We start from the raw sequence: 57,671 nt of genomic DNA, 5'->3' as shown, positions 1-57,671 counted from the left end.
TTTCTGGCGGTAATAGCAAGTGGATTGCTGTTTTGCCTCAAAGACCCCTTCTGGGGCATCTCCGCAGTATGTGGGGGATTGGCAGTGGCACTGCCTAATATGTTGTTTATGATATTTGCCTGGCGTCACCAGGCGCATACACCTGCTAAGGGCCGCGTGTCCTGGACTTTCGCCTTCGGTGAAGCCTTCAAGGTGTTAGCGATGCTGGTTTTACTGGTGGTGGCGTTGGCGGTTTTAAAGGCGGTGTTTTTGCCGCTGATCGTTACGTGGGTTTTGGTGCTGGTGGTTCAGATACTGGCGCCGGCTGTAATTAACAACAAAGGGTAAAAGGCATCATGGCTTCAGAAAATATGACGCCGCAGGAATACATAGGACACCATCTGAATAACCTTCAGCTGGACCTGCGTACTTTCTCGCTGGTGGATCCGCAGAACCCCCCAGCCACCTTCTGGACGCTCAATATTGACTCCATGTTCTTCTCGGTGGTGCTGGGTCTGTTGTTTCTGGTGATGTTCCGTAGCGTTGCTAAAAAAGCGACCAGCGGCGTGCCAGGCAAGTTTCAGACCGCGATTGAGCTGATAGTCGGCTTTGTGCATGGCAGCGTCAAAGACATGTACCATGGCAAAAGCAAGCTGATTGCGCCGCTGGCCCTGACGATTTTCGTCTGGGTATTCCTTATGAACCTGATGGACTTACTGCCTATCGACCTGCTGCCGTATATCGCTGAGCATTGGCTGGGTCTGCCGGCAACGCGCGTGGTGCCGTCTGCTGACGTCAACATCACCCTGTCGATGGCGCTGGGCGTATTCATCCTTATTCTGTTCTACAGCATCAAAATGAAAGGCATCGGCGGCTTCGCAAAAGAGTTGACGCTGCAGCCGTTCAATCACTGGGCGTTCATTCCTGTCAACTTAATCCTTGAAGGGGTAAGTCTGCTGTCCAAACCGGTTTCTCTCGGTCTGCGACTGTTCGGCAACATGTATGCCGGTGAGCTGATTTTCATTCTGATTGCTGGTCTGTTGCCGTGGTGGTCACAGTGGATTCTGAATGTGCCGTGGGCCATTTTCCACATCCTGATTATTACGCTGCAAGCCTTCATTTTCATGGTTCTGACGATTGTCTATCTGTCGATGGCGTCCGAAGAGCATTAATTTACCAACACTACTACGTTTTAACTGAAACAAACTGGAGACTGTCATGGAAAACCTGAATATGGATCTGCTGTACATGGCTGCCGCTGTGATGATGGGTCTGGCGGCAATCGGTGCTGCGATCGGTATCGGCATCCTCGGGGGTAAATTCCTGGAAGGCGCGGCGCGTCAACCTGATCTGATTCCTCTGCTGCGTACTCAGTTCTTTATCGTTATGGGTCTGGTGGATGCTATCCCGATGATCGCTGTAGGTCTGGGTCTGTACGTGATGTTCGCTGTCGCGTAGTAAGCGTTGCTTGAATTAAGAGCAATATCAGAAGGTTAACTAGATAGAGGCATTGTGCTGTGAATCTTAACGCAACAATCCTCGGCCAGGCCATCGCGTTTATTCTCTTTGTCTGGTTTTGCATGAAGTACGTATGGCCGCCGTTAATGGCAGCCATCGAGAAACGTCAGAAAGAAATTGCTGACGGTCTCGCTTCTGCTGAACGAGCACATAAGGATCTTGACCTTGCAAAGGCCAGCGCGACCGACCAGCTGAAAAAAGCGAAAGCGGAAGCTCAGGTAATCATCGAGCAGGCAAACAAACGCCGCGCTCAGATCCTGGACGAAGCCAAAACTGAAGCAGAGCAGGAACGTACTAAAATCGTGGCGCAGGCGCAGGCGGAAATTGAAGCCGAGCGTAAACGCGCCCGTGAAGAGCTGCGTAAGCAAGTTGCTATCCTGGCTGTTGCTGGCGCCGAGAAGATCATCGAACGTTCCGTGGATGAAGCTGCTAACAGCGACATCGTGGATAAACTTGTCGCTGAACTGTAAGGAGGGAGGGGCTGATGTCTGAATTTGTTACGGTAGCTCGCCCCTACGCCAAAGCAGCTTTTGACTTTGCCGTTGAACACCAAAGTGTAGAGCGCTGGCAGGATATGCTGGCGTTTGCCGCCGAGGTAACCAAGAACGAACAAATGGCAGAGCTTCTCTCTGGCGCGCTGGCGCCGGAAACGCTCGCTGAGTCGTTTATCGCAGTCTGCGGTGAGCAGTTAGACGAAAACGGTCAGAACCTGATTCGGGTGATGGCTGAAAATAATCGTCTGAACGCGCTCCCGGATGTTCTGGAGCAGTTTATTCATCTGCGTGCCGCCAGTGAAGCTACCTCCGAGGTAGAAGTTACGTCGGCAACCGCATTGAGTGAAGAGCAGCTTTCGAAAATCAGCGCCGCGATGGAAAAACGTCTGTCACGCAAAGTGAAGCTGAATTGCAAAATCGATAAGTCTGTAATGGCAGGCGTTATCATCCGGGCGGGTGATATGGTCATTGATGGCAGCGTACGCGGCCGTCTTGAGCGCCTTGCAGACGTCTTGCAGTCTTAAGGGGACTGGAGCATGCAACTGAATTCCACCGAAATCAGCGAACTGATCAAGCAGCGCATTGCTCAGTTCAATGTGGTGAGCGAAGCTCACAACGAAGGTACTATTGTTTCTGTCAGTGACGGTGTTATCCGCATTCACGGCCTGGCCGATTGTATGCAGGGTGAAATGATCTCCCTGCCGGGTAACCGTTACGCTATCGCACTGAACCTGGAGCGCGACTCCGTGGGTGCGGTAGTCATGGGTCCATACGCTGACCTTGCCGAAGGCATGAAGGTTAAATGTACGGGTCGTATCCTGGAAGTTCCGGTTGGCCGCGGCCTGCTGGGACGTGTGGTAAACACCCTGGGTGCGCCAATTGACGGTAAAGGTCCGGTTGATAATGACGGCTTCTCTGCCGTTGAAGCGATTGCGCCGGGCGTTATCGATCGTCAGTCTGTCGATCAGCCGGTGCAGACCGGCTATAAAGCCGTTGACTCCATGATCCCAATCGGTCGTGGTCAGCGTGAACTGATCATCGGTGACCGTCAGACCGGTAAAACCGCGCTGGCTATCGACGCCATCATCAACCAGCGCGACTCCGGCATCAAATGTATCTATGTCGCTATCGGCCAGAAAGCGTCCACCATCTCTAACGTGGTGCGTAAACTGGAAGAACACGGCGCGCTGGCTAACACCATTGTTGTTGTGGCAACCGCATCTGAATCCGCTGCGCTGCAATATCTGGCGCCGTATGCCGGTTGCGCAATGGGCGAATACTTCCGCGACCGCGGCGAAGATGCGCTGATCATTTACGATGACCTGTCTAAACAGGCTGTTGCTTACCGTCAGATCTCCCTGCTGCTCCGTCGTCCGCCAGGACGTGAAGCATTCCCGGGCGACGTATTCTACCTCCACTCTCGTCTGCTGGAGCGTGCTGCGCGTGTTAACGCCGACTACGTCGAAGCCTTCACCAAAGGTGAAGTGAAAGGGAAAACCGGCTCTCTGACCGCGCTGCCGATTATCGAAACGCAGGCAGGTGACGTTTCCGCGTTCGTTCCGACCAACGTAATTTCCATTACCGATGGTCAGATCTTCCTGGAATCTAACCTGTTTAACGCCGGTATTCGTCCTGCGGTTAACCCGGGTATCTCGGTATCCCGTGTAGGTGGCGCAGCCCAGACCAAGATCATGAAAAAACTGTCCGGTGGTATTCGTACCGCGCTGGCGCAGTATCGTGAACTGGCGGCGTTCTCTCAGTTTGCATCCGACCTTGACGATGCCACCCGTAAACAGCTTGACCACGGTCAGAAAGTGACCGAACTGCTGAAACAGAAACAGTATGCGCCGATGTCCGTCGCGCAGCAGTCTCTGGTTCTGTTCGCAGCAGAACGTGGTTATCTGGCGGATGTCGAACTGGCGAAAATCGGTAGCTTCGAAGCCGCACTGCTGGCTTACGTCGACCGTGATCACGCTCCGCTGATGCAAGAGATCAACCAGTCCGGTGGCTATAACGACGAAATCGAAGGCAAGCTGAAAGGCATCCTCGATTCCTTCAAAGCAACCCAGTCCTGGTAACGTCTGGCGGCTTGCCTTAGGGCAGGCCGTAAGGCATTGAGGAGAAGCTCATGGCCGGCGCAAAAGAGATACGTAGTAAGATCGCAAGCGTCCAGAACACGCAAAAGATCACTAAAGCGATGGAGATGGTCGCCGCTTCCAAAATGCGTAAATCGCAGGATCGCATGGCGGCCAGCCGTCCTTATGCAGAGACCATGCGCAAAGTGATTGGTCACCTTGCGAACGGTAATCTGGAATATAAGCACCCCTACCTGGAAGAGCGCGACGTTAAACGCGTGGGCTACCTGGTAGTGTCGACCGACCGTGGTTTGTGCGGTGGCTTGAACATTAACCTGTTCAAAAAGCTGCTGGCGGATATGAAGGCATGGTCCGATAAAGGCGTTCAGTGCGAACTCGCAATGATCGGCTCTAAGGGCGTGTCATTCTTTAATTCCGTAGGCGGCAACGTTGTCGCTCAGGTGACAGGTATGGGGGATAACCCTTCTCTGTCCGAACTGATCGGTCCGGTTAAAGTGATGTTGCAGGCCTACGACGAAGGCCGTCTGGACAAGCTTTACATTGTCAGCAACAAATTTATTAACACCATGTCTCAGGTGCCGACGATCACTCAACTGCTGCCGCTGCCGGCGTCAGAAGATGATGATCTGAAGCGTAAAGCCTGGGATTACCTGTATGAACCAGACCCGAAAGCGCTGCTGGATACTCTCCTGCGTCGTTATGTGGAGTCTCAGGTTTATCAGGGCGTGGTAGAAAACCTGGCCAGCGAGCAGGCCGCACGAATGGTGGCGATGAAAGCCGCAACCGATAATGGCGGCAGCCTGATTAAAGAGCTGCAGTTGGTATACAACAAAGCTCGTCAGGCCAGCATTACTCAGGAACTCACCGAGATCGTCTCGGGGGCCGCCGCGGTTTAACCAGGTTATTTCGTAGAGGATTTAAGATGGCTACTGGAAAGATTGTCCAGGTAATCGGCGCCGTGGTCGACGTCGAGTTCCCTCAGGATGCCGTACCACGCGTGTACGATGCCCTTGAGGTGCAGAATGGTAATGAGAAGCTGGTGCTGGAAGTTCAGCAGCAGCTTGGCGGCGGTATTGTGCGTACCATCGCGATGGGGTCTTCTGACGGTCTGCGTCGCGGTCTGGATGTAAAAGATCTCGAACACCCGATCGAAGTCCCGGTAGGTAAAGCCACGCTGGGTCGTATCATGAACGTCCTGGGCGAACCGGTCGACATGAAAGGCGAGATCGGCGAAGAAGAGCGTTGGGCGATTCACCGCGCAGCGCCTTCCTACGAAGAGTTGTCAAACTCTCAGGAACTGCTGGAAACCGGTATCAAAGTTATCGACCTGATGTGTCCGTTCGCGAAGGGCGGTAAAGTCGGTCTGTTCGGTGGTGCGGGTGTGGGTAAAACCGTAAACATGATGGAGCTTATCCGTAACATCGCGATCGAGCACTCCGGTTACTCTGTGTTTGCGGGCGTAGGTGAACGTACTCGTGAGGGTAACGACTTCTACCACGAAATGACCGACTCCAACGTTATCGATAAAGTATCCCTGGTGTATGGCCAGATGAACGAGCCGCCGGGAAACCGTCTGCGCGTTGCATTGACCGGTCTGACCATGGCGGAGAAATTCCGTGACGAAGGTCGTGACGTACTGCTGTTCGTCGATAACATCTATCGTTACACCCTGGCCGGTACGGAAGTATCCGCACTGCTGGGCCGTATGCCTTCCGCAGTAGGTTACCAGCCGACTCTGGCGGAAGAGATGGGCGTTCTGCAGGAACGTATCACCTCCACCAAAACCGGTTCTATCACCTCCGTACAGGCGGTATACGTACCGGCGGATGACTTGACTGACCCGTCTCCAGCCACCACCTTTGCGCACTTAGATGCAACCGTGGTACTGAGCCGTCAGATCGCATCCCTGGGTATCTACCCGGCCGTTGACCCGCTGGACTCCACCAGCCGTCAGCTGGATCCGCTGGTTGTTGGTCAGGAACACTACGACACCGCGCGTGGCGTTCAGTCCATCCTGCAGCGTTATCAGGAACTGAAAGACATCATCGCCATCCTCGGTATGGATGAACTGTCTGAAGAAGATAAACTGGTGGTAGCTCGCGCGCGTAAAATTCAGCGCTTCCTGTCCCAGCCGTTCTTCGTGGCGGAAGTATTTACCGGTTCTCCGGGCAAATACGTCTCCCTGAAAGACACCATCCGTGGCTTTAAAGGCATCATGGAAGGCGAATACGATCACCTGCCGGAGCAGGCGTTCTACATGGTCGGTTCCATCGACGAAGCCGTGGAAAAAGCCAAAAAACTTTAACGCCTTAATCGGAGGGTGATATGGCAATGACTTACCACCTGGATGTCGTCAGCGCGGAGCAACAAATGTTCTCCGGTCTGGTCGAGAAAATCCAGGTTACGGGTAGCGAAGGCGAACTGGGGATTTACCCGGGGCACGCGCCGCTACTCACCGCCATTAAGCCTGGTATGATTCGCATCGTTAAGCAGCACGGTCACGAAGAGTTTATCTATCTGTCCGGCGGCATTCTGGAAGTGCAGCCTGGCAGCGTGACCGTTCTGGCGGATACCGCGATTCGCGGTCAGGATCTCGACGAAGCGCGAGCCCTGGAAGCGAAGCGTAAAGCCGAAGAGCACATTAAGAGCTCGCACGGTGACGTGGATTACGCTCAGGCGTCTGCGGAACTGGCCAAAGCGATCGCTAAACTGCGCGTTATCGAGTTGACCAAAAAAGCGATGTAACACCGGCTTGAAAGCATAAAACCAGTCTGATTGCGGACTGGTTTTTTTTTATCCTCTCAATTTTTATTCGATAAACTAGCAACGACAAAAACAAGCGGCTGAAGGCGATGCGTTTTCAGCGACAGCGCTGTTTTCATTAAATCCTTCTTTCTGGCATTGGCATCTGCACATTGTGCGAAGAAGGAAGGAATGGATGCGTTTTTATTGCATAAAATGAGGGATTATTACTATGTCATTTCAGCCATCCTTTGCGGGTCCACAACCCGACTCAAGGATTGATCGTACTACCTTTATTCGTCGCGCTTATCTTCATCTCGCCGTCGCCATCGTCGGTTTTATCGTGTTGAGCGCGGCGTGGAGTTTTATAGGGGTCGGGGAGTATGCGCTTGATGTGCTGCTGGCTGGTGGAAGATATAGCTGGTTGGTTGTTCTCGGCGCTTTTATGCTGGTGGGAATGCTGGCAACCCGTCTGGCGGATAATGCGGGGACTAATCAAACGCAACTTATCGGGCTGGGGATTTATGTGTTGGCAGAATCCCTGATTTTTGCCCCCCTGTTAACGGTGGCGGCGTATATTAACCCGTCGAGTATTGGCGCGGCGGCAATAACGACCCTGTTGCTGGTCGGCGGCCTGACGTTTACCGCTTTTTCCATAAAAAAAGACTTTTCTTTTCTGCGCTCGTTTCTGACTATGGCTGGGTTCATTGCTTTTGGCGCGATTATTGCCAGCGTCATCTGCGGCTTCTCGCTGGGCGTCTGGTTTTCTGCGCTAATGGTACTGCTGTGCGCCGGGTTTATACTTTACGATACTTCTAACATTATTCACCATTACCCTACCGATCGCCCTGCTGGCGCGGCATTACATCTGTTTGCTTCTATCGCGACCATGTTCTGGTATATTTTGCGGATTTTTATGTCGCGTAATTAAGTAAAAAATACGCGCAACGGAAAACCAGCGGCCTCTGTCGCTGGTTTTTGCTTTTCTGACTCCCCTGCGCTTTATTACGTTATCTTCTTTATTTATGGAGTAAAAAAACAGCAAAAACATCGGACTACGTTGCCAATACGCGGGTGTTTTTACTTTTCAGGAGACAAGAGGCGCGGTAATGAACGAAAATGATTCATTAGCAGGCGGGGATTTTATCCCGGTGAGCGTTTTATCCTTCTTCCATTTTACGATGAAAAAAATGTAGTATTTTCAACGTGAAACAGTATAAATTCGTTCTCAAATTACAGTCAGGACGCGTATGTTAAATAGTGCTATGAGCGTAGTGATCCTTGCCGCAGGTAAAGGCACGCGCATGTATTCCGATATTCCTAAAGTGCTGCACACGCTGGCGGGTAAACCCATGGTGCAGCATGTCATTGATGCAGCTACTAAATTAGGGGCCGCACAGGTTCATCTGGTCTATGGCCACGGTGGCGAGTTGTTAAAACAGACCCTGAAAGATGACAAGCTGAACTGGGTGCTTCAGGCGGAACAGTTGGGAACAGGTCACGCAATGCAGCAGGCCGCGCCCTTTTTTAGCGACGATGAAGATATTTTAATGCTTTACGGCGACGTGCCGCTGATTTCGGTTGAAACCTTACAGCGCCTGCGCGATGCCAAACCGCAGGGTGGTATTGGGTTATTAACCGTGAAGCTGGACGATCCGAGCGGCTATGGCCGTATTACGCGTGAAAACGGTAAAGTGACCGGCATCGTTGAACATAAAGACGCCACTGATAAACAGCGTCAGATCCAGGAAATTAACACCGGTATTCTGATCGCCAACGGCGCGGACCTGAAACGCTGGTTGTCTAAGCTGACTAACAATAATGCGCAGGGTGAATATTATATCACTGATATCATTGCGCTGGCTTATCAGGAAGGACGGGAAATCGCCGCGGTGCATCCGGCTCGCATCAGCGAAACGGACGGAGTGAATAACCGTCTACAGCTTTCTCGTCTGGAGCGTATTTACCAGGCCGAACAGGCGGAGAAACTGCTGTTATCCGGCGTTATGTTGCGCGATCCGGCACGTTTTGATCTCCGTGGCACCCTTCATTGTGGAATGGATGTCGAAATTGACGCTAACGTTATCATCGAAGGTTATGTAACGCTCGGTCACCGCGTGAAGATCGGCGCGGGCTGCATTATTAAAAACAGCGTTATTGGCGATGACTGCGAAATTAGCCCATACAGCGTGGTGGAAGATGCGCATCTGGAAGCGGCCTGCACCATCGGTCCGTTTGCTCGCCTGCGTCCCGGCGCGGAGCTGTTAGCGGGCGCTCACGTCGGCAATTTCGTTGAGATGAAAAAAGCGCGTCTGGGTAAAGGTTCTAAAGCCGGCCATCTGACCTACCTGGGCGATGCGGAAATTGGCGACAACGTGAATATCGGCGCGGGGACCATCACCTGTAACTATGATGGCGCGAACAAATTCAAAACGGTTATTGGCGACGATGTGTTTGTCGGCTCCGATACCCAACTGGTGGCGCCGGTTACTGTTGGTAAAGGGGCCACCATCGCCGCAGGGACTACCGTCACCCGTAACGTAGCTGACAATGAACTGGTATTAAGCCGCGTGCCGCAGGTGCATAAGCAAGGCTGGCAGCGTCCGGTGAAGAAAAAGTGATTTTGTAGGCCGGATAAGCGTCAGCGCCATCCGGCAGACCGGAGATGAGAGGATAAAATAATCCTCCGCTCCATGAGCAGTACTTATAAAAATAACCCCACTCTCTACAAGGCTCGGGGCGCCCGCAACGACGGGCATACAGGTCAGCGACAACGCATGGCGTAATGCCATAATCAGGAAATAAAACTATGTGTGGAATTGTTGGCGCTATCGCGCAGCGTGATGTAGCTGAAATCCTTCTCGAAGGTTTACGTCGTCTGGAATACCGCGGATATGACTCTGCCGGTCTGGCCGTGGTTGATGCAGAAGGTCATATGACCCGCCTGCGTCGCCTCGGTAAAGTCCAGATGCTGGCTCAGGCAGCGGAAGAACATCCTCTGCATGGCGGCACCGGTATTGCTCACACTCGTTGGGCGACGCACGGTGAACCTTCAGAAGCTAACGCGCATCCGCATGTTTCTGAACACATTGTGGTGGTGCATAACGGCATCATCGAAAACCATGAACCGCTGCGTGAAGCGTTAAAAGCGCGTGGCTATACCTTCGTTTCTGAAACCGACACCGAAGTGATTGCACACCTGGTAAACTGGGAACTGAAACAGGGCGGTACTCTGCGTGAGGCTGTTCTGCGTGTTATCCCGCAACTGCGTGGTGCGTACGGTACAGTGATCATGGATACCCGTCACCCGGATACCCTACTGGCGGCACGTTCTGGTAGCCCGCTGGTGATTGGCCTGGGTATGGGCGAAAACTTTATCGCTTCTGACCAGCTGGCGCTGTTGCCAGTGACTCGTCGCTTTATCTTCCTTGAAGAGGGCGATATCGCTGAAATCACTCGCCGTTCGGTAAATATCTTCGATAACACCGGCGCGGAAGTAAAACGTCAGGATATCGAATCCAATCTGCAATATGACGCGGGCGATAAAGGTATTTACCGCCACTACATGCAGAAAGAGATCTACGAACAGCCGAACGCGATCAAAAACACCCTTACCGGGCGCATCAGCCACGGTCAGGTGGATTTAAGCGAGCTGGGACCGAACGCCGATGAACTGTTGTCGAAGGTTGAGCATATTCAGATCCTCGCCTGCGGTACGTCTTACAACTCCGGTATGGTTTCCCGTTACTGGTTTGAATCGCTGGCAGGTATTCCGTGCGACGTTGAAATCGCCTCTGAATTCCGCTATCGCAAATCTGCCGTGCGCCGTAACAGCCTGATGATCACGCTCTCCCAGTCTGGCGAAACGGCAGATACCCTGGCTGGCCTGCGTCTGTCGAAAGAGCTGGGATATTTGGGCTCTCTGGCCATTTGTAACGTGCCGGGATCTTCGCTGGTGCGTGAATCCGATCTGGCGCTGATGACCAACGCGGGTACGGAAATTGGCGTAGCATCTACCAAAGCCTTCACCACCCAGTTAACCGTGCTGTTGATGCTGGTGGCGAAACTGGCGCGTCTGAAAGGTCTGGATACGTCCATTGAGCATGATATCGTTCATGGCCTACAGGCGCTGCCGAGCCGTATTGAGCAGATGCTGTCGCAGGACAAACGTATCGAAGCCCTGGCGGAAGATTTCTCTGACAAACACCATGCGCTGTTCCTGGGGCGTGGCGATCAATATCCGATTGCACTCGAAGGCGCGCTGAAGCTGAAAGAGATCTCTTACATTCACGCGGAAGCCTATGCTGCAGGCGAGCTGAAACACGGGCCGTTGGCGCTGATTGACGCCGATATGCCGGTGATTGTGGTGGCGCCGAACAACGAACTGCTGGAAAAACTGAAATCCAACATCGAAGAAGTTCGCGCACGTGGCGGTCAGTTGTACGTCTTCGCCGATCAGGATGCGGGTTTCGTCAGCAACGACAACATGCACATCATCGAGATGCCGCATGTGGAAGAGGTCATTGCGCCTATCTTCTACACCGTTCCGCTGCAACTGCTGGCGTATCACGTGGCGCTGATTAAAGGCACCGACGTTGACCAGCCGCGTAACCTGGCGAAATCGGTGACGGTAGAGTAAGTACAAATGTTGCACCAGGCAGAAGGCCGTCGACAGACGGCCTTTTTTTGTGCGCTGTGACAGGCGCTGTTCTTTCTCTATGGTGGCTGAAGAGCGACTAAGAGGTGCTACGCCTGCCTGCGCTACGGGCACCCGGTCACATTCTCTTCTTTAAGGCCCTGGCTCAATCCAGGTGGATCGGAAATCAAACCACCCCAGGTTATTCAGGTGGATCCCCCTGGCCCGGTCGGGGCTTTTGAGTCGCATCCAGTGGTGAAAAAGCGGCTGTAGCCAGCCTGAACGGGTGGTTTCCCTGACCAGTTGTTCCGCGCTGATGGTTTCGGCATGCCACTGGGTTTCCCATTGGGCCAGCAGCGCATCATCCCCACCACTGATGGCGTGGCGCAGTAAAGGGGAGCCCAGTAGCCATGTACCGACGTTCCACTCTTCGGGAATGGGGAAATTGACCGTCCCCAGCCAGAGATCCACATTGGCTTTGCCATTCGCCCAGTCATCATAATTCAGCTCAACGCCCTCAAGTAAAATGCCCTGCTGGCGCATGATCTCTTGCATGATATCCAGGAGCATTGGAAATTCAGGGTGCTGATCGTGATAGGCCAGACGCAGTTTTGCGTAGGGCGACGACGAGATAAAAGGTGAACAGGCCGGGCCCGCCTCAATAGTATGAAACCAGGAGGACAGCAGGCTGCCGCCCGGTACCCAGAAGGGGCGAATTGCCTCACTCAGATGCTGGAGTAAGGCGTAAGGGCTGAGTGTTTCCCGCAGCCAGCGGCGATGTTCGGCGGTATGCCAGTGCGGAGAGCGACTGTCGCATAATAAAAAATAGCCTCCACGCTCAAGAAACATCTCGCGCAGGTTGTCAGAAGGTTTGCCTGATACCTGGCTAAGCCGTCCGGAAACGTAATCCTCATCGCTCAGGCTGGAACTGAGCCAGGCTGCCGTGTCGTTATCCGACAGCGATTCCGCCAGGTTATCTGTCTCCGTTAAATTCGGCCAGATAAAGACCTCCACTTCATCCAGCAGCCCGCGCAGGCCGAAATAGTGGTCAAAGGCCTTCATTTGCAGATGAAAGCCATTGTTTTCCACCACCTCATAAGGGCCAGTCCCCACAGGATGTGCCGGGAAATCAGCGCGTTGTGTATGGTCAGGCGGTAGGATCATGGCATCAATATGGCTGAGCAGTAGCGGCAGTCGGTTATCCGGGTGCGCCAGCGTAATTTCAAGGCTCAGCGGCCCGGTGGCCTGAATGGTCTGCAAGTGCGAGAACAACGGCAGCTTAGCGCTGCGGGTCAGTGAAGCGATAACCGCGTCGATCGTCAGCTCCTGACCATCATGCCAGAGGACGGCGGGGCGCAGATAAAAACGCCAGCGCAGTGGATCAATCTGCCGCCAGTGGTGGGCAAGATCGGCTTCGACTTCACCTTTTTCCTCATTTATGCGCGTCAGGCCGCTAAAAATCTGCCTGACCAGATGCTGCTCAGAGCGACGCAACGGTATGCCGGGGCACAGCGACGGCATTGTCCGATAATAGGGGATGCACAGCCGCTGATAGTCTGCCCGCACGCTATAGCCCAGCTTTGAACGCAGCAGTTGCGCCACCTGGTGCTTATTTTTACCCAGCAGCTGAATGGCCTGATCAATATGACCAGACTCCAGTAACTGCTCCGCCTTTTCGCTTAACAGCTGTTCTGGTTTATAGCGCAGGTGAAGCCGGGCGCGATGCCCACGTCCGGCCTGTGATTGCCAGATGAGCCACTTTGCCTCCTGCATCTGAAGCAACAGATTACGCATATGCCGTCGGGTGCAGAACAACACATCCGCCAGCTCCTGTAATGTCACGCTAACAGGCTTGTCGCCATAGTGCTGGAGTAGCTTTAAGTATTTTTGTTCAGTGTGCCGGGTTGTCATAAAAGGTGAAATTTCCCGAACGGGAATGAGCAATTTTTAATATCCCCTTTTTAGCCGATGATTTTCTCTATCGCAACTTCTATGAGGATTCATCATGACAAAGCGCATTAATAAAGACACTCAGGTCTGCATGTCCCTGGCGGCACGCCCAAGTAACTTCGGTACACGCTTTCACAACTATCTGTACGAAGCGCTGGATCTCAATTATCTCTACAAAGCTTTCTCGCCGACCGATCTTACGCAGGCCATTAGCGGCGTGCGTGGTCTGGGGATCCGCGGGTGCGCGATCTCTATGCCATTTAAGGAAGCCTGCATTCCGCTGGTGGATGAACTGGATGCTTCTGCTCAGGCCATTCACTCAGTTAATACCATTGTGAATACCAATGGCCATCTGAAGGCGTACAACACTGATTACATTGCAATAGCTCGCTTGCTGGCGAATTACAAGGTCTCTCCCGACCTGGTGTTTGCTTTGCGTGGCAGCGGTGGTATGGCAAAGGCGGTAGCCTGCGCGCTGAAGGATGCAGGGTTTACCCGTGGTTATATTGTTGCGATTGATGAAGCGTCAGGTAAACAACTGGCCGAACTCTATGGCTATGAATGGCGCCCGGATACCGACGGTATTGAAGCCGATTTGTTAATTAACGCCACGCCTATCGGAATGGCTGGCGGTAATGATGCCGACAAACTTTCTTATTCCGAACAGGAAGTGGATAAGGCGAGCGTTATCTTTGATGTGGTGGCGCTACCGCCCGTCACGCCGCTAATCCGCTACGCCCGTGAACGCGGTAAAACCGTGATTACCGGTTCCGAAGTGTTTGCTATTCAGGCCGTGGAGCAATTTGTCCTTTATACCGGGATTCGCCCGGATGACGCGCTGTTCCAGAAAGCCGCGGCCTGGTCACGTCTGTAACATTTTTTCCCGCTTTTTCTTTAAATTAAAAGAACAGGGTACCCTACTATGACTAAAAAAATTGTTGCTGTGACGGCCTGTCCGACGGGCGTCGCCCATACCTTTATGGCGGCAGAAGCGTTGGAAATTGAAGCCCGCAAGCGTGGTGACTGGATCAAGGTTGAAACCCGCGGTTCCGTCGGGGCGAAGAATACGCTGACCGCGGAAGAGATAGCGCAGGCGGATGTGGTGATTATCGCGGCGGATATTGAGCTGGATCTGTCAGGCTTTGTTGGCAAAAGACTCTATCGCACCAGTACCGGCGCGGCGCTAAAAAAGAGTGCGCAGGAAATGGATAATGCTTTCAATAGCGCCGAGGTCTATCAGGGGAGTGCCGGGCGCTCTTCTTCAGCTGGTAAAACAGAGCTACCCGGCGTTTATAAGCATTTAATGACCGGCGTATCCCATATGCTTCCTTTGGTGGTGGCGGGAGGATTGTGTATCGCACTCTCTTTTGTCTTCGGTATCCAGGCCTTCAACGAGCCGGGCACGCTGGCGGCTGCGCTATTTCAAATTGGTGGTAAGGCGGCCTTTGCGCTGATGGTGCCGGTACTGGCTGGGTTTATTGCCTTCTCAATTGCCGATCGTCCGGGTCTGGCCCCGGGGCTTATTGGCGGGATGTTGGCCAGCCTGTGCGGCGCCGGTTTCCTGGGAGGGATTGTGGCCGGTTTTCTGGCCGGTTACAGCGTACGGTTTCTGGCGCAAAATATTAAGCTGCCAGCGTCAATGGAAGCGCTTAAGCCTGTGCTGGTTCTGCCGCTACTGTCTACGCTGGTTACCGGCCTTATCATGATTTACGTGGTGGGTGGCCCCGTTTCTGCGGTGATGGAAGGGCTGACGACGTTCCTGGGGAATATGACCTCTACGAATGCTATCTTGCTGGGAATGTTGCTGGGCGCAATGCAAGGTTTTGACCTTGGTGGGCCGGTGAATAAAGCTGCGTATACCTTCGGCGTCGGTTTACTGGCTTCTCATTCTTATATGCCAATGGCGGCCATTATGGCGGCAGGGATGGTACCGGCATTAGGAATGGGCGTCGCAACCTGGGCGGCCAGAGCGAAATTCAATGCCGCTGAGCATGAAGCGGGTAATGCATCTTTTATCCTGGGGCTGTGCTTTATCTCTGAAGGGGCGATTCCCTTCGCCGCGCGTGACCCGATGCGCGTCATCCCTTCCACGATGGTCGGTGGCGCAATCGCCGGGGGACTATCCATGTATTTCGGTTGTACACTGATGGCGCCACACGGCGGCCTCTTTGTCCTGGCGATCCCGCATGCGGTAGAACATGTGATGCAGTACCTTCTCTCGATTGCCTTGGGCACTATTGCCTGCGGCCTGATGTACGCGCTGTTGAAACCGTCTGCGGTTGCGCAAACAGTCTAATTCATCTCCCCCTGCAGGCTGGTCTGGTGTCTCCCCGGGCCAGCTTTTTTTATTTCCATTGTCATCAAACCGTCATAATCAAGACATATAACTGTCATCAATTTGTCCTATTTTGCTCATCGTAGCAACTCAAACAACGATTTACCGAAACCGTGCAGGAGACATTATGAAAGTTATGCGTACCACTGTCGCAACTGTTGTCGCCGCGACCTTATCGATGAGCGCGTTCTCTGCCTTTGCAGCAGCAAGCCTGACAGGTGCCGGTGCAACGTTTCCTGCGCCGGTGTATGCCAAATGGGCGGATACCTACCAGAAAGAAACCGGTAACAAAGTCAATTACCAGGGGATAGGCTCTTCCGGCGGCGTGAAACAAATCACCGCGAATACCGTTGATTTTGGCGCTTCCGATGCGCCGCTGTCTGACGAAAAACTGAATCAGGAAGGCCTGTTCCAGTTTCCGACGGTGATCGGCGGCGTGGTGCTGGCGGTGAATATTCCAGGCCTCAAATCCGGTGAACTGGTGCTGGATGGTAAAACGCTGGGTGACATCTACCTCGGTAAAATCAAGAAGTGGGATGATGAAGCCATCACCAAACTGAACCCAGGCGTGAAGCTGCCCTCACAGAATATCGCTGTGGTGCGTCGCGCTGACGGTTCCGGTACCTCCTTCGTGTTCACCAGTTACCTGGCGAAAGTCAACGACGAGTGGAAATCGAAAGTGGGCGCGGGTTCTACCGTGAACTGGCCAACCGGTCTGGGCGGTAAAGGTAACGACGGCATCGCGGCATTTGTACAGCGTCTGCCAGGCGCTATCGGCTACGTTGAATACGCTTACGCTAAGCAGAACAACCTGGCCTACACCAAACTGGTTTCTGCCGACGGCAAACCGGTAAGCCCGACGGAAGAGAGCTTCTCTAATGCGGCGAAAGGCGCTGACTGGAGCAAAACCTTCGCGCAGGATCTGACCAACCAGAAAGGTGACGATGTGTGGCCAATCACCTCCACCACCTTTATCCTGGTCCACAAAGCGCAGAAGAAACCTGAGCAGGGTGCTGAAGTGTTGAAGTTCTTCGACTGGGCCTACAAAAATGGCGCTAAGCAGGCGAATGATCTGGACTACGCCAGCCTGCCGGATAACGTTGTTGAGCAGGTTCGTACCGCCTGGAAGACCAGTATAAAAGACAGCAACGGTAAGGCGCTGTATTAATTAACGAATTGGCGGATGGCGCTACGCTTATCCGCCCTACGGTTTCGACCGCAGGCCCACGTTGTAGGCCGGATAAGCGTAGCGCCATCCGGCAGGGGCAACGTCGTAAAACGCGTTTAATGGAAAGAGTAATTTATGGCTGCAACCAAGCCTGCTTTTAACCCGCCGGGTAAAAAAGGCGACATGATTTTCAGCGCGCTGGTAAAACTGGCTGCGCTGATTGTGCTATTGATGTTGGGCGGTATTATCGTCTCATTGATCATCTCCTCCTGGCCAAGTATTCAGAAATTTGGTTTCTCATTTCTTTGGACTAAGGAATGGGACGCGCCAAACGATATCTACGGCGCTCTGGTGCCCATTTATGGCACGCTGGTGACCTCCTTTATCGCACTGCTGATTGCCGTTCCGGTCAGTTTCGGCATTGCCCTGTTTTTAACCGAGCTGGCGCCAGGCTGGCTAAAGCGTCCGCTCGGCATCGCCATTGAACTGCTGGCGGCGATCCCCAGTATCGTGTACGGCATGTGGGGGCTGTTTATCTTCGCGCCGCTGTTTGCGACGTACTTCCAGGAGCCGGTCGGCAATATTCTTTCCAACATTCCGTTTGTCGGCGCGCTGTTCTCCGGCCCGGCGTTTGGTATCGGCATTCTGGCGGCGGGCGTCATCCTCGCCATCATGATCATCCCCTACATTGCGGCGGTTATGCGCGACGTCTTCGAGCAAACGCCGGTAATGATGAAAGAGTCCGCTTACGGTATCGGCTGTACTACCTGGGAAGTTATCTGGCGCATCGTGCTACCGTTCACCAAAAATGGCGTGATCGGCGGCATTATGCTGGGGCTGGGCCGTGCTCTGGGTGAAACGATGGCGGTCACTTTTATCATCGGTAATACCTACCAGCTCGACAGCGCGTCGCTGTATATGCCGGGCAACAGCATCACTTCCGCGCTGGCGAACGAATTCGCTGAGGCGGAATCGGGTCTGCACGTGGCAGCGTTGATGGAACTGGGGCTGATCCTGTTTGTGATCACCTTTATCGTCCTGGCGGCGTCTAAGTTCATGATTATGCGTCTGGCGAAGAACGAGGGAGCACGTTAATGGCTACGCTTGATATGCAGAACACCGCGCAGCTCGCGGAATCCCGTCGCAAGATGCAGGCGCGTCGCCGCATGAAGAACCGTATCGCACTAACGCTCTCAATGGCGACGATGGCATTTGGTCTGTTCTGGCTGATCTGGATTTTGATGTCCACCATCACGCGTGGTATCGACGGGATGTCGCTGGCGCTGTTTACCGAAATGACGCCGCCGCCGAACACGGCGGGCGGCGGGCTGGCGAACGCCCTGGCGGGGAGTGGATTGTTGATTCTCTGGGCTACCGTATTGGGTACGCCGCTGGGGATTATGGCCGGGATCTATCTGGCGGAGTATGGCCGTAAATCCTGGCTGGCGGAAATCATTCGTTTTATTAACGACATTCTGCTTTCCGCGCCGTCAATTGTTGTGGGGCTGTTTGTTTACACCATCGTGGTGGCGCAGATGCAGCACTTCTCCGGCTGGGCAGGGGTGATTGCGCTGGCGCTGTTGCAGGTGCCGATCGTTATCCGTACCACTGAAAACATGCTCAAGCTGGTACCGGATAGCCTGCGTGAAGCCGCTTATGCGCTGGGTACGCCGAAGTGGAAGATGATCTCCGCGATTACGCTGAAAGCCTCTATCTCCGGCATTATGACCGGTATTCTGCTGGCAATTGCCCGTATTGCCGGGGAAACGGCGCCATTGTTGTTTACCGCGCTCTCGAACCAGTTCTGGAGCACCGACATGATGCAGCCGATCGCCAACCTGCCGGTGACCATTTTTAAATTCGCGATGAGTCCGTTTGCCGAATGGCAACAATTAGCCTGGGCGGGCGTGCTGATTATTACCCTGTGCGTACTGCTGCTGAATATTCTGGCGCGTGTTGTTTTCGCGAAGAAAAAACACGGTTAAAGACATTGTAGGCCTGATAAGCGTAGCGCCATCAGGCATTATTTTACGGCGTGGCGGATGCGGCGCTGGATGAGGAAAAGAGTGAAATGAGTATGGTTGAAACTGCCCCGAGTAAGATTCAGGTTCGTGATTTGAACTTCTACTACGGCAAATTCCATGCCCTGAAGAACATTAATCTGGATATCGCGAAGAATCAGGTAACGGCATTTATCGGGCCATCCGGCTGCGGTAAATCAACGCTACTGCGTACCTTCAATAAAATGTATTCGCTTTATCCGGAGCAGCGCGCGGAAGGTGAAATTCTGCTGGATGGCGACAATATTCTCACCAACACCCAGGATATCGCGCTGCTGCGCGCAAAAGTGGGGATGGTATTCCAGAAGCCGACGCCGTTCCCGATGTCCATCTATGACAATATCGCCTTTGGCGTGCGTCTGTTTGAGAAGCTGTCTCGCGCCGATATGGACGAGCGCGTGCAGTGGGCGTTGACCAAAGCCGCATTATGGAACGAAACCAAAGATAAATTGCACCAGAGCGGGTACTCTCTCTCCGGTGGTCAGCAGCAGCGTCTGTGCATTGCGCGCGGTATCGCCATTCGCCCGGAAGTGCTGCTGCTGGATGAGCCATGTTCAGCTCTGGACCCGATCTCTACCGGGCGTATTGAAGAGCTGATCACCGAGCTGAAACAGGATTACACCGTGGTGATCGTGACCCACAACATGCAGCAGGCGGCACGTTGCTCCGATCATACGGCGTTTATGTACCTGGGCGAGTTGATTGAGTTCAGCAACACGGACGATCTGTTCACCAAGCCCGCGAAGAAACAAACAGAAGACTATATCACCGGTCGTTACGGTTAATTCAGGAGTGCGTAATGGACAGTCTGAACCTTAATAAACATATTTCCGGCCAGTTCAACGCCGAACTGGAAAGCATCCGCACTCAGGTAATGACCATGGGCGGCATGGTGGAGCAGCAGCTTTCTGACGCTATCACCGCTATGCACAACCAGGACAGCGAGCTGGCGAAGCGCGTGGTAGAAGGCGACCATCAGGTTAATATGATGGAAGTCGCCATCGATGAGGCCTGCGTGCGTATTATCGCCAAGCGCCAGCCGACGGCGAGCGATCTGCGCCTGGTGATGGCGATTATCAAAACCATCGCCGAACTGGAGCGCATTGGCGACGTGGCGGATAAAATCTGCCGTACCGCGCTGGAGAAATTCTCCCAGCAGCACCAGCCGCTGTTGGTGAGTCTGGAGTCACTGGGCCGCCACACCGTGCAGATGCTGCACGACGTGCTGGATGCGTTCGCGCGCATGGATCTCGATGAAGCGGTGCGTATCTATCGTGAAGATAAGAAAGTTGACCAGGAATATGAAGGCATCGTGCGTCAGCTGATGACCTACATGATGGAAGACTCGCGCACCATTCCCAGCGTGCTGACCGCGTTATTCTGCGCTCGTTCTATCGAGCGTATCGGCGACCGCTGCCAGAATATCTGCGAATACATCTTCTACTTCGTGAAGGGGCAGGATTTCCGTCACGTCGGTGGCGATGAGCTGGATAAACTGTTGGCGGGGAAAGATCCGAAAGAGTAAATCTCATTCTTTTGCCCGGTGGCGCTGCGCTTACCGGGCCTACAGGTACAGATGCTGTAGGCCGGATAAGCGTCAGCGCCATCCGGCATTTCAGTTAACGCGTAATCTCCCACCCGCGCGCTTTCCACAATCCCGGCAACTGCGCCAAATCGGTAAAAGTCGTCACGTTAGGGTGATCGATCGGCTTGTTATGCGGATCGGCGCAGAAATAAAACACTTCCATTCCCGCCGCAATTCCTGACTGCGCGCCTGCGCTGGAATCATCCACCAGAATACACTTCTCAACATTGACCTTCATGGCGTTCGCCGCATGGAGCATCAGCGCCGGATCGGGCTTCCAGCGTTGAATATCGTAACCGCTAAACAGCAAATCGGGAAAATAATGCAACATGCCCAGTTTACCCAGCGAATGCTGCATCTTACTGACCGGCCCGTTGGATACCACGCACATCGGCGTCTTAATGCTCTCCAGCAGGGTATTTGCGCCCGCGATCGCTTCCAGTTCGGTATCGAACAGACGCGCCACTTCCGCGCGGTACACCGGCTCCAGCTCCGCCTTTGCCAGCGCAACGCCATACTCTTTACTGATGGTATCGATAATTTCGTAGAGCTTTACGCCTTTAAAGCGTCTGAATACTTCCGTGAGCTCAAGCGTAATGCCGAACTGCCGGAACATAGTGACATAGGCGCGCGAGCAAATCACTTCACTGTCGACCAGCGTGCCGTCACAGTCAAAAAACACTGCTTCGATTTGGGACATGTCATTTCCATTTTAACAAGTTTAACGTTTACGTAATGCTGAATGAGGGGACGCAATCGTTGCCGTACTAACAAATTGAGTGAAAAAAATTACCACACAACTGCGCCAGGTGTCGCATTTTGGTATAGGATAACGGCGAATTTTCCCTCCTTTCTCCGGAAATTGATAATGAGTCAACAACACACCACCCAGGCTTCTGGTCAGGGTATGCTGGAACGCGTGTTTAAACTGCGCGAACATGGCACGACGGCACGAACCGAAGTGATCGCCGGTTTTACCACTTTCCTGACGATGGTTTATATCGTTTTTGTTAACCCGCAAATTCTGGGCGTAGCTGGCATGGACACCAGCGCCGTCTTTGTGACCACCTGTCTGATTGCGGCCTTTGGCAGTATTCTGATGGGTCTGTTCGCTAACCTGCCGGTGGCGCTGGCGCCCGCGATGGGGCTGAATGCGTTCTTTGCCTTCGTGGTTGTGCAGGCAATGGGACTGCCGTGGCAGGTAGGCATGGGCGCCATTTTCTGGGGCGCTGTTGGTCTTTTATTGCTGACTATCTTCCGCGTGCGTTACTGGATGATCGCCAACATTCCGGTCAGCCTGCGCGTGGGCATCACCAGCGGCATCGGCCTGTTTATCGGCATGATGGGGCTGAAAAACGCCGGCGTGATCGTCGCTAACCCGGAAACGCTGGTCAGCATCGGCAACCTGACCTCGCACAGCGTGCTGCTGGGGGTTCTCGGATTCTTTATTATTGCGATTCTCGCTTCGCGCAACATTCATGCGGCGGTGCTGGTGTCCATCATCGTCACGACGCTGCTTGGCTGGATGATGGGCGATGTACATTACAACGGCATTGTCTCCGCGCCGCCAAGCGTCACCAGCGTGGTAGGGCATGTCGATTTGGCAGGTTCGTTCAATCTTGGCCTGGCGGGGGTTATTTTCTCCTTCATGCTGGTAAACCTGTTTGACTCCTCCGGTACGCTGATTGGCGTGACTGATAAAGCCGGCCTGGCGGATGAGAAAGGCAAATTCCCGCGCATGAAGCAGGCGCTGTTTGTTGATAGTATCTCTTCTGTCACTGGCGCATTTGTCGGAACGTCTTCTGTGACCGCTTATATTGAGTCCTCTTCCGGCGTTTCGGTGGGCGGTCGCACCGGTTTAACGGCGGTGGTGGTCGGTATTTTGTTCCTGCTGGTTATCTTCCTGTCGCCGCTGGCGGGCATGGTGCCGCCTTACGCGGCGGCGGGCGCGTTGATTTACGTCGGCGTGCTGATGACCTCCAGCCTGGCGCGGGTAAACTGGCAGGATTTAACCGAATCGGTCCCGGCGTTTATTACGGCGGTAATGATGCCGTTTAGCTTCTCGATCACCGAAGGTATCGCGCTGGGCTTTATCTCTTACTGCGTGATGAAAATCGGTACCGGTCGCCTGCGCGACCTTAGCCCGTGCGTAGTGATTGTCGCGCTGTTATTCGTGCTGAAGATTGTGTTTATTGACGCACACTGATGAAATGAACCCTCGCCCCATCGGGGTGAGGGTTTTTAACGAACTTACGCTTTAACGCGCTGAATATACTCGCCAAATGCGGTCAACTGACCGGTCAAATGATCTAACGTTCCCTGATCCACCACTTCTCCAGTCTGCGGATCGACTTTATTCTGAATCACGCCGCCCATAAATTCCGGTTTATTCATCACCATCGCATCAAGGAACACCAGAATCTGGCGCAGATGATACTGGCAGCGCGCGCCGCCAATCGCCCCCATTGAACTGGTCTGGATAAGAACGGGCTTACCCGCCAGCGGCTGCTCAGGCAGACGGGATAGCCAGTCGATGGCATTCTTCAGGCCGCCGGGAACGGAATAGTTATATTCCGGCGTCACAATGACGACGCCGTCGGCGTTGCGAATCTGCTCCGCCAGCGCCTCTACGCTGGCTGGAAATCCCTCTTCCTGCTGGATATCGGCGTCATACAGCGGAATATCCCCGATCGAAGGCAGCGGCGATACCGTCATTCCTGCCGGCGCGACTTTAGGCAGCGTACGCGCCACCATCCCGTTAAAGGAACCTTTGCGTAAACTTCCCAGCAGTGTAACCACATTCAGCGTTTCAGACATACGTGCCCCTTTTTTCATTATGAACGATTAAGCGTATACGATTTGGCGGCGGGGAGTTGGGCGAATCGCATCAGACGACCGGTTGGCTCATTGGCGCGCGTCTGGATATCGGGCAGGCTTTTCCAGCCCAGTTTGCCATCGAACTCCCACACTTTTAATTTTTCTATCGCTGGCGTAACGGTTACGGACCATACCAGCACATCTTCCGCATCGCACACGGCTTCAAGCTGCGTGACATGCGCGCACTTCAGGCGTCCGGCAACGGGTAAAAGTTGCAGCTCCCGCGGATCGTCATTCATGACATCGCCGGTGAGTTTTAACACGCTCTGGCGCAATGTGATGAGTTGCGCTCGCGCTTCGTTGGGATCGTTTTGATTGGCTACCCATAAGTTTTCATTACGGGAGAAAGGGTGGCGTTCGAGCGAATGCGGATGGTGAAAGCCGCGGGAGGTGCGCTGTAATTCCATATCCAGCCCGCACTCTCCTTCGGTGGTCAACGCCACGCCAACCATATTTCCGGCGTAGGAAATAGAAAAGCCTGGCAGATTTTTGTCACGAAACGCGGGTTTACCTTTCGCCTGAATAATGATTTCCGGCAGCTCGCCAATTCCGTACAGCATAAACATCAGTTCGGCAAGAAGGCCTCTGGAGGCGAGAAAACGCGTTCGTCGGTGAGCAGGCAGGTTTCTGGCTTCAATATGGCAAGACGAAGAGAGACGAATTGAAACCAACTGTCCCTCCGTAAGTATCCCTCTGGCAAAGTGAGTCGCCATTTTTCGCTCCGTGATTAATGGGCCGTGATAATGACGAGAGTAACATTAACGTAAATTATGGACAGGTTTTACGCGCTAAAAATTCAATTTCAGAAGGTTCTTTAATCAGACGGTGACATTTCTGGTAAGAGGAAGGTTAATTTATCAACGCAGGTGGTCAGATAAGGCGACGGCAGAGCGTGTTGATAGCCTGTCGTAGCCACACAATCTTGGGATTATGACTATTACGTTTGTGCCATAATAGGGTAAACGGCACCATCAGCTTTTCCCGCTGTTGCGCATCAAAAGGCAAGGGGCGCGCCACTAACGGTAGCTGGTGGAGCTGATTGTAGTGCTGGCAATAGCGCGGCGCGGTTGCTATCAGGGTGTGATCCGGCTGGGCGGCCATAAAGAGCGACTGCTCGAACCCCGGCAGGCTCAACGCGATATGGCGTTTGCGTCCCATTTCTTGCAGGACATCATCCAGCGCCCAGGTATCGCTTTGCTCCCAGCAAATACTGATATGCGGGTAGCGCAGAAAAGTGTCCAGATCCCACGCTTCACGCAGTGCCGGATGATCTTCCCGCAGCCAGACCCACGGCAAATCGCTAAACAACACCTCAAAATCAATCGCGAGCGGCAACAGACTGAGCAATTCTCGCGAGCGGGGATGGCTTTCGCGTCCGGTAAATCCGATATCGACTTCCCCGCGCGTAATCGCCTCCAGCGAGTCATAATCCCAGTTGCGAACCTTAATGGTAGCCTGCGGATAGCGCTGATAAATCTGCTGCGACAGTGAATTAAACATAATCATCATCAGCGGCGACTCTGCTGCCAACTCAAATTTTAAACCGCGCGGCGTTTGATGATGCGGTTTATCAAGCAGTTGATTCCCCATCTGCATCCAGTCCGCCAGACTTTGCTCCATACTGACCATCAGCGGCGTCGGCGCCAGGCCCAGCGGCGTATTGACGAACAGCGGATCGTCAAACCATGCCCGGAGTTTCGCCAGCGATTTGCTGACCGCCGAGGGCGTTACGTTCATCCGTTTTGCAGCTTTAGTGACGCTGCGCTCCTGCATGAGTAACTGTAGGCATAACAGCAAATTAAGGTCGAGATTGGTAAGGGATTTCTTCATGCTCGGCTACGGACCTGTTGGGCGTGACGGAGAAGATCAGCAGAATACTCACTATGCTACAACCAATCAGAATCCCGATCAGCATATTCATCGCGCTGATACCGAGTATTGCCGCCAGCCAAATCCACAGTGATGAACCGCAAACCTGCGCGATACCCAGCGTGGAACTGGCCACTCCGGCGCGCAGCGAAAACGGCCCCAGCGCCTGGCTCATCGCGACGCCAAAACCAACCGAGAATCCGGCGCAGATAAGCGTCAGGCCAAAGAGCGTGACGGTATTGGTATGAGCAAGGCTTAACGTCACGCCAGCCGTCAAAAACAGCCCCTGTGAGACGAGCATTAAGGTTCGCGGCTTAAATAACCCAAGCGCAAAAGGGGTGGAAAAAGAGACGACCATACTGACGCCTGCGGTGAGCGCCATGGTAATGGCATAGTCGCCACGGCTAAATCCCATCACCTCCATCAGCAGTACTGGAGAGGCATTGACGAAGGTCAGGATCACCGACACGCTAAGGGTGGTGATCGCCAGTCGACTAACGAAAAAACGGTTAATCAGCGACTCGGCGGCGGGCGACGATCGTGATAAATCGCGTGGAGCCAGCCTTACCGGGCGCGTCTCGCGCAGGATAAACAGTGATAACAGGCCCACAATAATGCCCATCGCGGACATCGTATAGAACAGACTTTGCCAGGGGAAACGAAGCATAATCAAATGCCCCACCACCGGGGCGAGTACCGGCACAATACAGGTAATCCCATTCAATAATGACAGCACTTTCGCCCGGCGATGCCCGTCGAGCGTGTCGCGCAGAATGGCGAACGCCACCACATAGCAGCCGCCTGCACCTATTCCCTGAAGAAAACGCCCACTCAGAAATAGCGAGCCTTCCGACGCCCGTGAACAAAGCAGTGAGGCCATCATAAAGACGATCGCGCCGACGATCGCGACCGGTTTGCGGCCTGACTGATCGGCTATCTTCCCGGCAAACAGCATGGCCGTCGCCATTCCGGCCAGGTAAACGGAGAAGGCGATATGCAACTGCGCCTCACTGGCGTTCAGATCGGCGGCTATACGCGGTAAACCGACCAGATACATATCAATACCGGCAGGATAGAGTAAAACCAGGGCAAAACTACACAGTAGAAAACGTTTCATAGCGGCCTCACGAAAAGTGTGGCGCTAAGAATACGGGGCGATGTTGCGCGAGACGAGTTGCCATTTGGACAACAGTGATTTCCGCATGGGAAATCATTGCTGCCGGATGGCGGCATAAACGCCTTATCCGGCTTACGGGTTTTGTAGGCCCGGTAAGCATCGCGCCACCGGGCAACACAACGTTATTTGCCGATACAGAAGCTGGAGAAAATCCGTCCCAGCAGGTCGTCGGAGGTAAACTCGCCGGTAATCTCGCTTAAGCTTTGCTGCGCCAGGCGCAACTCTTCCGCCAGCAGTTCCCCCGCCCATGCGCCTAATAGCTGCGCTTTGCCCTGCTCAAGGTGTTCAGCGGCTTCCGCCAGCGCCTGTAGGTGACGGCGACGGGCCAGGAAGCCGCCTTCCATATTGGTATCAAACCCCATGCTCTGCTTGAGGTGGTTACGCAACACGTTGACGCCTTCGCCGGTACGCGCCGAGAGGCGAACCAGTGAGTGACCGTTTACTTCACTAATACCCAACGTTTCGCCGGTGATATCCGCCTTGTTACGTACCACGGTAATCGGTAGATTTTTGGGCAGACGGGCGATAAAGTCCGGCCAGATGTCGGCAGGGTCAACGGCGTCCGTCGTGGTGCCATCCACCATAAACAGCACGCGATCGGCCTGTTCAATCTCCTGCCAGGCGCGTTCGATGCCGATACGCTCAACTTCGTCGCTGGCGTCGCGCAGTCCGGCGGTATCGATGATATGCAGCGGCATCCCGTCGATGTGAATATGCTCGCGCAACACGTCGCGCGTGGTACCGGCGATATCGGTGACAATGGCCGCTTCACGGCCTGCCAGCGCATTCAGCAGGCTGGATTTCCCGGCATTCGGGCGTCCGGCAATCACTACCTTCATCCCTTCGCGCAGCAGGCTGCCCTGGCGCGCTTCGGTTCGCACGGCGTCAAGATCGGCGATGACGCCATTGAGCTGCGCTTCAATTTTGCCGTCAGAGAGAAAGTCGATCTCCTCATCCGGAAAATCGATAGCCGCTTCGACGTAGATTCGCAGGTGAGTAAGTGCTTCCACAAGGTGGTTAACGCGGGCGGAAAATGCCCCCTGTAACGAGTTTAGCGCCGAACGCGCCGCCTGTTCGGAACTGGCATCGATCAGGTCGGCAATGGCTTCCGCCTGGGCTAAATCGAGCTTATCGTTGAGGAACGCTCGCTCGGAGAACTCGCCAGGTCGGGCAATGCGCACGCCTGGAAGCGTCAGGATACGTTTTAACAGCAGGTCCAGGATCACCGGACCGCCGTGCCCTTGTAGCTCCAGCACATCTTCACCGGTGAAGGAGTTCGGGCCGGGGAACCACAGCGCAATACCCTGATCCAGCGCGCTGCCGTCAACGTCTTTAAACGGCAGGTAGTCGGCATAGCGCGGCTTCGGCAGCTTGCCCAGCACCTCTTGCGCAACGTCGCGCGCTTTCAGACCAGAGATACGCAGGATACCCACGCCACCGCGTCCCGGTGGGGTTGCCTGGGCGACGATAGTGTCGTTATGGCTCATGGTTAGTCTCAACTTTGTTGCAATAAAAAAGGCGGTCATATGACCGCCTTTTGATTGTAGGCCTGATAAGCGTTAGCGCCATCAGGCTGACCGGCGCGCCTTGCCGGATGGCGGCTTCGCCTTATCCGGCCTACACCGAATCAGGATTTTTTCTTCTCGCGGCTATGCAGGCCACGCTTCTCCAGACCACGGTAAATCAGCTGCTGCTGAATGATGGTGACCAGGTTGCTGACGATATAGTACAGCACCAGACCTGACGGGAACCACAGGAAGAACACCGTAAAGATGACCGGCATAAAGGTCATGATCTTCTGCTGCATCGGGTCGGTCACGGTGGTCGGCGACATCTTCTGAATGAAGAACATCGTTACGCCCATCAGGATCGGCAGAATGTAGTACGGGTCCTGTGCGGACAGGTCATGAATCCACAGAGCGAACGGCGCATGACGCAGTTCAATGGAACCCATCAGCATGTAGTACAACGCCAGGAAGATAGGCATCTGGATGATCAGCGGGAAGCAGCCGCCCAGCGGGTTAACTTTCTCCGCTTTGTACAGGGCCATCATCTCCTGGCTTTGGCGCTGTTTATCATCGCCAAGACGTTCGCGCATCGCCTGAATTTTCGGCTGCAGCATACGCATCTTCGCCATTGACGTGTACTGCGCTTTGGTCAGCGGGTACATGATACCGCGAACGATAAAGGTAATGATGATAATGGAGAAGCCCCAGTTGCCCACAAAGCTGTGGATCCACTTCAGCAACTTGAACAGTGGCTGAGAGATGAACCACAACCAGCCGTAGTCCACGGTCAAATCCAGGTGCGGTGCAACAGCCGCCATTTTATCCTGAATTTCCGGGCCGACCCACAGGGTGCTGGTCATCGCGCCAGTCTGGCCTGGCTGTACCAGTACCGGCTGCGCTTTATAGCCGATAGCGACAATGCCGTTACCCAGATTGGCGGTGTAGAAATTGTTGGTGCCGTCGTTACGCGGAATCCATGCGGTAGCGAAATACTGCTGCAACATTGCCACCCAACCGCCTTTGGAGCTGACGTTGAGGTTTTCGTTATCGGCAATAGTGTCGAATTTGTATTTCTCATACTTCTCATCCGGCGTGGAGTACGCTGCGCCGCGGAACGTATGCAACGCAAAGTTGCTGCTGCCGGTGTCGCGATGAGGAGGCAGGTTGACGGATTGTTTTAACTGACCAAAGGTGGAGACTTCCAGCGGTTTTTCGCCGGTGTTCTGCACGCTATAGTTCACGTTAACCGCATAATCGCCACGCTTAAAGACAAACGTTTTGGTAAACGTGTTGCCTGCGGCGTCAGTATAAGTCATCGGAACCTGCAGTTCGTTCTGACCGTCGGCCAGTACAAACGCATCTTTCTCGACGTTGTACAGCGGACGCGGGCCGTTCGCCGGGTTATCCGGGCCGTCGCGGCCTGTCAGGCCGCTTTGCGCCTGATAGATAAACTGCGGGGTGGTTTCCAGCAGCTGGAACGGTTCGTTGGAACCCAGTTCTTTCGGGTAAGCCGGGAGCAAGGCCTGCTCGACATCACCACCACGGGTGTTGATAGTCAAATCAAGCACATCGGTTTTCACCGTAATCATTTTCCCCTGGCCACTGGCTGGTACGCCCTGGTCGGCGGCGCTACCCGCTGCGGTGGTCGTTGTCTGCGTGGTCTGTTGAGTCTGAGGTTGCGGATTTTTATCCTGCTCCCAGGCTTGCCAGATCATGAAAGACACGAACAGCAAAGCGATGACTAAAAGATTGCGTTGCGAATCCATCGTTAGTGTTCTCTGGTATCAAATGGTCCGGGCGGGACGGGATCGTCACCACCAGGGTGTAAAGGGTGGCATTTTAATACGCGTTTCACCGTCAACCAACTGCCTTTTATCACTCCAAACCTGCGCAATGCCTCAATTCCGTAGCTTGAGCACGTTGGCGTGAAACGACAATGCGGCCCAAGCAGCGGACTGATCAGGCGTTGATAGACCCGAATAAGGGCTATCAGGACCCGCGAGCCAGGCGACAGTGGCGGCGCCATAATTTTTCCAACGCTTCCGAGAGAGCACGGTTATCGAGGTCGGCAACCCCTTTTTTCGCCACCACCACGAAATCCATTGCAGGAAGTTCATGCTGGCGCAGACGGAAGCTTTCACGCGTCAGACGTTTAATCCGGTTGCGTTCATGCGCACGTCGAACATTTTTTTTGGCGACGGTAAGACCGATACGGGGATGCCCCAGCGAATTCAGGCGGCCGAGGATGGTGATTTGCGGCGTGCCAGCCCGTTGAGGTTGCTGGAAGACGAATGTGAAATGAGCGGGAGTTAACAAACGTAACTCCCTGGGAAATGCGAGCTTAACCACTCAGGGGTTAGCTTTATTACTTGGAAACGGTCAGACGAGCGCGGCCTTTAGCACGACGACGTGCCAGAACCTGACGACCATTTTTAGTAGCCATACGAGCACGGAAGCCGTGAGAACGGTTGCGCTTCAGTACAGACGGTTGAAAAGTGCGTTTCATGGCGATTTCTACCTAAACTTGAATAAATTCACTGACTTTTGCGTATACCCGAACAAACTTTGAACGACTTACGCCACAGTGTGGGTGATTAAAGAGGCCGGATTGTAATAATTGTACACTCCGGAGTCAATTCTCTTTCCTTATTTTCCCGCGATTTTCCACGCCTTTTTGTGCGGAAAATAAGCAGCGTTGACGCCATATGACGGGCATTGCGCGACGGGTGGAGAATTATACGGACTGCCAGGTAAAGCGCAAGGATCGCCCTGGATCTTTATGCGATCTTTTAGGCGTCTGCTCACCTTTACCTATTAATTTTTTCAATATGCGCGCGAAAGCGTACAGGAGTTCCCCAGGATCGATTACACTTATCCTTTCCTGGAAAGTCCTGTGGATAAATCGGGAAGAATCTGTGAGAAACAGAAGATCTCTTGCTCAGTTTAGGCTATGATCCGCGGTCCTGATCGTTTCAAACGATCCTGGTCAGGCATGAACACGAAATCTTTCAGACTGCGTGAAGTCGCGATCGTTTGAAAGATCCGTGAAAACCGCAGACAGCGGTTCGTGCGTCACCCTTCATGCAGGGTCTTATCGACGTGCGCCAACAATCATTAATGTATCAGCCTTTGTCATTTATCGACTTTTGTTCGAGTGGAGTCCGCCGTGTCACTTTCGCTTTGGCAGCAGTGTCTTGCCCGATTGCAGGATGAGTTACCAGCCACAGAATTCAGTATGTGGATACGCCCGTTGCAGGCGGAACTGAGCGATAACACGCTGGCTTTGTATGCGCCAAACCGTTTTGTGCTCGATTGGGTAAGAGATAAGTACCTCAACAATATCAATGGATTACTCAACACATTCTGCGGCGCGGATGCCCCACAACTGCGTTTTGAAGTGGGAACAAAGCCCGTTACGCAAACGCTAAAAACGCCTGTGCATAACGTTGTCGCGCCTGCGCAGACAACGACGGCGCAGCCGCAGCGCGTAGCGCCTGCGGCCCGTTCGGGCTGGGATAACGTACCAGCGCCGGCGGAGCCGACCTACCGCTCCAACGTCAATGTTAAGCATACATTTGATAACTTCGTCGAAGGTAAATCCAACCAACTGGCGCGCGCGGCGGCACGTCAGGTGGCGGATAATCCTGGCGGCGCTTATAACCCGTTATTCCTCTATGGCGGCACTGGTCTGGGTAAAACTCACCTGCTGCACGCGGTGGGTAACGGCATTATGGCGCGCAAACCCAACGCGAAAGTCGTGTATATGCACTCCGAGCGCTTTGTGCAGGACATGGTAAAAGCCCTGCAAAATAACGCCATCGAAGAGTTTAAACGCTACTACCGCTCCGTTGACGCATTGCTGATCGACGATATTCAATTCTTCGCCAATAAAGAACGATCCCAGGAAGAGTTTTTCCACACCTTTAACGCTCTGCTGGAAGGCAATCAGCAGATCATTTTGACGTCGGATCGCTATCCGAAAGAGATCAACGGCGTTGAGGATCGTCTCAAGTCCCGCTTTGGTTGGGGGCTAACAGTGGCGATCGAACCACCAGAGCTGGAAACCCGCGTGGCGATCCTGATGAAAAAAGCGGACGAAAATGATATTCGTCTGCCAGGCGAAGTAGCGTTCTTTATCGCCAAGCGTCTACGCTCTAACGTACGTGAACTGGAAGGCGCGCTGAACCGGGTGATCGCCAATGCCAACTTTACCGGCCGGGCGATTACTATCGACTTTGTGCGCGAAGCGCTGCGCGATTTACTGGCGTTGCAGGAAAAACTGGTCACCATCGACAATATTCAGAAGACGGTGGCCGAGTATTACAAAATCAAAATTGCGGATCTGCTTTCTAAGCGTCGATCTCGCTCGGTAGCACGTCCGCGCCAGATGGCTATGGCGCTGGCAAAAGAGCTCACCAACCACAGTCTGCCGGAAATCGGCGATGCGTTTGGCGGGCGCGACCACACTACCGTACTTCATGCCTGTCGTAAAATTGAGCAACTGCGTGAAGAAAGCCACGATATCAAAGAAGATTTTTCGAATTTAATCAGAACATTGTCGTCGTGATCCTATGAAATTTACCGTTGAACGTGAACATTTATTAAAACCGCTTCAGCAGGTCAGCGGCCCGCTGGGCGGTCGTCCTACGCTGCCGATTCTCGGTAACCTGCTCCTCCAGGTAGCGGACGGTACGCTTTCTCTGACCGGCACCGATCTTGAAATGGAGATGGTCGCGCGCGTTACGCTTTCTCAGCCGCATGAGCCGGGTGCTACTACCGTGCCGGCGCGGAAATTCTTTGATATCTGCCGCGGCCTGCCGGAGGGCGCGGAGATTGCCGTTCAGTTGGAAGGCGATCGGATGCTGGTGCGTTCTGGCCGTAGCCGCTTCTCGCTGTCTACGCTGCCTGCCGCCGATTTCCCGAATCTTGACGACTGGCAAAGCGAAGTTGAATTTACGCTGCCGCAGGCCACGATGAAGCGCCTGATTGAATCGACCCAGTTTTCGATGGCCCATCAGGATGTGCGCTACTACTTAAACGGTATGCTGTTTGAAACGGAAGGTAGCGAACTGCGCACTGTCGCGACCGACGGCCACCGCCTGGCGGTGTGCTCAATGCCGCTGGAAGCGTCTTTACCCAGCCACTCGGTGATTGTGCCGCGTAAAGGCGTGATTGAACTGATGCGTATGCTCGACGGCGGTGAAAACCCGCTGCGCGTGCAGATCGGCAGTAATAATATCCGCGCGCACGTTGGCGACTTTATCTTCACCTCGAAGCTGGTGGATGGTCGCTTCCCGGATTACCGTCGCGTTCTGCCGAAGAATCCGGATAAACATCTGGAAGCGGGCTGCGATATCCTCAAGCAGGCGTTTGCCCGCGCGGCAATCCTCTCGAATGAGAAATTCCGCGGCGTGCGTCTGTACGTCAGTGAGAATCAGCTCAAAATCACCGCCAATAACCCGGAACAGGAAGAAGCGGAAGAGATTCTGGACGTGAGCTACGGCGGGACGGAGATGGAAATCGGCTTTAACGTCAGTTACGTGCTGGACGTGCTCAATGCGCTGAAGTGCGAAACCGTGCGCATTATGCTGACGGATTCCGTATCCAGCGTACAGATTGAGGATGCGGCGTCACAGAGTGCTGCCTACGTTGTTATGCCAATGAGGCTGTAGAATCTGAAAAGGGGCTGGTTTACTTGCCATTTCGCCTCCCGGCAGTGCTCGAAATGCTCACGTACTTCGTGTACGCTCCGCTTTCTGCGCGCTGGCGGTAGACGAACTGGCTGCGACACACACGCCCCTGGACGAATGTACTAATATATGTCACTGACGCGCCTTTTAATCAAAGACTTCCGCAACATAGAAAATGCGGATCTCGCTTTATCCCCCGGCTTTAACTTCCTGGTTGGCGCCAACGGCAGCGGCAAAACCAGCGTGCTGGAAGCTATCTATACGCTTGGCCACGGTCGGGCGTTTCGCAGTTTGCAGCCTGGCCGCGTGATTCGTCATGAGCAGGAAGCGTTTGTTCTTCACGGGCGATTACAGGGCGAAGAGCGTGAGACGTCGATTGGCTTAACCAAAGATAAGCAGGGCGACAGCAAGGTCCGTATCGACGGTACCGACGGTCACAAGATCGCGGAGCTGGCGCATTTAATGCCGATGCAGTTGATTACGCCGGAGGGGTTTACTTTACTCAACGGCGGCCCCAAATACAGAAGAGCGTTCCTTGACTGGGGATGCTTTCACAACGAAGCCGGATTCTTCACCGCCTGGAGCAACCTGAAACGATTGCTGAAACAGCGTAATGCCGCGCTGCGCCAGGTGAGTCGTTATGAGCAATTGCGCCCGTGGGATAAAGAGCTGATTCCGCTGGCGGAACAAATTAGTACCTGGCGGGCGGAGTACAGTAGCGCTATCGCACAGGACATGGCGGATACCTGTCAGCAGTTTTTACCTGAATTTTCCCTGACGTTCTCTTTCCAGCGCGGCTGGGAGAAAGAGACAGACTATGCGGACGTGCTGGAGCGAAGCTTTGAGCGTGACCGTATGTTGACCTACACCGCGCACGGGCCGCATAAAGCGGACTTTCGCATTCGCGCCGACGGCGCGCCGGTGGAAGATACCCTGTCGCGCGGGCAGCTAAAGTTATTGATGTGCGCCTTACGTCTGGCGCAGGGCGAGTTCCTCACCCGCGAAAGCGGGCGGCGCTGCCTGTACCTGATAGATGATTTTGCCTCTGAACTTGACGATGCGCGTCGCGGACTGCTGGCCAGCCGCTTAAAAGCCACGCAATCGCAGGTCTTTGTCAGCGCAATTAGCGCTGAACACGTTATAGACATGTCGGATGAAAATTCGAAGATGTTTACCGTGGAAAAGGGTAAAATAACGGATTAACCCAAGATTAAATGAGCGAGAAACGTTGATGTCGAATTCTTATGACTCCTCCAGTATCAAAGTCCTGAAAGGGCTGGATGCGGTGCGTAAGCGCCCGGGTATGTATATCGGCGACACGGATGACGGCACCGGTCTGCACCACATGGTATTCGAGGTGGTAGATAACGCTATCGACGAAGCGCTCGCAGGTCACTGTAAAGATATCGTCGTGACTATTCACGCCGATAACTCCGTGTCCGTAACGGATGATGGCCGTGGCATTCCGACCGGGATTCACCCGGAAGAAGGCGTCTCGGCGGCGGAAGTGATCATGACCGTTCTGCACGCGGGCGGTAAATTTGACGATAACTCCTATAAAGTCTCCGGCGGTCTGCACGGCGTGGGCGTCTCGGTAGTCAACGCTCTGTCGCAAAAACTGGAACTGGTTATCCAGCGAGATGGCAAAATTCACCGTCAGATCTACGAGCACGGCGTGCCGCAGGCACCCCTGGCCGTCACTGGCGATACCGATAAAACCGGCACGATGGTACGTTTCTGGCCGAGCCACGAAACCTTCACCAACGTCACTGAATTTGAATATGAGATCCTGGCGAAACGCCTGCGTGAACTGTCATTCCTGAACTCAGGCGTCTCCATCCGCCTGCGCGACAAGCGCGATGGCAAAGAAGATCATTTCCACTACGAAGGCGGCATCAAGGCGTTTGTTGAATATCTGAACAAGAATAAAACGCCGATCCACCCGAATATCTTCTATTTCTCCACCGAAAAAGACGGTATCGGCGTGGAAGTAGCGCTGCAGTGGAACGATGGTTTCCAGGAAAACATCTACTGCTTTACCAACAACATTCCGCAGCGCGACGGCGGTACTCACCTTGCAGGCTTCCGTGCGGCGATGACCCGTACGCTGAACGCCTACATGGACAAAGAAGGCTACAGCAAAAAAGCCAAAGTCAGCGCCACCGGCGACGATGCCCGTGAAGGTCTGATTGCGGTGGTTTCCGTAAAAGTGCCGGACCCGAAATTCTCCTCACAGACCAAAGATAAGCTGGTCTCTTCCGAGGTGAAATCGGCGGTAGAACAGCAGATGAACGAACTGCTGAGCGAATACCTGCTGGAAAACCCATCTGACGCGAAAATTGTCGTCGGCAAAATTATCGACGCCGCGCGTGCGCGTGAAGCGGCGCGTCGCGCCCGTGAAATGACCCGTCGTAAAGGCGCGCTGGATTTAGCGGGCCTGCCGGGCAAACTGGCGGACTGCCAGGAACGCGACCCGGCGCTGTCCGAACTGTACCTGGTGGAAGGGGACTCCGCGGGCGGCTCTGCGAAGCAGGGGCGTAACCGCAAGAACCAGGCGATTCTGCCGCTGAAAGGTAAAATCCTCAACGTCGAGAAAGCGCGCTTCGACAAGATGCTCTCCTCTCAGGAAGTGGCGACGCTGATCACCGCGCTGGGCTGCGGTATCGGTCGCGACGAGTACAACCCGGACAAGCTGCGCTATCACAGCATCATCATCATGACCGATGCGGACGTCGACGGCTCGCACATCCGTACGCTGCTGTTGACCTTCTTCTATCGTCAGATGCCGGAAATCGTCGAGCGCGGCCACGTCTACATTGCGCAGCCGCCGCTGTACAAAGTCAAGAAAGGCAAGCAGGAACAGTACATTAAAGACGACGAAGCGATGGATCAGTACCAGATTTCCATCGCGCTTGACGGTGCGACTCTGCACGCGAACGCTCATGCGCCGGCGCTATCCGGCGAAGCGTTAGAAAAACTGGTCTCTGAATATAACGCCACGCAGAAAATGATTGGTCGTATGGAGCGTCGCTTCCCGAAAGCGCTGCTCAAAGAGCTGGTGTATCAGCCAACTCTGACCGAAGCCGATCTTTCTGATGAGCAGACTGTAACGCGCTGGGTGAATGCGCTGATTACCGAGCTGAACGAGAAAGAGCAGCACGGCAGTCAGTGGAAGTTCGATGTTCATACTAATACGGAACAGAATCTGTTCGAGCCGATCGTTCGCGTGCGTACGCATGGAGTGGATACCGATTATCCGTTGGATCACGAGTTTGTGACCGGCGCGGAATATCGTCGTATCTGCACGCTGGGCGAGAAGCTGCGCGGTCTGATTGAAGAGGACGCGTTTATCGAACGCGGCGAGCGTCGCCAGCCGGTAACCAGCTTCGAGCAGGCGCTGGAGTGGCTGGTGAAAGAATCACGTCGCGGTCTGGCTATCCAGCGTTATAAAGGTCTGGGTGAAATGAACCCGGATCAGCTGTGGGAAACCACCATGGACCCGGAAAGCCGCCGTATGCTGCGCGTGACCGTCAAAGATGCGATTGCTGCCGACCAGCTGTTCACCACGCTGATGGGTGATGCCGTTGAGCCGCGTCGTGCCTTTATCGAAGAGAACGCCCTGAAAGCGGCGAACATCGATATTTAACCTGCCTTAATCCCCGGCCTACCGCTGGTTGGCCGGGGCATCATGATGTTCTCCGACATAGCTGAATAAAAAATCTCTAAAGCGCTGAGTGGCGGGCGTTTGTGTGCGCCACGCATGGTAATACACGTTCATATTGCGCCGCAGCGGAGGCGTGAGCGAACAGGTCGTTAATTGGTAGCTTTTGGCGTAATGGCGGGAAAAGGTTCCGGCGATCACCACGCCTTCACACTGCGCCGCCAGCGACATGGCGGTCGCCATATGTTCCACCGTCATTTTGGGCTTAATGCGCACGCCAGCGGTCGCGGAGATCATCGGAATGGATTCGTTGCCAACGGCGATCAGCTCTTCGCTCTGAATCTCTTCCCAGCGCACCGTTTTTTTATGCAGCCGATAGTCCGGATGGCAGTACAGGGCGATTTCCGTTGTGAACAGCGTTTGTTTGTCGATTTCCGGCTCCAGCGGCCGCTCCGGGCCGATACCAAAATCGGCTTCTCCCAACATAATGCTTTTTTGTAATTGCGACATGGGCTTATCAATAAGCTGTACGTGGGTATGCGGATGCTGCCGCTTAAAGGCATGGATGATTTGCGGCAGAAAAGCACAGGCGATCAGCGGCGCGCCGACCACCCGCACCAGGGATTTTTTGATCTCTTTCAGGTCGCGGGCATAATTTTCGGCCCGTTGAAACTCTTCAACAACCCGCATGGCGGCGGGTAAAAACTTTTCGCCGTCGGGCGATAGCTTCACCACGCGCGAAGTGCGGTCGAAAAGGGAAACCTCCATCTGGCTTTCCATTTCGTTGATTAAACCGCTAACAGCTCCCTGCGTGATGCACAGATATTTGCTGGCGGCGGTAAAACTACGCAAATCCGCGACGGCCAGAAACGCGCGAAATTGCCGGATAGTTAAATTCATTTGCCACCTGTGTTACCCCTTTACTGAGAGGATTTTATCTCAGGCTGGATAAGGTCGCGTTGATACGACTCGCAAATACAGGGTGTCTGCCTGCGGCGCAGGCAGACTGTTGGCTTATTTTACGGTAATGGTCGGCGACTTTTTCATGGTTTCTTCGGTCAGCTCCTGGCCGATGCCGGGAAGCTCCGGAACGTCGTACATGCCGTTTTTCGGCAGGTAGTTGTATTTACAGGTCTGTGTATTCGGTTCCAGCAGCGCATACCGGTGCAGTTCGTGGATGACGAAGTTAGGGATCGCGGTTTCCATATGCAGCGCCACCGCTGTGGAAATCGGCCCGCCGCAAACATGGATTTGCACCGTTTTGTCGTAAACGTGCGCCATATCGCAGATTTTCTTCACTTCGGTGATGCCGCCGCAGGTGCAGATATCGGGCTGAATAACGCTCAGGCTGCCGTTTTCCAGGAAAGGACGGTATCCCCAGCGCCAGTAAATACGTTCGCCAGCCGCCAGTGGAATATTGACCTTATCGGCAACCTGCTTCATCTGTGCGGGATTTAACGGCATGACCGGCTCTTCGTAGTAGAAGATGCCCAGTTCTTCGATCATGCGGCCAAACTGAATCGCCGAGGTGGTATCCGTAAAGGCATGCATTTCGGCGATGATATCCACATCCGGGCCGACTGCATCGCGAATGGCGGCCATACGGTCGTAGCCCAGACGCAGGATTTTATCGGTGAGAGGCCCGTTGAGGTTTTGCTGGTTCCAGTTGCCGTGGCGATCCATTGCGACGGTATCCACTTTTATTGCGTCATAGCCTTCGCTGACGGCGGTCAGTGCCGCCTGTGCATACTGCTCCGGCTCGGTCAGCATATCTTTATCGCTGCCGTCCCCCCAACCAAACTGTAGCTGACTGGCGTAGGTTCTTATTTTCTCGCGGCTTTTGCCGCCAAGCATTTTATACAGCGGCACGCCCCACGCTTTGCCTTTGATATCCCACAGCGCGATATCGATGCCGCTCATCGCCGCGGAAAAGATGCCGCCGCCGCCCTGCCCCCAGAAGGTTTTTTTGAGCATCTTTTCCCAGATAGCTTCGTTATTCATCGGGTCCATGCCGATGATAATGGCGGCTAAATCTTTTGCCATGCCGATGCCTGCGGAGGCACCGACGCCGTAGGCCAACCCGACTTCGCCAAAACCGGAAATGCCCTCATCGGTATTAATTTTTACCACCACCGGACGCCATTTGCTGGTGGCGGACGCAAAATCGTTCGCCACATCAATAATATCAACGCTGGTAATTTTCATCATTTACTCCTCGTAATTAATATTTTTTAATCGTTAAGATTAATGCCGATACCACGGCGATAGCGCTGATAAAAACCAGGCATAGTAAGCCGCCGGTATAAGTTCCAGTGATAGAAATAAATAAGCCGATAAATACAGGAGATAATGAAGAGAGTCCGTTGGCGACGCCGTTCATTACGCCGCTGGCGGCGGATATGGATTTTCCTGGTATCATTCCCTGTAATAACGTCCAGGCAACGGGCGTACCCATCGTACAGAAAGCCACAGCAAAGGAGAGGAGTACTGCTGACATATATTTATGTTCGGTTATGGTGCCGAAATAGATACTGACGCCAGCGAAAAACATTAATACCATTAATATGGGGGCGCTGCGTCCTATTTTATCGACGAAGACGCCTGCGGCCGCTTTGGCAAATATCGACAGGACAAAGGGAAGCGACGCCAGCCAGCCCATTTCCGCCCAACTGAAACCTCTGGCTGATTTTAGATAGGTCGGTAGCCAGGTAATCATTCCCCAATATAAACATTGCAGACACAGATACCACAGCACCAGCAGCCAATAGCTGTAGTTGGTAATCACCGGTTTGACCCGCAACATAAAACTTTCGCTGTTGCCTGCGCTTTCCGTTTCCTGTCCAGCTTTGATATAAGCCAGTTCTTGTTCGCTGATACTTTTATGTTGTTCTGGTTTATCAGCAACATATCGCCAAAGTAGCCAAAGAGGGATTAACCCAAGAGCGGCGCATAAAAAGAAGTTGGAGCGCCAGCCGTGGGTGCCTATCCACCAGGTGAAAAAAGGCATCGCAATGGCGGGTGCCACCGACTGGCCGACGATCCACGCCGCGTTTGCTCTGCCGCGCTCCTGCTTCGGGAACCAGTTTTTAATAAATACGCTTTGCAGTGGATAATAAAATCCCTCTCCGATGCCCAGTAATATACGGCAAATAATAATTAGAGCGAATGATGTAGCGACTCCGCCAATCATTAAAGCGATAGTCCAGATCAGAATACAAAGCATCATTGCTTTTCTGGGGCCGAGATAATCACCAAGCGGTGATAATACAACGTTAGCGATACCATAAGCGGCCAGAAAGACGGTCATCATCATGCCGATTTGCAATGGCATACCTTCAATACCCATATAGGCTAAGAAGGGTTCATTCGCGGCTAATACCGAAACATTAACGCGATCGAGATAAGCAATAAATATTCCAATAAACAGACAGGCAACGATTAAAAATCTTTTCCTGGTTGGGGGGGCGGTAAGGGCCATCGACATTAGCGATCTCCTTCTCATCGGATAAGGTTATTTTAAAATATAAGTTTTTGTTGATTTTTACTGATTAAGAACCAATCCCATTAGGCTCTAAGTGATGATGTCCAAAGTAGCAATACACATTCTTTTAGAAAAACGGTATTTTCTGTTTGATTAATGAGGTTATCTAATACATCAGGAGGGAGAATACGGCCTGAAAAGGGGAATCCCGTTTGTGAATCTTATCCCCCTTTCTCTCGGATTCTTTGCTGTTTTTTGAGCGGAATCGCGTTAGCATGAGTCAGGACTCATTTAATGCGGGGATTTCATGGCTATCAAACTTATTGCTATCGACATGGATGGCACCCTTCTGCTGCCCGATCACACCATTTCTCCGGCGGTTAAAAACGCGATTGCCGCTGCGCGTGAAAAAGGGGTAAACGTGGTGCTGACCACAGGCCGTCCGTATGCGGGTGTGCACAGTTACCTGAAAGAACTTCACATGGAACAGCCCGGCGATTATTGCATTACCTATAACGGGGCGCTGGTGCAGAAAGCAGGGGACGGCAGTACGGTTGCGCAAACGGCGCTCAGCTATGATGACTACCGTTACCTGGAAAAACTGTCCCGTGAGGTGGGTTCTCACTTCCACGCATTAGACCGAAATACGCTTTATACCGCTAACCGCGATATCAGCTACTACACGGTGCATGAGTCGTATGTAGCGACCATTCCGCTGGTATTTTGTGAAGCGGAGAAGATGGACCCGAACACCCAGTTCCTGAAAGTTATGATGATCGATGAGCCTGCCGTTCTCGACCGGGCGATTGCGCGTATACCGGCAGAGGTGAAGGAAAAGTACACCGTGCTGAAAAGCGCGCCGTACTTCCTTGAAATCCTCGATAAACGGGTTAATAAAGGCACCGGCGTAAAATCACTGGCCGAGGCGCTGGGTATTAAGCCAGAGGAGGTGATGGCGATTGGCGATCAGGAAAACGACATTGCGATGATCGAATACGCCGGTATGGGCGTGGCAATGGACAACGCCATTCCGTCGGTCAAAGAGGTGGCTAACTTTGTGACTAAATCGAACCTTGAAGATGGTGTTGCCTGGGCGATTGAAAAATTTGTGCTGAACCCCGATCACTCATCCGGCCATTTCCCCGCCCGATAAGGCATAGTCGCCATCGGGCAAATACTCGCTTAACGACCCGCACTTGCTGCGGGTTTTTTTATGTCTTTCGTTTACGTCTTATAACGTTCCCATAACCAATTGTCGTTTTTGTGATCTAAATTGTAGTACAACATAATTGTGTTGTACTACATTAATGGCATGATAACGACGGTTGATATCACGCTAGTACTACAAAATTGCGGCGTAATTCAGCTATCGCGGTAAAGTAAGAGAGTTCACATCGAGCACAAGGACTCTCTATGACTCTCAATAAAACCGATCGCATCGTTATCACGCTGGGCAAACAGATTGTCAGCGGTAAATACGTACCCGGTTCGGCGCTGCCAGCGGAAGCGGATCTGTGCGAGGAGTTTGAAACGTCGCGCAACATCATTCGCGAAGTGTTTCGCTCGCTTATGGCGAAGCGGCTAATTGAAATGAAGCGTTATCGCGGCGCGTTTATCGCACCGCGTAACCAGTGGAATTATCTCGATACCGACGTGCTGCAATGGGTGCTGGAAAACGACTACGACCCGAGGCTTATCAGCGCGATGAGCGAAATACGAAACCTGGTGGAGCCAGCAATAGCACGCTGGGCGGCGGAACGGGCAACATCAAGCGATCTGGCTGAAATTGAGTCGGCGCTAAACGACATGATTGCCAACAACCAGGACCGGGAAGCGTTTAACGAGGCGGATATTCGCTATCACGAAGCAGTGTTGCAGTCGGTGCATAACCCGGTGCTGCAACAGTTAAATGTAGCGATCAGCTCGCTACAGCGAGCGGTATTTGAACGGACCTGGATGGGCGATGCGGCCAACATGCCGAAAACGCTCCAGGAACATAAGGCGCTATTCGATGCGATACGGCATCAGGATGGCGATGCGGCAGAGCAGGCGGCATTAACCATGATCGCCAGCTCGACACGAAGGTTAAAGGAAATCACATGACAGCTCGCTACATCGCAATTGACTGGGGATCGACCAATCTGCGCGCCTGGCTTTACCAGGGCGACAAATGCCTGGAGAGCAGGCAATCAGAAGCAGGCGTTACACGCCTGAACGGTAAATCTCCTGACGCGGTGTTAGCAGAAGTCACAACACACTGGCGCGACAGCGCCACCCCCGTGGTAATGGCGGGCATGATCGGCAGTAACGTAGGCTGGCAAAATGCGCCTTATCTGCCGGTTCCCGCCCTGTTCTCCGCTATTGGCGAACAGTTAACCGCCGTTGGCGACAACATCTGGATCATCCCCGGATTGTGTGTCTCACGCGAGGATAACCACAACGTGATGCGCGGCGAAGAGACGCAACTGCTTGGCGCCCGCGAACTTTCTCCTTCTTCTGTCTATGTCATGCCCGGCACGCATTGCAAATGGGTACAGACTGATACGCAACAAATTCATGATTTTCGTACTGTGATGACAGGCGAACTCCATCACTTGTTGCTGCGTCACTCGCTGGTCGGGGCTGGTTTGCCGGAACAGGAAGCTTCTGGCGACGCCTATGCCGCGGGGCTGGAGCGCGGTCTTAATTCTCCTGCCGTCCTGCCTTCTCTTTTTGAGGTTCGTGCCTCGCACGTGTTGGGACATCTTGCGCGTGAGCAGGTCAGCGACTTCCTCTCCGGCCTGTTGATTGGCGCGGAAGTCGCCAGCATGAGCGAATCCTTCGCGGCGCAACAGGCTATCACTCTCGTCGCTGGATCCGCGCTGATCTTACGTTACCAACAGGCGTTTCGTGCTATTGGGCGTGATGTTTCAACCGTGGATGGCGATATGGCATTTCAGGCTGGAATAAGGAGCATCGCTCATGCAGTGGCAAACTAATCTCCCTCTCATCGCTATCTTACGCGGTATTACGCCCGATGATGCCCTGGCGCACGTTGGCGCGGTGGTGGATGCGGGATTTGACGCTATAGAAATTCCGCTTAACTCCCCACAGTGGGAAAAAAGCATTTCTTCCGTGGTGAAGGCGTATGGCGGCAGGGCGCTTATTGGCGCTGGTACCGTACTGAAACCGGAACAGGTAGACCAGCTTGCCGGGATGGGCTGCAAGCTGATCGTCACGCCGAATATCCAACCGGAGGTGATCCGCCGGGCAGTGAGCTATGGCATGACCGTGTGTCCGGGCTGCGCCACGGCAACGGAAGCCTTTGCTGCGCTGGATGCAGGCGCACAGGCGTTAAAAATTTTCCCATCATCGGCGTTTGGTCCGGGCTACATCAGCGCGCTGAAAGCGGTACTTCCGCCGGATGTTCCGCTATTTGCCGTCGGCGGCGTGACGCCGGAAAACCTGGCGCAATGGATTAAAGCCGGCTGTGTGGGCGCGGGACTGGGTAGCGATCTCTATCGCGCCGGGCAATCCGTTGAACGCACCGCGCAGCAGGCTGCGGCATTTGTTAATGCGTATCGAGAGGCAGTGAAATGAAAATAACTCACATCACCACGTACCGTTTACCTCCACGTTGGATGTTCCTGAAAATCGAAACGGATGAAGGCGTGGTTGGCTGGGGAGAGCCGGTCATTGAAGGTCGGGCACGTACTGTTGAGGCGGCAGTACATGAGTTTGCCGACTACCTGATAGGGAAAGATCCGGCGCGTATCAACGACCTGTGGCAGGTAATGTACCGGGCCGGTTTTTATCGCGGCGGCCCGATTATGATGAGCGCCATCGCCGGTATTGACCAGGCATTGTGGGATATCAAAGGCAAGGTGTTGAATGCGCCGGTCTGGCAGCTCATGGGCGGCCTGGTGCGCGACAAAATCAAGGCCTATAGCTGGGTGGGCGGCGATCGTCCGGCAGACGTCATTGACGGTATTGAAAAATTGCGTGGTATTGGTTTTGACACCTTCAAGCTGAACGGCTGTGAAGAGATGGGCGTGATTGATAACTCCCGTGCGGTGGATGCGGCGGTCAATACCGTGGCGCAAATCCGCGAAGCTTTTGGCAGTGAAATTGAGTTTGGGCTCGATTTCCACGGTCGCGTTAGCGCGCCGATGGCGAAGGTGCTGATTAAAGAACTGGAACCCTATCGTCCGCTGTTTATTGAAGAGCCGGTGCTGGCGGAACAGGCGGAATATTATCCGCGCCTGGCGGCGCAAACGCATATTCCGATTGCTGCAGGCGAGCGTATGTTCTCGCGTTTTGAATTTAAACGCGTGCTGGACGCGGGTGGGCTGGCGATTCTACAGCCGGATTTATCCCACGCGGGCGGCATTACCGAATGCTATAAAATCGCCGGAATGGCGGAAGCATATGATGTGGCGCTGGCGCCGCATTGCCCGCTGGGTCCAATCGCCCTGGCTGCCTGCCTGCATATCGATTTTGTTTCGCGCAACGCGGTATTCCAGGAACAGAGTATGGGCATTCACTATAACAAGGGCGCGGAGCTGCTCGACTTTGTGAAAAATAAAGAAGACTTCAGCATGGACGGCGGCTTCTTTAAACCCTTAACCAAACCGGGTCTTGGCGTAGACATTGACGAGGCCAGGGTGATTGAACTTAGCAAAAGCGCGCCGGACTGGCGTAATCCGTTGTGGCGGCACGCTGACGGATCGGTAGCCGAGTGGTGATCGCCACGCTGTAGGCTCAACAAACGTCGCCCTCCGGGCAACCCAATTTAAATATAAAAACACACCCTCTGTAATTTACAGGGCATGGTGAGCGGCCTCGCTATGCCCAGAATCTGGAGACAGATGACGATGGATATTTCAGTTACAGCAGCACAGCCGGGGCGTCGCCGCTATCTGACGCTGGTGATGATCTTTATTACCGTGGTGATTTGCTACGTCGATCGCGCCAACCTTGCCGTGGCTTCCATGCATATTCAAAAAGAATTCGGCATTACCAAAGCGGAAATGGGCTATGTCTTCTCCGCTTTTGCCTGGCTCTATACGTTATGCCAGATCCCTGGCGGCTGGTTTCTCGACCGTATTGGGTCCCGGCTGACCTATTTTATCGCTATCTTCGGCTGGTCAGTCGCGACGCTATTGCAGGGGTTTGCGACGGGACTATTGTCGCTTATCGGCCTGCGCGCTATTACCGGGATTTTCGAGGCACCAGCCTTTCCGGCAAATAACCGGATGGTCACTAGCTGGTTTCCGGAGCATGAGCGCGCATCCGCAGTCGGGTTCTACACCTCCGGACAGTTCGTCGGACTGGCATTCCTTACGCCGCTGCTGATCTGGATTCAGGAAATGCTGAGCTGGCACTGGGTCTTTATCGTCACCGGCGGTATCGGGATTATCTGGTCATTGGTCTGGTTTAAGGTTTATCAACCGCCGCGTTTGACGAAAAGCCTTAGCCAGGCGGAGCTGGAGTATATTCGCGATGGCGGCGGTCTGGTGGATGGCGATGCGCCAGCGAAAAAAGAGGCCCGCCAGCCGTTGACGAAAGCCGACTGGAAACTGGTGTTCCATCGTAAGCTGGTGGGCGTCTACCTCGGTCAGTTCGCCGTAAACTCTACGCTATGGTTCTTTCTGACCTGGTTCCCTAATTATCTGACCCAGGAAAAAGGCATTACCGCGCTAAAAGCGGGCTTTATGACGACCGTACCGTTCCTGGCTGCCTTTTTTGGCGTACTGCTCTCCGGCTGGCTGGCGGATAAACTGGTGAAAAAAGGCTTCTCGCTGGGCGTGGCGCGCAAAACGCCGATTATTTGCGGTTTGCTCATCTCCACGTGCATTATGGGCGCTAACTACACTAACGATCCGTTGTGGATTATGGCATTGATGGCGATAGCTTTCTTCGGCAATGGATTTGCGTCCATTACCTGGTCGTTAATCTCTTCCCTTGCGCCGATGCGGTTGATTGGCCTTACCGGCGGTATGTTTAACTTTATCGGTGGGTTGGGCGGGATTAGCGTACCGTTAGTGATTGGTTATCTGGCGCAAAGCTACGGTTTTGCTCCGGCGCTGGTCTATATCTCCGTTGTGGCCCTGCTGGGTGCGCTGTCTTACATCCTGTTAGTGGGCGATGTGAAACGCGTCGGATAAGTTGGCCGTGGCGAGCCGGAAGCTATTATGGCGAAGGATGACCGGCTATCCATGCGTCGAGCGCCGTCACTCCCTGCGTCACGATAGTTTTAATATCTATATCGCTAAGCGGTTGCAATTCCAGCTCCCGACAGGCTTCGGTTGCCTGCGTCATCCCCAGGCTGGCGCAGCCGCTTTTTAATTTATGCGCCAGCCGCTTAATGTTAACGTCGTCATTCATGGCGCGCGCCGCCTCGATCTCCTCGACTAAAGGCAGCGCGCTGTCTTTGAATAACGCGACCCATTGCCGGAGTTTTTCCGGGCCGACAGACGCCATATCGCTGGCAAGCTGATGTTCATTCAGCATCGCCCGCGCGTTGTGAGATTTGCCCTGTAAATAGTGCGCTATCATACGGTAAAGCTCCTCGCGGGGAACGGGCTTTTGAATAATCCCGCAGAAAAGACCGGCGGTACGCTGACGAAGATTATCGTCTATCACATGCGCGCTAAAACCAATGCGTTTCATGGCGGGATACTGACTCATCAACTGCTGCGCCAGGGTTAAGCCGTCATAATCCGGTAAATCAAAATCCACCAGCGCCACATCAAAGGACTCGCCTTCGGCTAAACAGCGTAGCGCGTCATTCGCGCTTTCAGCTACTGAGACCTTCACCCCTTTGCCCGTGAGCATTTCAGCGGTAATACGCTGCGTCAGCATATTATCTTCAATCAGCAACAGGCGTAATCCGTTAAGATTTACCGGTTCCCTGAACGCATTTTTGCTTGCGGGTTTGGGGTGGCGAACCGGCAGTTGTAAACGAAAACAACTGCCAACATGAAGCGTACTGGTGACGGTTAGCGTCCCGCCCATCGCCTCTGCCAGGCTGGCACTGATAGCCAGCCCCAGGCCCGTCCCGCCCCGGCGTCCTGTCGCCTGCACAAACGGTTTGAAAATAGCCGTCAGCTTCGCTTCAGGGATACCGCATCCGGTATCTTCAACCTCAATAAACCAGCTCTGATCGTCGCAAAACGTGCGCAGCACTATGCTGCCGCGATCGGTAAATTTCGCCGCATTACTTAAAAGATTAATCACAATTTGACGTATCCGGCGCGGATCGCCTTGTAGCGTTGAGGGGAGTTGCTCGCTAAAGTCGGTGATGAGCGCCACCTGAACGCGGCTGTGCATTAAATGCAGCGCGCTATTCAACAATTGTCGCGGTTCAAACGGTTCCTCGCTAATGGAAACGTTGGTGCCGCCTACTTCAATCGCCGAGTAATCAAGAATATCGTTAAGAATCGCCAGTAGCGATTCGCCTGAATCATTAATGGCCTGTAAATCGTCGCGGTAGTTTGCCATGAGCGGTTTATCGGCCAGCAATTGTACCGTACCGAGAATGCCGTAAAGCGGCGTGCGAATTTCATGGCTCATGGCGGCAAGGAACGTCGATTTCGCCTCGTTGGCCTTTTCCGCTTCGGCGCGCGCCTGCCGGTGTTCCAGCACCAGCGCATGAAGCTCCGCCGTTTGCGAACGCACCTGTTCCGCCAAATCCTCACGATGGCGGTTCAATTTGCGCACGTTGGCGCGAAACGCTTCCATCAGACGGCTGATGGTATCCAGTTCGCTGACGCCAGCCGCCTCCGGAAACGGCGAGTCAATATCGCCCTCCAGTAGCCGCTGTAAGGCCTGCGTTTGTTGCGCCAGCGGGCGGGATACGGAGCGGTAAACCACTCGCCAAAGAATAAAACTTAATGAGCACAGCGCCAGGATGCCTAAGATCACTAACCCTATTTGCCCACGCTGACTGGCGTGTGTAAGACGCGCTAACCCAGCCTCGTTTCGTTTTTCGATGGCGTTCACCAACTGCGACACTTCCGTACTGAAGCGGGTAAACTGAAAGAGGTTATTGGCCATGAGCGTTTGAAGCTGGTCGCGGATGGCGTTTTCCTTACGAAACAGGGTAACCAGTGTGGTGTACTGGTTTATTTTCTCCAGCGCGTCGGCGATTTGGGCGCGAACGGTAGGATCTTCTATACGCTGCTGGCGGCGGGATAAAATTTTAACCAACTGATTAAGTTTTTCATCGGTGTCCTCGGCATCGCTCAGCCCTTGCGCGTCTTTTAAGGTCACAATGAGCTGCTTAAACCGCAGGGCATTGACCCGCAACTCATTCATCTGATTCACATACTCAAGGTCGATATCAATCAGTCGGTCAAGCGCGCGTTCAGCCTGATCCCCTTTACCGCTTTCGATAAGATCGTAAATACCGGCCTGGGTGGCGCCCGCAGATGTCGCTGCATTATTGGCCTGACCGTGAGCCTGGGCGGCAATGCTTTCCGCCGCCTCCGCAATCTGGCGGCTTAACTGCTGTTGCTGTGCGCGCAGCGTGAGAATTTCACCGACCAGCGTTCCCTGTTGCCCAAGCGTTTGCGCAATCTCTTTTTCTTGCCGGGCGATGGCCGAGGTATTAAACCCCTGCTCGCTTAATGCCTGCAAAAGATGGTTAATTTTAAGGCTTTGCGCTTTCAGCATCTTCCCCTGCGCCAGCCAAACGCCCTCACTGTCGGCATTGGTCAGATTTTGCGCGGAGAAGAGCTCGTAAGCGCTGGCTTCGCTTAACTGCCTGGCCATATTCATCGTGGGGAGCAGCGCTTGCGTATTGGTTTGCTCCACCTGACTAATGACGCGCAGGCTTATCCAGCCGATCACGGTGCTGAGCAGGGTGAGTGCCGCCATCAGGGCGAAGGCCAGCCATAATCTGCGGGTCAGTGAAGGCGTTGACATTTATGCGCCGCGGGTGAAATGGGTTGAGTTGCCGCCGGAAAAACCATTAGGATAAAACCTTGTTGCTGGTGGGGCTATCATGCGCGCGCTTATTTCGTTCTTTTTTTTGATAATCATCGTCTCGAATGTAGAAACGGCGTCAGCCGAAACCGGGCTGTTACACTGGACGCGCGCCGATCGGGCGATTCCCTGGCGGCAAACGTCAGTCAATGCGAGTAAACCCTGGAAACTGTGCGCATTATACCCCAGCCTGAAAGATTCTTACTGGTTGTCCGTCAACTACGGGATGCAAAAAGCGGCCAAATTGTATGGCGTTGATTTAAAAGTGCTGGAAGCGAATGGCTATCGGCAACTGGCGACGCAACAACAGCAAATGATGCAATGCCGGGAGTGGGGCGCCGACGCTATTCTGCTTGGCAGCAGTACCGATCGTTTCCCGGAACTGGAACGGTATGCCGGTAATGTGCCGGTTATTGAACTGGTGAACATGATTCACGATGCCAGCGTCGCAACCCGCGTTGGTCTGCCGTGGTTTCAGATGGGGTATCTGCCGGGACGTTTCCTGGTGCAGTGGAACAAAGGAAAAGCGCTTAACGTTTTACTCTTCCCGGGGCCGGAAGAAGCTGGCGGCAGTCGGGAGATGGCGGCGGGTTTTCGTCAGGCAATTAAAGGCAGCGCCATCAACATTGTGGATATCGCCTGGGGCGATAACGACATTGAAGTGCAGCGAAACTTACTCCAGGAAATGCTGGAGCGCCATCCGGACGCCAATGTGGTCGCCGGGTCGGCGATAGCGGCGGAGGCGGCGATGGGCGAAGGGCGAAATTTGACGACTCCGCTCACGATCGTCTCATTTTATCTGACGCATCAGGTTTATCGCGGTTTAAAACGCGGCCATATCCTGATGGCGCTCAGCGATCAGATGGCCTGGCAGGGAGAATTAGCGATAACGCAGTCGATTAAGGTCTTACAGGGGCAACCGGTGCCTGAAAATATCAGCCCGCCGGTGCTTATTTTGACGCATAACAACGCCGACAGCGCGCGCGTTCGTCGTTCGCTATCGCCTCCGGGATTTCGGCCCGTCTATTTGTATCAATACACCTCCGAGGCTAAAAAGTAGCCTTCGCCATGCTGTGTGACCAGCAGCTCCGGCGTAATTTTATGGCGTAAGCGGCGAACCAGGACATCAATCGTGCGGAGATCCGGAGTCTCTACGCGGCGGGCGGAAAGCATTCGCAGCAGACGTTCGCGATGCAGCACTTTGCCTGGGTTGGTCACAAAGGCCAGCAGCAGCTCGTACTCCGCGCGCGTAAGCTTAATGGCTTCACCGTTGTGCTCCAGCGTGTGATTCATCACGTTCAGGCAGTAGCCGGAAAACATATAGCAGTTTTCACTGGCATTTTGCGGCGTGGGGCGGGCCAGATCGATACGCCACAAAAGATTTTTTACCCGCACTACCAGCTCGCGCAGTTCCAGCGGCTTGGTGACGTAGTCGTCCGCGCCCATCTCCAGTCCGACGATGCGGTCGATTTGGTCGCAACGCCCCGTCACCAGAATAATGCCCACCGTGGAGCGTTCTCGTAGCGCCCTGGTCAGCATCAACCCGTTTTCATCGGGGAGGTTGATATCCAGCAGGATCAGCGAAACGTGCTCATGCTCCATGATGTCACGCAGGCCCGCGCCGCTGTCGGTCACCGAAACGCGATACCCCTCCTGCTCAAAATAGGCCTGTAATCTGGCCTGAGTAACAGGTTCATCCTCAACAATAACAATGTGATGTGACATCCTGCGCGCGGTCTCTTTCTGTTCATATCTGTTCATATATTGCCGTATCCCGTTCATCCTGACCAGTGACGCTGTTCATATTTGCGGAATAAGATCTGCGCATTAAACCATATAATTACAGGGGCTATTATGCGAAAACTCTGGAGAGCGCTACTCAGGCCAAGCGCCCGTTGGTCGATACTGGCGCTGGTCATTGTCGGGATTGTGATCGGCGTTGCGCTGATCGTGTTACCTCACGTCGGTATCAAACTGACCAGTACGACAGAGTTTTGCGTCAGCTGCCATAGTATGCAGCCGGTGTATCAGGAATATAAACAGTCCGTACATTTCCAGAACGCTTCCGGCGTACGCGCGGAATGCCACGATTGCCATATCCCCCCTGATATTCCAGGCATGGTGAAACGTAAGCTGGAAGCCAGCAACGATCTTTACCAGACATTTATCGCCCACTCGATTGATACCCCGGAAAAATTTGAAGCCAAACGCGCCGAGCTTGCCGAGCGTGAATGGGCGCGCATGAAAGAGAATAACTCCGCGACCTGTCGTTCCTGCCATAACTACGATGCGATGGATCACGCGAAACAGAACCCGGAAGCGGCGCGGCAAATGAAAATCGCCGCGAAAGAAAATCAGTCCTGCATCGACTGTCATAAAGGGATTGCCCACCAGCTACCGGATATGAGCAGCGGATTCCGCAAACAGTTTGATGAACTGCGCGCCAGCGCCAGTACGCATAATGACGGCGATACGCTCTATTCGCTGGATATCAAGCCGATTTACGCCGCTAAAGGCGATAAAGAACCGGCAGGTTCGCTGTTACCTGCTTCTGAAGTGAAAGTCCTTAAACGGGACGGTGACTGGCTGCAAGTGCAAATCGAAGGCTGGACGGAGACGGACGGTCGCCAGCGCGTGCTGACGCAGTTGCCCGGTAAACGTATTTTTGTCGCCTCGATTCGCGGCGATGTGCAACAGCATGTGAAAACGCTGGAAGAGACCACCGTCGCGGCGACCAATACTCAGTGGAGCAAATTACAGGCAACCGCGTGGATGCAAAAAGGCGACATGGTAAATGACATTAAACCGATTTGGGCCTATGCCGACTCCCTCTATAACGGCACCTGTAATCAGTGTCACGGCGCGCCGGACAAAGCGCACTTTGACGCTAACGGCTGGATCGGCACGCTCAACGGCATGATCGGTTTCACCAGTCTGGATAAGCGTGAAGAACGTACCTTGTTGAAATATCTCCAGATGAATGCGTCTGATACCACCAACACGCCGCACAGCGATAAGGGAGAAAACAATGAAAAATAAGGACTCGTTACACGTCTCTCGTCGACGTTTTCTGGCGCAGCTTGGCGGTTTGACGGTGGCAGGAATGCTGGGGCCGTCACTGCTGACGCCCCGTAGCGCCCGCGCAGCGGATGCCGTTGCGCCAGGCGCCGCGACGAAAGAGGGTATCCTGACCGGTTCTCACTGGGGGGCGATTCGCGCCACGGTGGTTGACGGTCGATTTGTGGCGGCAAAACCGTTTGAACAGGATAAATACCCGTCCAAAATGATCGCCGGTCTGCCCGATCACGTCCACAACGCGGCGCGTATTCGTTATCCGATGGTGCGCGTCGACTGGATGCGTAAAGGTCATCAAAGCGACACCTCGCAGCGCGGCGATAATCGTTTTGTGCGCGTCTCCTGGGATGAAGCGCTGGATCTGTTCTATCAGGAACTGGAGCGGGTGCAAAAAACCTACGGGCCGAGCGCGTTACTGACGGCGAGCGGCTGGCAATCTACCGGCATGTTCCATAACGCCTCCGGGATGCTGGCGCGCGCGATTGCGCTACATGGCAATAGCGTTAGCACGGGAGGGGACTATTCGACCGGCGCGGCGCAGGTGATTCTGCCGCGCGTGGTGGGTTCAATGGAAGTGTACGAGCAGCAAACGTCATGGCCTCTGGTTTTACAGAACAGTAAAACGATTGTGCTATGGGGTTCTGATATGGTGAAAAACCAGCAGGCAAACTGGTGGTGCCCGGATCACGATGTCTATCAGTACTATGAACAATTAAAAGAGAAAGTTGCCAGCGGCGCTATCTCGGTCATCAGCATCGACCCGGTCGTCACCTCCACGCACGATTATCTGGGGCGCGATAAGGTCAAACATATCGCTATTAACCCGCAGACGGATGTCCCGTTACAACTGGCGCTGGCGCATACCCTGTACAGCGAGAAACTGTACGATAAAAATTTCCTCGATAACTATTGCGTCGGTTTTGACCAGTTCCTCCCCTATTTGCTGGGCGAGAAAGATGGACAGCCCAAAGATGCCGCCTGGGCGGAAAAACTGTGCGGTATTGATGCCGACACCATCCGCGCGTTGGCGCGGCAGATGGCGGGCGACAGAACGCAAATCATCGCTGGCTGGTGTGTGCAACGTATGCAGCATGGCGAACAGTGGTCATGGATGGTCGTCGTGCTGGCGGCAATGCTGGGACAGATTGGTTTACCGGGCGGCGGCTTTGGTTTTGGCTGGCACTACAACGGCGCCGGGACGCCTGGCCGTAAAGGGATCATTTTAAGCGGCTTTTCCGGTTCGACGACCGTTCCGCCAGTACACGACAGCACGGATTACAAAGGCTACAGCAGCACCATTCCTATTGCGCGTTTTATGGATGCCATCCTTGAACCGGGCAAGGTCATTAACTGGAACGGCAAATCGGTTAAATTACCGCCGCTGAAGATGTGCGTGTTCGCCGGGACCAACCCGTTCCACCGACACCAACAAATTAACCGCATAATTGAAGGCTGGCGCAAGCTGGAAACGGTCATCGCTATTGATAACCAGTGGACGTCGACCTGCCGCTTTGCGGATATCGTTTTGCCGGCTACCACCCAATTTGAGCGTAACGACCTTGATCAGTTCGGCAATCACTCTAACCGCGGTATTATCGCCATGAAACAGGTGGTATCGCCGCAGTTTGAAGCGCGTAACGACTTTGATATTTTCCGCGATCTCTGCCGACGCTTTAACCGTGAAGCGGCATTTACGGAAGGCCTTGATGAAATGGGCTGGCTGAAACGCATCTGGCAGGAAGGGAGCCAGCAGGGAAAAGGTCGCGGTATCCACTTACCGACTTTCGAGGTGTTCTGGAATCAACAGGAGTACATCGAGTTTGATCATCCGCAGATGTTTGTGCGCCATCAGGCTTTCCGTGAAGATCCGGACCTGGAGCCGTTGGGCACGCCAAGCGGTTTGATCGAGATTTACTCCAAAACGATCGCCGACATGCAATACGACGATTGTCAGGGCCATCCCATGTGGTTCGAAAAAATCGAACGCTCGCATGGCGGGCCGGGATCGCAGCGCTGGCCGTTGCACTTACAATCCGTCCACCCTGATTTCCGTCTGCATTCCCAACTGTGCGAGTCGGAAACGCTGCGTCAGCAATATGCCGTTGGCGGCAAGGAGCCGGTCTTTATTAACCCACAGGATGCCAGCGCGCGCGGGATCCGCAACGGTGACATCGTGCGGGTATTCAATGCACGCGGGCAGGTACTGGCGGGGGCGGTAGTTTCCGATCGCTATGCGCCGGGCGTGGCGCGAATTCATGAAGGCGCCTGGTACGATCCTGATAAAGGCGGCGATCTCAACGCGTTATGTAAGTACGGCAACCCTAACGTATTAACGCTGGATATCGGTACATCGCAGCTCGCGCAGGCGACCAGCGCGCATACGACGCTGGTGGAAATTGAAAAATATACCGGCCCTATGGATAACGTCACGGCGTTTAACGGTCCGGTCGAGATGGTCGCGCAGTGTGAATATGTACCCGCATCGCAGGGGAATCCGCATGATTAAGCAGCCAGCGCTTGCTCAGGAACAGTACGCCTGCGTATATGCATGGCTGGCGTTACTCTTTTTCCGGGAAGTGGATGATGAAGGGTTAATACAATTACAGTCCGCGGAGATCGCGGACTGGCTGGCGCTGTTAAAGCGTCAGCCTGCGCTGGCGGCGTCGGTGGCGTTACTCGAACAAAAAATTGCCGCGCTTAGCCTGCGCCAGGATGCGCAGCTGGAGCTGGCCGCAGATTTTTGCGGATTGTTCCTGATGACGGATAAAAAATCGGCCTTGCCCTACGCCTCGCAATACCCACAGCAGGAACCCGGCATGATTAAACATTTATTGCTTGAAGCCGGGATGGAGGTCAACGACGATTTTAAAGAGCCGACCGACCACCTGGCGATTTATCTGGAATTACTCAGCCATTTACATTTTTCATTGGGTGAATCGTTCCAACAACGGAGAATGAATAAATTACGCCAGAAAACATTGTCGTCATTACTGGAATGGCTTCCGGAATTTACAAATAATTGCCTTAAGCATGATCCCTATGGTTTTTATGCTGCGTTAAGTCAATTATTGTTGGCTATCGTTCGTTTTGATGACGGAAAAGAGGATTTATCCATTGTTGCGGTTGAATAAACCCTGTGACGGGCATCGCAAAATAAATCTTACGATAGTCGGGGGTTATCATATCTATAGGTTTAGCCAATTGTAATTATTGATACCAATCAATATCCACTATGGGTTTGTATTTAGTATTGACGGGCCTCATGAGTAAAAAAATAAAATTTAATTAATCATGCCGCAATACCCCATAAGGATAGTGATATGAAAAAAATTACCCTCTATGCGACAACGGTTATCACCGTTGGGCTGTTATGTTATTTAGGTTTGTCCGGGTATGTATGGTATTACGACAAACAGCGCAGTAAAAAAAGCGATGTGCAGGCCTCGGTTGTGGGTGAAAATAATAAAATACTGGGTTATTTCAGGGAGAAAGGATGTGATTATTGTCATACGCCTTCCGCTGAATTGCCTTTTTATTCCTCTTTTCCGGTGGCAAAGCAGCTAATGGATTACGATATCCAGCTCGGTTACAAGTCGTTTAACCTGGAGGCGGTACGGGCCGCCCTGATTGCGGATACGCCGGTGCCGCAAAGCGAACTGAATAAAATTGAATGGGTTATGCAACATCAGACTATGCCGCCAACCCGCTATGTCGCGCTGCACTGGGCGGGGGGCGTCAGCGATAAAGAGCGTACTGACATCCTGAACTGGATAGCCGATCAGCGTGAGCGCAACTATGCCAGCGCCGATACCGACCCCGCGCACCGGAATGAACCCGTTCAGCCTATTCCGCGCAATATTCCCGTCGATGCGAAAAAAGTCGACTTAGGTTTCCGTCTTTATCATGATGAACGTTTATCCGGCGACAGCACAATATCCTGTGCGCATTGTCACGCGTTAAATGCGGGCGGTGTCGATGGCAGAAAAACCTCAATTGGCGTTGGCGGCGCGGTAGGGCCGATAAATGCGCCAACGGTATTCAACTCCGTATTTAATATCGAACAATTTTGGGATGGCCGTGCTGCAACCCTGCAGGAGCAAGCAGGCGGACCGCCGTTAAATCCTATTGAAATGGCTTCTAAATCCTGGGATGAAATTATTAGTAAGCTTGATAAAGATCCTGTCCTGAAAAAAGATTTCCAGGCGGTTTATCCGCAAGGATTTACCGGGGAAAATATTACTGATGCGATCGCCGAATTCGAAAAAACGTTGATAACGCCGGATTCCGCCTTTGATAAATGGCTACGTGGAGATGAAAATGCGCTGACCGCGCAACAGAAACACGGTTATCAATTATTTAAAGAGAATAAATGTGCAACCTGTCACGGCGGTATCATTTTAGGCGGGCGCTCTTTTGAACCATTGGGATTAAAGCGAGACTTTAATTTTGGCGAAATTACCGCAGCGGATATTGGTCGTATGAACGTCACCAAAGAGGTTCGCGATAAATTACGGCAAAAAGTCCCGGGCTTACGCAACGTCGCGTTAACGGCACCTTATTTCCATCGGGGCGACGTACCGACGCTGGATGGCGCGGTAAAACTGATGCTGCGTTACCAGGTTGGCACCGATCTGCCGCAAAACGATATTGACGATATCGTCGCCTTCCTGGAAAGCCTGACCGGTGTTTATACGCCATATCAACCTGAATATGCGCAATGACAATGATGCTTGAAGCCAGAGATCTGTACTGCGAGCGGGACGAGAGGACGCTGTTTCGCGGGCTGTCGTTCACCGTGGAGGC

51 protein-coding genes and 1 pseudogene (1 of these 52 running past the window's edge) are annotated in these 57,671 nt (G+C 53.7%); 36 read left to right on the top strand and 16 right to left on the bottom strand.

The window, feature by feature from the left end:
• From atpI to glmS, 12 genes are all read left to right on the top strand, one after another.
• Positions 1 to 327 carry the 3' portion of a F0F1 ATP synthase subunit I gene (gene atpI / locus ACLJTG_RS22105; RefSeq protein ID WP_000116685.1) on the top strand. Its footprint begins 54 nt before the window's first position, so 327 of the gene's 381 nt are visible here — the last part of the coding sequence; its start codon lies off the left edge, out of view; the stop codon is at positions 325 to 327.
• Positions 328 to 335: 8 nt separating this feature from the next.
• Entirely contained in the window at positions 336 to 1,151 is an 816-nt protein-coding gene (gene atpB / locus ACLJTG_RS22100; RefSeq protein WP_000135632.1) for a F0F1 ATP synthase subunit A, read from the top strand.
• 46 nt (positions 1,152 to 1,197) lie between these two features.
• A complete protein-coding gene (atpE, locus tag ACLJTG_RS22095; protein ID WP_000429386.1) occupies positions 1,198 to 1,437 on the top strand; it encodes a F0F1 ATP synthase subunit C in 240 nt (79 codons plus the stop codon).
• A gap of 59 nt (positions 1,438 to 1,496) precedes the next feature.
• Positions 1,497 to 1,967 carry a F0F1 ATP synthase subunit B gene (atpF, locus tag ACLJTG_RS22090; protein ID WP_001052212.1) on the top strand — a complete coding sequence of 157 codons (471 nt, stop codon included), beginning with the start codon at positions 1,497 to 1,499 and terminating at the stop codon, positions 1,965 to 1,967.
• 14 nt (positions 1,968 to 1,981) lie between these two features.
• On the top strand, positions 1,982 to 2,515 hold the full coding sequence (atpH, locus tag ACLJTG_RS22085; protein ID WP_001288957.1) for a F0F1 ATP synthase subunit delta: 534 nt from the start codon (positions 1,982 to 1,984) through the stop codon (positions 2,513 to 2,515).
• A gap of 12 nt (positions 2,516 to 2,527) precedes the next feature.
• The gene (gene atpA, locus ACLJTG_RS22080) at positions 2,528 to 4,069 is read left to right on the top strand and encodes a F0F1 ATP synthase subunit alpha (protein WP_001176751.1); all 1,542 of its coding nucleotides are present in this window, start codon (positions 2,528 to 2,530) and stop codon (positions 4,067 to 4,069) included.
• 50 nt (positions 4,070 to 4,119) lie between these two features.
• Positions 4,120 to 4,983, top strand: a complete 864-nt coding sequence (gene atpG / locus ACLJTG_RS22075) for a F0F1 ATP synthase subunit gamma (RefSeq protein WP_000896506.1) — start codon at positions 4,120 to 4,122, stop codon at positions 4,981 to 4,983.
• Positions 4,984 to 5,009: 26 nt separating this feature from the next.
• Positions 5,010 to 6,392, top strand: a complete 1,383-nt coding sequence (gene atpD, locus ACLJTG_RS22070) for a F0F1 ATP synthase subunit beta (RefSeq protein WP_000190499.1) — start codon at positions 5,010 to 5,012, stop codon at positions 6,390 to 6,392.
• Between the two features lie 20 nt (positions 6,393 to 6,412).
• Positions 6,413 to 6,832 carry a F0F1 ATP synthase subunit epsilon gene (locus ACLJTG_RS22065; RefSeq protein WP_001251971.1) on the top strand — a complete coding sequence of 140 codons (420 nt, stop codon included), beginning with the start codon at positions 6,413 to 6,415 and terminating at the stop codon, positions 6,830 to 6,832.
• Between the two features lie 229 nt (positions 6,833 to 7,061).
• Positions 7,062 to 7,760, top strand: coding sequence for a Bax inhibitor-1 family protein (locus tag ACLJTG_RS22060; RefSeq protein WP_000009908.1), 699 nt, complete (start codon positions 7,062 to 7,064; stop codon positions 7,758 to 7,760).
• 319 nt (positions 7,761 to 8,079) lie between these two features.
• Entirely contained in the window at positions 8,080 to 9,450 is a 1,371-nt protein-coding gene (glmU, locus tag ACLJTG_RS22055; protein ID WP_198898393.1) for a bifunctional UDP-N-acetylglucosamine diphosphorylase/glucosamine-1-phosphate N-acetyltransferase GlmU, read from the top strand.
• Between the two features lie 188 nt (positions 9,451 to 9,638).
• On the top strand, positions 9,639 to 11,468 hold the full coding sequence (gene glmS / locus ACLJTG_RS22050; protein WP_000334073.1) for a glutamine--fructose-6-phosphate transaminase (isomerizing): 1,830 nt from the start codon (positions 9,639 to 9,641) through the stop codon (positions 11,466 to 11,468).
• A gap of 150 nt (positions 11,469 to 11,618) precedes the next feature.
• Here the strand turns inward: glmS and ACLJTG_RS22045 are convergent, their stop codons facing one another.
• Complete coding sequence (locus ACLJTG_RS22045; protein WP_023214828.1) at positions 11,619 to 13,376, bottom strand: SgrR family transcriptional regulator; 1,758 nt, start codon at positions 13,374 to 13,376, stop codon at positions 11,619 to 11,621.
• Positions 13,377 to 13,470: 94 nt separating this feature from the next.
• Here ACLJTG_RS22045 and ACLJTG_RS22040 point away from each other — a divergent pair, with 94 nt between their 5' ends.
• The 7 genes from ACLJTG_RS22040 to phoU all read left to right on the top strand — a co-directional run bounded on the left by ACLJTG_RS22040 (position 13,471) and on the right by phoU (position 20,503).
• Positions 13,471 to 14,289 carry a shikimate 5-dehydrogenase gene (locus ACLJTG_RS22040; protein WP_000166709.1) on the top strand — a complete coding sequence of 273 codons (819 nt, stop codon included), beginning with the start codon at positions 13,471 to 13,473 and terminating at the stop codon, positions 14,287 to 14,289.
• Between the two features lie 48 nt (positions 14,290 to 14,337).
• Positions 14,338 to 15,711: a fructose-specific PTS transporter subunit EIIC gene (locus ACLJTG_RS22035; RefSeq protein WP_023194487.1), complete on the top strand. Its 1,374-nt coding sequence runs from the start codon at positions 14,338 to 14,340 to the stop codon at positions 15,709 to 15,711.
• A 166-nt stretch (positions 15,712 to 15,877) separates the two neighbouring features.
• Positions 15,878 to 16,918, top strand: a complete 1,041-nt coding sequence (pstS, locus tag ACLJTG_RS22030; RefSeq protein ID WP_000867131.1) for a phosphate ABC transporter substrate-binding protein PstS — start codon at positions 15,878 to 15,880, stop codon at positions 16,916 to 16,918.
• A gap of 135 nt (positions 16,919 to 17,053) precedes the next feature.
• Positions 17,054 to 18,013: a phosphate ABC transporter permease PstC gene (gene pstC, locus ACLJTG_RS22025; RefSeq protein ID WP_000741630.1), complete on the top strand. Its 960-nt coding sequence runs from the start codon at positions 17,054 to 17,056 to the stop codon at positions 18,011 to 18,013.
• A complete protein-coding gene (pstA, locus tag ACLJTG_RS22020) occupies positions 18,013 to 18,903 on the top strand; it encodes a phosphate ABC transporter permease PstA (RefSeq protein WP_000212197.1) in 891 nt (296 codons plus the stop codon). Before pstC ends, pstA begins: the two co-directional genes overlap by 1 nt.
• An 86-nt stretch (positions 18,904 to 18,989) precedes the next feature.
• Positions 18,990 to 19,763 (top strand): phosphate ABC transporter ATP-binding protein PstB, encoded by a 774-nt coding sequence (gene pstB / locus ACLJTG_RS22015; protein ID WP_000063118.1) that lies wholly within the window; start codon positions 18,990 to 18,992, stop codon positions 19,761 to 19,763.
• A 14-nt stretch (positions 19,764 to 19,777) separates the two neighbouring features.
• Entirely contained in the window at positions 19,778 to 20,503 is a 726-nt protein-coding gene (gene phoU / locus ACLJTG_RS22010) for a phosphate signaling complex protein PhoU (protein WP_000377800.1), read from the top strand.
• Positions 20,504 to 20,597: 94 nt separating this feature from the next.
• Here the strand turns inward: phoU and yieH are convergent, their stop codons facing one another.
• Complete coding sequence (gene yieH, locus ACLJTG_RS22005; RefSeq protein WP_000078086.1) at positions 20,598 to 21,263, bottom strand: 6-phosphogluconate phosphatase; 666 nt, start codon at positions 21,261 to 21,263, stop codon at positions 20,598 to 20,600.
• 168 nt (positions 21,264 to 21,431) lie between these two features.
• On the opposite strand from yieH, the gene adeP reads away from it, so the two are divergent.
• On the top strand, positions 21,432 to 22,769 hold the full coding sequence (adeP, locus tag ACLJTG_RS22000) for an adenine permease AdeP (RefSeq protein WP_001519317.1): 1,338 nt from the start codon (positions 21,432 to 21,434) through the stop codon (positions 22,767 to 22,769).
• Positions 22,770 to 22,813: 44 nt separating this feature from the next.
• Here the strand turns inward: adeP and ACLJTG_RS21995 are convergent, their stop codons facing one another.
• The 9 genes from ACLJTG_RS21995 to rpmH all read right to left on the bottom strand — a co-directional run bounded on the left by ACLJTG_RS21995 (position 22,814) and on the right by rpmH (position 30,500).
• Positions 22,814 to 23,398, bottom strand: a complete 585-nt coding sequence (locus ACLJTG_RS21995; RefSeq protein WP_001575173.1) for an NADPH-dependent FMN reductase — start codon at positions 23,396 to 23,398, stop codon at positions 22,814 to 22,816.
• Complete coding sequence (locus ACLJTG_RS21990; protein WP_000190676.1) at positions 23,398 to 24,153, bottom strand: 4'-phosphopantetheinyl transferase family protein; 756 nt, start codon at positions 24,151 to 24,153, stop codon at positions 23,398 to 23,400. The genes ACLJTG_RS21995 and ACLJTG_RS21990 overlap by 1 nt, the downstream gene beginning before the upstream one ends.
• Before the next feature lie 157 nt (positions 24,154 to 24,310).
• Positions 24,311 to 25,270 carry an HTH-type transcriptional regulator YidZ gene (yidZ, locus tag ACLJTG_RS21985; protein ID WP_000749365.1) on the bottom strand — a complete coding sequence of 320 codons (960 nt, stop codon included), beginning with the start codon at positions 25,268 to 25,270 and terminating at the stop codon, positions 24,311 to 24,313.
• Positions 25,239 to 26,426: an MFS transporter gene (locus tag ACLJTG_RS21980; protein ID WP_024792537.1), complete on the bottom strand. Its 1,188-nt coding sequence runs from the start codon at positions 26,424 to 26,426 to the stop codon at positions 25,239 to 25,241. The genes yidZ and ACLJTG_RS21980 overlap by 32 nt, the downstream gene beginning before the upstream one ends.
• 182 nt (positions 26,427 to 26,608) lie before the next feature.
• Complete coding sequence (gene mnmE, locus ACLJTG_RS21975) at positions 26,609 to 27,973, bottom strand: tRNA uridine-5-carboxymethylaminomethyl(34) synthesis GTPase MnmE (protein ID WP_023238593.1); 1,365 nt, start codon at positions 27,971 to 27,973, stop codon at positions 26,609 to 26,611.
• A gap of 140 nt (positions 27,974 to 28,113) precedes the next feature.
• On the bottom strand, positions 28,114 to 29,760 hold the full coding sequence (yidC, locus tag ACLJTG_RS21970) for a membrane protein insertase YidC (RefSeq protein WP_000378278.1): 1,647 nt from the start codon (positions 29,758 to 29,760) through the stop codon (positions 28,114 to 28,116).
• A gap of 2 nt (positions 29,761 to 29,762) precedes the next feature.
• Entirely contained in the window at positions 29,763 to 30,020 is a 258-nt protein-coding gene (yidD, locus tag ACLJTG_RS21965) for a membrane protein insertion efficiency factor YidD (RefSeq protein ID WP_001307474.1), read from the bottom strand.
• Positions 29,984 to 30,343 (bottom strand): ribonuclease P protein component, encoded by a 360-nt coding sequence (gene rnpA / locus ACLJTG_RS21960; protein WP_000239725.1) that lies wholly within the window; start codon positions 30,341 to 30,343, stop codon positions 29,984 to 29,986. Before rnpA ends, yidD begins: the two co-directional genes overlap by 37 nt.
• Before the next feature lie 16 nt (positions 30,344 to 30,359).
• Entirely contained in the window at positions 30,360 to 30,500 is a 141-nt protein-coding gene (gene rpmH, locus ACLJTG_RS21955; protein ID WP_000831330.1) for a 50S ribosomal protein L34, read from the bottom strand.
• A gap of 660 nt (positions 30,501 to 31,160) precedes the next feature.
• Between rpmH and dnaA the strand changes: the two genes are divergently transcribed.
• From dnaA to gyrB, 4 genes are all read left to right on the top strand, one after another.
• On the top strand, positions 31,161 to 32,561 hold the full coding sequence (dnaA, locus tag ACLJTG_RS21950) for a chromosomal replication initiator protein DnaA (protein ID WP_000059093.1): 1,401 nt from the start codon (positions 31,161 to 31,163) through the stop codon (positions 32,559 to 32,561).
• Between the two features lie 4 nt (positions 32,562 to 32,565).
• On the top strand, positions 32,566 to 33,666 hold the full coding sequence (gene dnaN / locus ACLJTG_RS21945) for a DNA polymerase III subunit beta (protein ID WP_000673478.1): 1,101 nt from the start codon (positions 32,566 to 32,568) through the stop codon (positions 33,664 to 33,666).
• 147 nt (positions 33,667 to 33,813) lie between these two features.
• A complete protein-coding gene (gene recF / locus ACLJTG_RS21940) occupies positions 33,814 to 34,887 on the top strand; it encodes a DNA replication/repair protein RecF (RefSeq protein ID WP_000060081.1) in 1,074 nt (357 codons plus the stop codon).
• Positions 34,888 to 34,915: 28 nt separating this feature from the next.
• Complete coding sequence (gene gyrB, locus ACLJTG_RS21935) at positions 34,916 to 37,330, top strand: DNA topoisomerase (ATP-hydrolyzing) subunit B (RefSeq protein WP_000072047.1); 2,415 nt, start codon at positions 34,916 to 34,918, stop codon at positions 37,328 to 37,330.
• Between the two features lie 18 nt (positions 37,331 to 37,348).
• Here gyrB and ACLJTG_RS21930 read toward each other — a convergent pair whose 3' ends face one another.
• The 3 genes from ACLJTG_RS21930 to ACLJTG_RS21920 all read right to left on the bottom strand — a co-directional run bounded on the left by ACLJTG_RS21930 (position 37,349) and on the right by ACLJTG_RS21920 (position 40,829).
• Complete coding sequence (locus ACLJTG_RS21930) at positions 37,349 to 38,245, bottom strand: LysR family transcriptional regulator (RefSeq protein ID WP_410959063.1); 897 nt, start codon at positions 38,243 to 38,245, stop codon at positions 37,349 to 37,351.
• 114 nt (positions 38,246 to 38,359) lie between these two features.
• Entirely contained in the window at positions 38,360 to 39,553 is a 1,194-nt protein-coding gene (locus ACLJTG_RS21925; RefSeq protein ID WP_023180834.1) for a mandelate racemase/muconate lactonizing enzyme family protein, read from the bottom strand.
• A gap of 13 nt (positions 39,554 to 39,566) precedes the next feature.
• Entirely contained in the window at positions 39,567 to 40,829 is a 1,263-nt protein-coding gene (locus tag ACLJTG_RS21920; protein WP_000061257.1) for an MFS transporter, read from the bottom strand.
• A gap of 304 nt (positions 40,830 to 41,133) precedes the next feature.
• On the opposite strand from ACLJTG_RS21920, the gene yidA reads away from it, so the two are divergent.
• The 6 genes from yidA (at position 41,134) to ACLJTG_RS21890 (ending at position 46,972) form a co-directional block, all read left to right on the top strand.
• Positions 41,134 to 41,979 (top strand): sugar-phosphatase, encoded by an 846-nt coding sequence (yidA, locus tag ACLJTG_RS21915; RefSeq protein WP_000985570.1) that lies wholly within the window; start codon positions 41,134 to 41,136, stop codon positions 41,977 to 41,979.
• Positions 41,980 to 42,239: 260 nt separating this feature from the next.
• Positions 42,240 to 42,929, top strand: a complete 690-nt coding sequence (dgoR, locus tag ACLJTG_RS21910) for a D-galactonate utilization transcriptional regulator DgoR (protein ID WP_000174317.1) — start codon at positions 42,240 to 42,242, stop codon at positions 42,927 to 42,929.
• Positions 42,926 to 43,804, top strand: a complete 879-nt coding sequence (locus tag ACLJTG_RS21905) for a 2-dehydro-3-deoxygalactonokinase (protein WP_024792539.1) — start codon at positions 42,926 to 42,928, stop codon at positions 43,802 to 43,804. The genes dgoR and ACLJTG_RS21905 overlap by 4 nt, the downstream gene beginning before the upstream one ends.
• Positions 43,788 to 44,405, top strand: coding sequence for a 2-dehydro-3-deoxy-6-phosphogalactonate aldolase (locus ACLJTG_RS21900; protein WP_001198741.1), 618 nt, complete (start codon positions 43,788 to 43,790; stop codon positions 44,403 to 44,405). Before ACLJTG_RS21905 ends, ACLJTG_RS21900 begins: the two co-directional genes overlap by 17 nt.
• Positions 44,402 to 45,550 (top strand): galactonate dehydratase, encoded by a 1,149-nt coding sequence (gene dgoD, locus ACLJTG_RS21895; protein WP_000704735.1) that lies wholly within the window; start codon positions 44,402 to 44,404, stop codon positions 45,548 to 45,550. Before ACLJTG_RS21900 ends, dgoD begins: the two co-directional genes overlap by 4 nt.
• A gap of 84 nt (positions 45,551 to 45,634) precedes the next feature.
• On the top strand, positions 45,635 to 46,972 hold the full coding sequence (locus ACLJTG_RS21890) for an MFS transporter (protein ID WP_000253524.1): 1,338 nt from the start codon (positions 45,635 to 45,637) through the stop codon (positions 46,970 to 46,972).
• 25 nt (positions 46,973 to 46,997) lie between these two features.
• Here ACLJTG_RS21890 and torS read toward each other — a convergent pair whose 3' ends face one another.
• A complete protein-coding gene (gene torS, locus ACLJTG_RS21885; RefSeq protein ID WP_079951199.1) occupies positions 46,998 to 49,733 on the bottom strand; it encodes a TMAO reductase system sensor histidine kinase/response regulator TorS in 2,736 nt (911 codons plus the stop codon).
• A 79-nt stretch (positions 49,734 to 49,812) separates the two neighbouring features.
• Between torS and torT the strand changes: the two genes are divergently transcribed.
• Positions 49,813 to 50,853, top strand: coding sequence for a TMAO reductase system periplasmic protein TorT (torT, locus tag ACLJTG_RS21880; RefSeq protein WP_061376808.1), 1,041 nt, complete (start codon positions 49,813 to 49,815; stop codon positions 50,851 to 50,853).
• On the opposite strand, the gene torR is transcribed toward torT, so the two are convergent.
• Entirely contained in the window at positions 50,826 to 51,518 is a 693-nt protein-coding gene (gene torR, locus ACLJTG_RS21875; protein ID WP_001562512.1) for a two-component system response regulator TorR, read from the bottom strand. The two genes, torT and torR, sit on opposite strands and share 28 nt — an antisense overlap.
• Positions 51,519 to 51,647: 129 nt before the next feature.
• Between torR and torC the strand changes: the two genes are divergently transcribed.
• From torC to ACLJTG_RS21850, 5 genes and pseudogenes are all read left to right on the top strand, one after another.
• Positions 51,648 to 52,832: a pentaheme c-type cytochrome TorC gene (torC, locus tag ACLJTG_RS21870; protein ID WP_001230255.1), complete on the top strand. Its 1,185-nt coding sequence runs from the start codon at positions 51,648 to 51,650 to the stop codon at positions 52,830 to 52,832.
• Entirely contained in the window at positions 52,822 to 55,374 is a 2,553-nt protein-coding gene (gene torA, locus ACLJTG_RS21865) for a trimethylamine-N-oxide reductase TorA (protein ID WP_000790673.1), read from the top strand. Before torC ends, torA begins: the two co-directional genes overlap by 11 nt.
• The gene (gene torD / locus ACLJTG_RS21860) at positions 55,367 to 55,999 is read left to right on the top strand and encodes a molecular chaperone TorD (RefSeq protein ID WP_000595422.1); all 633 of its coding nucleotides are present in this window, start codon (positions 55,367 to 55,369) and stop codon (positions 55,997 to 55,999) included. Before torA ends, torD begins: the two co-directional genes overlap by 8 nt.
• Positions 56,000 to 56,188: 189 nt before the next feature.
• Positions 56,189 to 57,589: a cytochrome-c peroxidase gene (locus tag ACLJTG_RS21855; protein ID WP_000724476.1), complete on the top strand. Its 1,401-nt coding sequence runs from the start codon at positions 56,189 to 56,191 to the stop codon at positions 57,587 to 57,589.
• 5 nt (positions 57,590 to 57,594) lie between these two features.
• Positions 57,595 to 57,671 (top strand): annotated as a pseudogene (locus tag ACLJTG_RS21850) (heme ABC transporter ATP-binding protein CcmA); the annotation flags it as partial.

It is taken from the genome of Salmonella sp. SAL00672 (genome assembly GCF_046552175.1).
GTDB lineage: Bacteria > Pseudomonadota > Gammaproteobacteria > Enterobacterales > Enterobacteriaceae > Salmonella > Salmonella enterica.
The sequence above is the reverse complement of the archived record's forward strand: the minus strand, read 5'-3'. Positions and strand labels throughout refer to the sequence as shown.

Bases quoted from the DNA above. Each gene is read 5' to 3' on its own strand.
- atpE (WP_000429386.1), top strand. From the start codon at position 1,198: ATGGAAAACCTGAATATGGATCTGCTGTACATGGCTGCCGCTGTGATG.
- yidZ (WP_000749365.1), bottom strand. From the start codon at position 25,270: ATGAAGAAATCCCTTACCAATCTCGACCTTAATTTGCTGTTATGCCTA.
- ACLJTG_RS21890 (WP_000253524.1), top strand. From the start codon at position 45,635: ATGGTGAGCGGCCTCGCTATGCCCAGAATCTGGAGACAGATGACGATG.
- atpG (WP_000896506.1), top strand. From the start codon at position 4,120: ATGGCCGGCGCAAAAGAGATACGTAGTAAGATCGCAAGCGTCCAGAAC.
- atpB (WP_000135632.1), top strand. From the start codon at position 336: ATGGCTTCAGAAAATATGACGCCGCAGGAATACATAGGACACCATCTG.
- ACLJTG_RS22060 (WP_000009908.1), top strand. From the start codon at position 7,062: ATGTCATTTCAGCCATCCTTTGCGGGTCCACAACCCGACTCAAGGATT.
- torC (WP_001230255.1), top strand. From the start codon at position 51,648: ATGCGAAAACTCTGGAGAGCGCTACTCAGGCCAAGCGCCCGTTGGTCG.
- ACLJTG_RS22045 (WP_023214828.1), bottom strand. From the start codon at position 13,376: ATGACAACCCGGCACACTGAACAAAAATACTTAAAGCTACTCCAGCAC.
- ACLJTG_RS21990 (WP_000190676.1), bottom strand. From the start codon at position 24,153: ATGGCGACTCACTTTGCCAGAGGGATACTTACGGAGGGACAGTTGGTT.
- dgoD (WP_000704735.1), top strand. From the start codon at position 44,402: ATGAAAATAACTCACATCACCACGTACCGTTTACCTCCACGTTGGATG.
- yidC (WP_000378278.1), bottom strand. From the start codon at position 29,760: ATGGATTCGCAACGCAATCTTTTAGTCATCGCTTTGCTGTTCGTGTCT.
- adeP (WP_001519317.1), top strand. From the start codon at position 21,432: ATGAGTCAACAACACACCACCCAGGCTTCTGGTCAGGGTATGCTGGAA.
- atpH (WP_001288957.1), top strand. From the start codon at position 1,982: ATGTCTGAATTTGTTACGGTAGCTCGCCCCTACGCCAAAGCAGCTTTT.
- yidA (WP_000985570.1), top strand. From the start codon at position 41,134: ATGGCTATCAAACTTATTGCTATCGACATGGATGGCACCCTTCTGCTG.
- ACLJTG_RS21920 (WP_000061257.1), bottom strand. From the start codon at position 40,829: ATGTCGATGGCCCTTACCGCCCCCCCAACCAGGAAAAGATTTTTAATC.
- dgoR (WP_000174317.1), top strand. From the start codon at position 42,240: ATGACTCTCAATAAAACCGATCGCATCGTTATCACGCTGGGCAAACAG.
- ACLJTG_RS21980 (WP_024792537.1), bottom strand. From the start codon at position 26,426: ATGAAACGTTTTCTACTGTGTAGTTTTGCCCTGGTTTTACTCTATCCT.
- pstS (WP_000867131.1), top strand. From the start codon at position 15,878: ATGAAAGTTATGCGTACCACTGTCGCAACTGTTGTCGCCGCGACCTTA.
- ACLJTG_RS21995 (WP_001575173.1), bottom strand. From the start codon at position 23,398: ATGAAAAAAGGGGCACGTATGTCTGAAACGCTGAATGTGGTTACACTG.
- recF (WP_000060081.1), top strand. From the start codon at position 33,814: ATGTCACTGACGCGCCTTTTAATCAAAGACTTCCGCAACATAGAAAAT.
- ACLJTG_RS22040 (WP_000166709.1), top strand. From the start codon at position 13,471: ATGACAAAGCGCATTAATAAAGACACTCAGGTCTGCATGTCCCTGGCG.
- torR (WP_001562512.1), bottom strand. From the start codon at position 51,518: ATGTCACATCACATTGTTATTGTTGAGGATGAACCTGTTACTCAGGCC.
- ACLJTG_RS21925 (WP_023180834.1), bottom strand. From the start codon at position 39,553: ATGATGAAAATTACCAGCGTTGATATTATTGATGTGGCGAACGATTTT.
- torD (WP_000595422.1), top strand. From the start codon at position 55,367: ATGATTAAGCAGCCAGCGCTTGCTCAGGAACAGTACGCCTGCGTATAT.
- glmS (WP_000334073.1), top strand. From the start codon at position 9,639: ATGTGTGGAATTGTTGGCGCTATCGCGCAGCGTGATGTAGCTGAAATC.
- gyrB (WP_000072047.1), top strand. From the start codon at position 34,916: ATGTCGAATTCTTATGACTCCTCCAGTATCAAAGTCCTGAAAGGGCTG.
- torS (WP_079951199.1), bottom strand. From the start codon at position 49,733: ATGTCAACGCCTTCACTGACCCGCAGATTATGGCTGGCCTTCGCCCTG.
- yidD (WP_001307474.1), bottom strand. From the start codon at position 30,020: ATGGCGCCGCCACTGTCGCCTGGCTCGCGGGTCCTGATAGCCCTTATT.
- ACLJTG_RS22035 (WP_023194487.1), top strand. From the start codon at position 14,338: ATGACTAAAAAAATTGTTGCTGTGACGGCCTGTCCGACGGGCGTCGCC.
- torT (WP_061376808.1), top strand. From the start codon at position 49,813: ATGCGCGCGCTTATTTCGTTCTTTTTTTTGATAATCATCGTCTCGAAT.
- torA (WP_000790673.1), top strand. From the start codon at position 52,822: ATGAAAAATAAGGACTCGTTACACGTCTCTCGTCGACGTTTTCTGGCG.
- ACLJTG_RS21930 (WP_410959063.1), bottom strand. From the start codon at position 38,245: ATGAATTTAACTATCCGGCAATTTCGCGCGTTTCTGGCCGTCGCGGAT.
- ACLJTG_RS22065 (WP_001251971.1), top strand. From the start codon at position 6,413: ATGGCAATGACTTACCACCTGGATGTCGTCAGCGCGGAGCAACAAATG.
- phoU (WP_000377800.1), top strand. From the start codon at position 19,778: ATGGACAGTCTGAACCTTAATAAACATATTTCCGGCCAGTTCAACGCC.
- mnmE (WP_023238593.1), bottom strand. From the start codon at position 27,973: ATGAGCCATAACGACACTATCGTCGCCCAGGCAACCCCACCGGGACGC.
- pstC (WP_000741630.1), top strand. From the start codon at position 17,054: ATGGCTGCAACCAAGCCTGCTTTTAACCCGCCGGGTAAAAAAGGCGAC.
- ACLJTG_RS21905 (WP_024792539.1), top strand. From the start codon at position 42,926: ATGACAGCTCGCTACATCGCAATTGACTGGGGATCGACCAATCTGCGC.
- pstA (WP_000212197.1), top strand. From the start codon at position 18,013: ATGGCTACGCTTGATATGCAGAACACCGCGCAGCTCGCGGAATCCCGT.
- ACLJTG_RS21900 (WP_001198741.1), top strand. From the start codon at position 43,788: ATGCAGTGGCAAACTAATCTCCCTCTCATCGCTATCTTACGCGGTATT.
- ACLJTG_RS21855 (WP_000724476.1), top strand. From the start codon at position 56,189: ATGAAAAAAATTACCCTCTATGCGACAACGGTTATCACCGTTGGGCTG.
- atpA (WP_001176751.1), top strand. From the start codon at position 2,528: ATGCAACTGAATTCCACCGAAATCAGCGAACTGATCAAGCAGCGCATT.
- yieH (WP_000078086.1), bottom strand. From the start codon at position 21,263: ATGTCCCAAATCGAAGCAGTGTTTTTTGACTGTGACGGCACGCTGGTC.
- rpmH (WP_000831330.1), bottom strand. From the start codon at position 30,500: ATGAAACGCACTTTTCAACCGTCTGTACTGAAGCGCAACCGTTCTCAC.
- dnaN (WP_000673478.1), top strand. From the start codon at position 32,566: ATGAAATTTACCGTTGAACGTGAACATTTATTAAAACCGCTTCAGCAG.
- glmU (WP_198898393.1), top strand. From the start codon at position 8,080: ATGTTAAATAGTGCTATGAGCGTAGTGATCCTTGCCGCAGGTAAAGGC.
- pstB (WP_000063118.1), top strand. From the start codon at position 18,990: ATGAGTATGGTTGAAACTGCCCCGAGTAAGATTCAGGTTCGTGATTTG.
- atpD (WP_000190499.1), top strand. From the start codon at position 5,010: ATGGCTACTGGAAAGATTGTCCAGGTAATCGGCGCCGTGGTCGACGTC.